The 57,671-nt window shown below is 38.7% G+C and carries 55 protein-coding genes and 4 tRNA genes (1 of these 59 only partly in view); 43 read left to right on the top strand and 16 right to left on the bottom strand.

Annotated elements, in window-relative coordinates:
• The first annotated feature begins 40 nt into the window (after positions 1-40).
• The 3 genes from GJV03_RS01470 to GJV03_RS01460 all read left to right on the top strand — a co-directional run bounded on the left by GJV03_RS01470 (position 41) and on the right by GJV03_RS01460 (position 2,230).
• The gene (locus tag GJV03_RS01470) at positions 41-364 is read left to right on the top strand and encodes a pyrimidine/purine nucleoside phosphorylase (protein ID WP_004718357.1); all 324 of its coding nucleotides are present in this window, start codon (positions 41-43) and stop codon (positions 362-364) included.
• Positions 365-524: 160 nt separating this feature from the next.
• A complete protein-coding gene (gene rlmB, locus GJV03_RS01465; protein WP_004818598.1) occupies positions 525-1,280 on the top strand; it encodes a 23S rRNA (guanosine(2251)-2'-O)-methyltransferase RlmB in 756 nt (251 codons plus the stop codon).
• 38 nt (positions 1,281-1,318) lie between these two features.
• On the top strand, positions 1,319-2,230 hold the full coding sequence (locus GJV03_RS01460) for a DMT family transporter (RefSeq protein ID WP_154129311.1): 912 nt from the start codon (positions 1,319-1,321) through the stop codon (positions 2,228-2,230).
• A 68-nt stretch (positions 2,231-2,298) separates the two neighbouring features.
• On the opposite strand, the gene coaE is transcribed toward GJV03_RS01460, so the two are convergent.
• From coaE to pilB, 4 genes are read right to left on the bottom strand one after another with little or no spacing between them, the layout of a single operon-like run.
• Positions 2,299-2,898, bottom strand: a complete 600-nt coding sequence (gene coaE, locus GJV03_RS01455; protein ID WP_154129310.1) for a dephospho-CoA kinase — start codon at positions 2,896-2,898, stop codon at positions 2,299-2,301.
• A gap of 26 nt (positions 2,899-2,924) precedes the next feature.
• Positions 2,925-3,806 carry an A24 family peptidase gene (locus tag GJV03_RS01450; protein WP_171501823.1) on the bottom strand — a complete coding sequence of 294 codons (882 nt, stop codon included), beginning with the start codon at positions 3,804-3,806 and terminating at the stop codon, positions 2,925-2,927.
• A 2-nt stretch (positions 3,807-3,808) separates the two neighbouring features.
• On the bottom strand, positions 3,809-5,041 hold the full coding sequence (locus tag GJV03_RS01445) for a type II secretion system F family protein (protein ID WP_154129309.1): 1,233 nt from the start codon (positions 5,039-5,041) through the stop codon (positions 3,809-3,811).
• Between the two features lie 27 nt (positions 5,042-5,068).
• A complete protein-coding gene (gene pilB / locus GJV03_RS01440) occupies positions 5,069-6,781 on the bottom strand; it encodes a type IV-A pilus assembly ATPase PilB (protein ID WP_154129308.1) in 1,713 nt (570 codons plus the stop codon).
• Between the two features lie 276 nt (positions 6,782-7,057).
• Between pilB and tpiA the strand changes: the two genes are divergently transcribed.
• The 18 genes from tpiA (at position 7,058) to GJV03_RS01350 (ending at position 22,037) form a co-directional block, all read left to right on the top strand.
• Complete coding sequence (gene tpiA, locus GJV03_RS01435; protein WP_154129307.1) at positions 7,058-7,852, top strand: triose-phosphate isomerase; 795 nt, start codon at positions 7,058-7,060, stop codon at positions 7,850-7,852.
• A gap of 9 nt (positions 7,853-7,861) precedes the next feature.
• Complete coding sequence (gene secG / locus GJV03_RS01430; protein ID WP_004718341.1) at positions 7,862-8,203, top strand: preprotein translocase subunit SecG; 342 nt, start codon at positions 7,862-7,864, stop codon at positions 8,201-8,203.
• A gap of 53 nt (positions 8,204-8,256) precedes the next feature.
• A tRNA-Leu gene (locus GJV03_RS01425) sits at positions 8,257-8,341 on the top strand.
• Between the two features lie 43 nt (positions 8,342-8,384).
• A tRNA-Met gene (locus GJV03_RS01420) sits at positions 8,385-8,461 on the top strand.
• Positions 8,462-8,537: 76 nt separating this feature from the next.
• A tRNA-Met gene (locus GJV03_RS01415) sits at positions 8,538-8,614 on the top strand.
• 100 nt (positions 8,615-8,714) lie between these two features.
• Positions 8,715-8,791 (top strand) — tRNA-Met (locus tag GJV03_RS01410).
• Between the two features lie 202 nt (positions 8,792-8,993).
• Complete coding sequence (gene rimP, locus GJV03_RS01405) at positions 8,994-9,518, top strand: ribosome maturation factor RimP (protein WP_004718339.1); 525 nt, start codon at positions 8,994-8,996, stop codon at positions 9,516-9,518.
• Between the two features lie 34 nt (positions 9,519-9,552).
• Positions 9,553-11,037 (top strand): transcription termination factor NusA, encoded by a 1,485-nt coding sequence (gene nusA / locus GJV03_RS01400; RefSeq protein WP_004718337.1) that lies wholly within the window; start codon positions 9,553-9,555, stop codon positions 11,035-11,037.
• Positions 11,038-11,047: 10 nt separating this feature from the next.
• Positions 11,048-13,756 carry a translation initiation factor IF-2 gene (gene infB / locus GJV03_RS01395; RefSeq protein WP_004718332.1) on the top strand — a complete coding sequence of 903 codons (2,709 nt, stop codon included), beginning with the start codon at positions 11,048-11,050 and terminating at the stop codon, positions 13,754-13,756.
• Positions 13,756-14,151, top strand: a complete 396-nt coding sequence (locus GJV03_RS01390) for a ribosome-binding factor A (protein ID WP_004718330.1) — start codon at positions 13,756-13,758, stop codon at positions 14,149-14,151. The genes infB and GJV03_RS01390 overlap by 1 nt, the downstream gene beginning before the upstream one ends.
• Positions 14,152-14,269: 118 nt before the next feature.
• A complete protein-coding gene (locus GJV03_RS01385; protein WP_154129306.1) occupies positions 14,270-15,094 on the top strand; it encodes a tetratricopeptide repeat protein in 825 nt (274 codons plus the stop codon).
• Between the two features lie 100 nt (positions 15,095-15,194).
• Positions 15,195-15,785, top strand: a complete 591-nt coding sequence (locus GJV03_RS01380; RefSeq protein WP_004718326.1) for a LemA family protein — start codon at positions 15,195-15,197, stop codon at positions 15,783-15,785.
• Between the two features lie 81 nt (positions 15,786-15,866).
• Positions 15,867-16,985 carry a TPM domain-containing protein gene (locus GJV03_RS01375; protein WP_154129305.1) on the top strand — a complete coding sequence of 373 codons (1,119 nt, stop codon included), beginning with the start codon at positions 15,867-15,869 and terminating at the stop codon, positions 16,983-16,985.
• Positions 16,979-17,545, top strand: a complete 567-nt coding sequence (locus tag GJV03_RS01370) for a TPM domain-containing protein (RefSeq protein WP_154129304.1) — start codon at positions 16,979-16,981, stop codon at positions 17,543-17,545. Before GJV03_RS01375 ends, GJV03_RS01370 begins: the two co-directional genes overlap by 7 nt.
• Positions 17,546-17,746: 201 nt before the next feature.
• Positions 17,747-18,097, top strand: a complete 351-nt coding sequence (locus tag GJV03_RS21875) for a prepilin-type N-terminal cleavage/methylation domain-containing protein (RefSeq protein WP_154129303.1) — start codon at positions 17,747-17,749, stop codon at positions 18,095-18,097.
• Positions 18,098-18,174: 77 nt separating this feature from the next.
• The gene (locus tag GJV03_RS01360; protein WP_154129302.1) at positions 18,175-19,863 is read left to right on the top strand and encodes an O-antigen ligase family protein; all 1,689 of its coding nucleotides are present in this window, start codon (positions 18,175-18,177) and stop codon (positions 19,861-19,863) included.
• A 113-nt stretch (positions 19,864-19,976) separates the two neighbouring features.
• Positions 19,977-20,333: a prepilin-type N-terminal cleavage/methylation domain-containing protein gene (locus GJV03_RS21870; RefSeq protein WP_154129301.1), complete on the top strand. Its 357-nt coding sequence runs from the start codon at positions 19,977-19,979 to the stop codon at positions 20,331-20,333.
• A gap of 54 nt (positions 20,334-20,387) precedes the next feature.
• Positions 20,388-22,037 (top strand): O-antigen ligase family protein, encoded by a 1,650-nt coding sequence (locus GJV03_RS01350; RefSeq protein WP_154129300.1) that lies wholly within the window; start codon positions 20,388-20,390, stop codon positions 22,035-22,037.
• A 402-nt stretch (positions 22,038-22,439) separates the two neighbouring features.
• Here GJV03_RS01350 and bfr read toward each other — a convergent pair whose 3' ends face one another.
• The 6 genes from bfr to gmk form a co-directional block, all read right to left on the bottom strand.
• Complete coding sequence (gene bfr, locus GJV03_RS01345) at positions 22,440-22,904, bottom strand: bacterioferritin (RefSeq protein ID WP_004818630.1); 465 nt, start codon at positions 22,902-22,904, stop codon at positions 22,440-22,442.
• A gap of 317 nt (positions 22,905-23,221) precedes the next feature.
• A complete protein-coding gene (locus GJV03_RS01340; RefSeq protein ID WP_004718308.1) occupies positions 23,222-23,416 on the bottom strand; it encodes a bacterioferritin-associated ferredoxin in 195 nt (64 codons plus the stop codon).
• A gap of 187 nt (positions 23,417-23,603) precedes the next feature.
• On the bottom strand, positions 23,604-23,987 hold the full coding sequence (locus tag GJV03_RS01335; RefSeq protein ID WP_004718306.1) for a RidA family protein: 384 nt from the start codon (positions 23,985-23,987) through the stop codon (positions 23,604-23,606).
• 93 nt (positions 23,988-24,080) lie between these two features.
• On the bottom strand, positions 24,081-26,192 hold the full coding sequence (locus tag GJV03_RS01330; protein WP_004718304.1) for an HD domain-containing protein: 2,112 nt from the start codon (positions 26,190-26,192) through the stop codon (positions 24,081-24,083).
• Between the two features lie 480 nt (positions 26,193-26,672).
• Positions 26,673-26,954, bottom strand: a complete 282-nt coding sequence (gene rpoZ / locus GJV03_RS01325; protein WP_004718302.1) for a DNA-directed RNA polymerase subunit omega — start codon at positions 26,952-26,954, stop codon at positions 26,673-26,675.
• A 106-nt stretch (positions 26,955-27,060) separates the two neighbouring features.
• A complete protein-coding gene (gene gmk / locus GJV03_RS01320) occupies positions 27,061-27,681 on the bottom strand; it encodes a guanylate kinase (RefSeq protein WP_154129299.1) in 621 nt (206 codons plus the stop codon).
• 134 nt (positions 27,682-27,815) lie between these two features.
• On the opposite strand from gmk, the gene ispH reads away from it, so the two are divergent.
• The 12 genes from ispH to rplS all read left to right on the top strand — a co-directional run bounded on the left by ispH (position 27,816) and on the right by rplS (position 38,766).
• Positions 27,816-28,766, top strand: coding sequence for a 4-hydroxy-3-methylbut-2-enyl diphosphate reductase (gene ispH / locus GJV03_RS01315; RefSeq protein ID WP_154129298.1), 951 nt, complete (start codon positions 27,816-27,818; stop codon positions 28,764-28,766).
• A 143-nt stretch (positions 28,767-28,909) separates the two neighbouring features.
• Positions 28,910-29,419 carry a prepilin-type N-terminal cleavage/methylation domain-containing protein gene (locus tag GJV03_RS01310; RefSeq protein ID WP_171501821.1) on the top strand — a complete coding sequence of 170 codons (510 nt, stop codon included), beginning with the start codon at positions 28,910-28,912 and terminating at the stop codon, positions 29,417-29,419.
• A complete protein-coding gene (gene pilV, locus GJV03_RS01305; RefSeq protein ID WP_154129296.1) occupies positions 29,416-29,937 on the top strand; it encodes a type IV pilus modification protein PilV in 522 nt (173 codons plus the stop codon). The genes GJV03_RS01310 and pilV overlap by 4 nt, the downstream gene beginning before the upstream one ends.
• Entirely contained in the window at positions 29,937-30,857 is a 921-nt protein-coding gene (locus GJV03_RS01300) for a PilW family protein (RefSeq protein WP_252720666.1), read from the top strand. Before pilV ends, GJV03_RS01300 begins: the two co-directional genes overlap by 1 nt.
• Positions 30,841-31,620, top strand: a complete 780-nt coding sequence (locus GJV03_RS01295) for a hypothetical protein (protein ID WP_154129294.1) — start codon at positions 30,841-30,843, stop codon at positions 31,618-31,620. The genes GJV03_RS01300 and GJV03_RS01295 overlap by 17 nt, the downstream gene beginning before the upstream one ends.
• Positions 31,621-31,636: 16 nt before the next feature.
• A complete protein-coding gene (locus tag GJV03_RS01290) occupies positions 31,637-35,416 on the top strand; it encodes a PilC/PilY family type IV pilus protein (RefSeq protein WP_154129293.1) in 3,780 nt (1,259 codons plus the stop codon).
• Positions 35,394-35,927, top strand: coding sequence for a prepilin-type N-terminal cleavage/methylation domain-containing protein (locus GJV03_RS21865; RefSeq protein ID WP_154129292.1), 534 nt, complete (start codon positions 35,394-35,396; stop codon positions 35,925-35,927). Before GJV03_RS01290 ends, GJV03_RS21865 begins: the two co-directional genes overlap by 23 nt.
• 4 nt (positions 35,928-35,931) lie before the next feature.
• The gene (locus GJV03_RS01280; protein ID WP_154129291.1) at positions 35,932-36,360 is read left to right on the top strand and encodes a type IV pilin protein; all 429 of its coding nucleotides are present in this window, start codon (positions 35,932-35,934) and stop codon (positions 36,358-36,360) included.
• A 145-nt stretch (positions 36,361-36,505) separates the two neighbouring features.
• Positions 36,506-36,763, top strand: coding sequence for a 30S ribosomal protein S16 (gene rpsP / locus GJV03_RS01275; RefSeq protein WP_004718284.1), 258 nt, complete (start codon positions 36,506-36,508; stop codon positions 36,761-36,763).
• A 27-nt stretch (positions 36,764-36,790) separates the two neighbouring features.
• Complete coding sequence (gene rimM / locus GJV03_RS01270) at positions 36,791-37,339, top strand: ribosome maturation factor RimM (protein WP_004718282.1); 549 nt, start codon at positions 36,791-36,793, stop codon at positions 37,337-37,339.
• Between the two features lie 42 nt (positions 37,340-37,381).
• Positions 37,382-38,122, top strand: a complete 741-nt coding sequence (gene trmD, locus GJV03_RS01265) for a tRNA (guanosine(37)-N1)-methyltransferase TrmD (RefSeq protein WP_151957547.1) — start codon at positions 37,382-37,384, stop codon at positions 38,120-38,122.
• A 272-nt stretch (positions 38,123-38,394) separates the two neighbouring features.
• On the top strand, positions 38,395-38,766 hold the full coding sequence (gene rplS / locus GJV03_RS01260) for a 50S ribosomal protein L19 (protein WP_004718278.1): 372 nt from the start codon (positions 38,395-38,397) through the stop codon (positions 38,764-38,766).
• A gap of 63 nt (positions 38,767-38,829) precedes the next feature.
• Here the strand turns inward: rplS and GJV03_RS01255 are convergent, their stop codons facing one another.
• The 3 genes from GJV03_RS01255 to GJV03_RS01245 all read right to left on the bottom strand — a co-directional run bounded on the left by GJV03_RS01255 (position 38,830) and on the right by GJV03_RS01245 (position 42,461).
• The gene (locus tag GJV03_RS01255; RefSeq protein WP_004718275.1) at positions 38,830-39,798 is read right to left on the bottom strand and encodes a triacylglycerol lipase; all 969 of its coding nucleotides are present in this window, start codon (positions 39,796-39,798) and stop codon (positions 38,830-38,832) included.
• A 264-nt stretch (positions 39,799-40,062) separates the two neighbouring features.
• Positions 40,063-41,037 (bottom strand): triacylglycerol lipase, encoded by a 975-nt coding sequence (locus GJV03_RS01250; RefSeq protein WP_004718274.1) that lies wholly within the window; start codon positions 41,035-41,037, stop codon positions 40,063-40,065.
• A 389-nt stretch (positions 41,038-41,426) separates the two neighbouring features.
• On the bottom strand, positions 41,427-42,461 hold the full coding sequence (locus GJV03_RS01245) for a lipase secretion chaperone (protein ID WP_154129290.1): 1,035 nt from the start codon (positions 42,459-42,461) through the stop codon (positions 41,427-41,429).
• A 138-nt stretch (positions 42,462-42,599) separates the two neighbouring features.
• Between GJV03_RS01245 and truB the strand changes: the two genes are divergently transcribed.
• The 3 genes from truB (at position 42,600) to GJV03_RS01230 (ending at position 45,030) form a co-directional block, all read left to right on the top strand.
• Entirely contained in the window at positions 42,600-43,505 is a 906-nt protein-coding gene (gene truB, locus GJV03_RS01240) for a tRNA pseudouridine(55) synthase TruB (protein ID WP_105714031.1), read from the top strand.
• 131 nt (positions 43,506-43,636) lie between these two features.
• A complete protein-coding gene (locus tag GJV03_RS01235) occupies positions 43,637-44,404 on the top strand; it encodes a TSUP family transporter (RefSeq protein WP_004718268.1) in 768 nt (255 codons plus the stop codon).
• Positions 44,405-44,568: 164 nt separating this feature from the next.
• Positions 44,569-45,030: a hemerythrin domain-containing protein gene (locus GJV03_RS01230; protein WP_105714030.1), complete on the top strand. Its 462-nt coding sequence runs from the start codon at positions 44,569-44,571 to the stop codon at positions 45,028-45,030.
• Between the two features lie 232 nt (positions 45,031-45,262).
• Here GJV03_RS01230 and GJV03_RS01225 read toward each other — a convergent pair whose 3' ends face one another.
• Entirely contained in the window at positions 45,263-46,132 is an 870-nt protein-coding gene (locus GJV03_RS01225) for an EamA family transporter (protein WP_056516700.1), read from the bottom strand.
• A gap of 169 nt (positions 46,133-46,301) precedes the next feature.
• Here GJV03_RS01225 and GJV03_RS01220 point away from each other — a divergent pair, with 169 nt between their 5' ends.
• The 3 genes from GJV03_RS01220 (at position 46,302) to GJV03_RS01210 (ending at position 50,902) form a co-directional block, all read left to right on the top strand.
• Positions 46,302-47,732, top strand: a complete 1,431-nt coding sequence (locus tag GJV03_RS01220; RefSeq protein WP_151956636.1) for an SEL1-like repeat protein — start codon at positions 46,302-46,304, stop codon at positions 47,730-47,732.
• Positions 47,733-47,746: 14 nt separating this feature from the next.
• Positions 47,747-48,466: a metallophosphoesterase gene (locus GJV03_RS01215; protein WP_004718259.1), complete on the top strand. Its 720-nt coding sequence runs from the start codon at positions 47,747-47,749 to the stop codon at positions 48,464-48,466.
• 399 nt (positions 48,467-48,865) lie between these two features.
• A complete protein-coding gene (locus GJV03_RS01210) occupies positions 48,866-50,902 on the top strand; it encodes a PKD domain-containing protein (RefSeq protein WP_154129289.1) in 2,037 nt (678 codons plus the stop codon).
• A 40-nt stretch (positions 50,903-50,942) separates the two neighbouring features.
• On the opposite strand, the gene GJV03_RS01205 is transcribed toward GJV03_RS01210, so the two are convergent.
• A complete protein-coding gene (locus GJV03_RS01205) occupies positions 50,943-51,815 on the bottom strand; it encodes an EamA family transporter (protein WP_004718253.1) in 873 nt (290 codons plus the stop codon).
• Positions 51,816-52,089: 274 nt separating this feature from the next.
• Positions 52,090-53,322 (bottom strand): phosphoglycerate dehydrogenase, encoded by a 1,233-nt coding sequence (gene serA / locus GJV03_RS01200; RefSeq protein WP_154129288.1) that lies wholly within the window; start codon positions 53,320-53,322, stop codon positions 52,090-52,092.
• A 372-nt stretch (positions 53,323-53,694) separates the two neighbouring features.
• Here serA and GJV03_RS01195 point away from each other — a divergent pair, with 372 nt between their 5' ends.
• From GJV03_RS01195 to GJV03_RS01180, 4 genes are all read left to right on the top strand, one after another.
• Positions 53,695-55,104, top strand: a complete 1,410-nt coding sequence (locus GJV03_RS01195; protein WP_004718247.1) for an FAD-binding oxidoreductase — start codon at positions 53,695-53,697, stop codon at positions 55,102-55,104.
• 152 nt (positions 55,105-55,256) lie between these two features.
• A complete protein-coding gene (locus GJV03_RS01190) occupies positions 55,257-56,072 on the top strand; it encodes a DUF4375 domain-containing protein (protein ID WP_004718246.1) in 816 nt (271 codons plus the stop codon).
• 77 nt (positions 56,073-56,149) lie between these two features.
• Positions 56,150-56,521 (top strand): hypothetical protein, encoded by a 372-nt coding sequence (locus GJV03_RS01185; RefSeq protein ID WP_004718243.1) that lies wholly within the window; start codon positions 56,150-56,152, stop codon positions 56,519-56,521.
• Positions 56,522-57,146: 625 nt separating this feature from the next.
• On the top strand, positions 57,147-57,671 hold the 5' portion of the coding sequence (locus GJV03_RS01180; RefSeq protein WP_154129287.1) for a nucleotidyltransferase domain-containing protein. The gene runs 240 nt beyond the window's last position; only the first 525 of its 765 coding nucleotides appear in the window; it begins with the start codon at positions 57,147-57,149; its stop codon lies off the right edge, out of view.

The following is a 57,671-nucleotide window of genomic DNA, read 5'->3' as shown; positions in this document are numbered from 1 at the left end:
AACATAATTTTTATAAATGCGCATTATCTGGAGAATACGCATGTCAGCTCAGTATGATCATGTATCAGTAGTTAAAAAATCTAATGTATATTTTGGCGGTTTATGTATTAGCCACACTGTGCAGTTTGAAGACGGAACCAAAAAGACTTTAGGGGTCATTCTTCCAACAGAAGAAGCTTTAACATTTGAAACACATGTGCCTGAACGCATGGAAATTATTTCTGGTGAATGTCGCGTTAAAATCGCAGACAGTGAAGAAAGTGAATTGTTCCGCGCAGGTCAGTCATTCTATGTGCCTGGTAATAGTCGTTTTAAAATTGAAACGGATGACGTTTTAGACTACGTTTGCCATTTAGAAGGCTAATTAAAAAAGCTTTGCTTAAAGTAGACCTATGCTGTTGTTTTTAAATTAGGCAAAGAATTTTTAAGCGAAATCGGTTAAACTAAAGCATCAAATAGAATCCTGTAAAGTTGGCTTTGCAGGATTTTTCATTTCTATCATCAGGTTGTTAATGAGGTTGTTCATGGCGAAGTCCGAATATTATTATGGCGTTCATTCAGTGGAGTCATTATTGGAGTTAGAACCTGAACGTGTTTTAACCTTATTTACCTTAAAAGGTCGTGATGATCAGCGTTTACAGCGCATTCTCCAGCTTGCAGAGCCTTTTGGAATCAGTGTCCAAAAAGCAAGTCGTGACAGCTTGGAAAAGTTGGCAGGTCAACCTTTTCACCAAGGCGTGGTCGCAGCTGTTCGCCCACATCCTGTATTAAATGAAAAAGATTTAGATCAGCTTCTAGAGTCAACCCAACAACCTTTATTGCTGGCTTTAGACCATATCACGGATCCGCATAATCTAGGCGCATGTATCCGTACAGCGGCAGCTATGGGTGTAGAAGCGGTGATTGTTCCGCGTGACCGTGCGGCAACATTGACCCCGACTGCTCGTAAAGTTGCAGCAGGTGGGGCTGAAAAAGTGAAGTTTATTCAAGTCACCAATTTGGCGCGTACGCTTGGACAAATCAAAGAAAATTATAATGTCCGTGTGGTCGGCACTATGCTCGATGAAAAAGCATTACCTATTCAGAAGTTTGATTTTACAGGAACACCAGTATGTGTGGTGATGGGTGCGGAGGATACTGGATTACGTCCAATCACCCAATCGCAATGTGACCAAACTGTATTTATTCCGATGGCTGGAAACTTACAAAGTTTAAATGTAAGTGTGGCTACTGGTATGGCGTTGTATGAAGCATGCCGCCAACGTCAACAAAGTGAATGATTTAATTTAAGTTATATCGGTAAGATTAGAGAAGCAACATGATGACCTCCCGTACTCAAGGCTACATGTATGTCGCCATTACAATGTGTATTTGGGGAGGTTTTACGATTACCTCAAGGCTGAATGCAATTTGGCATATCAGTCCATGGGATATCACCGCATTACGCTTTTCTTTGGCATTTTGTATTCTGATGCCGATTTTAATCTATAAGAAAGACACGGCTTTTCTATTTAACAAACAACCCTTTATTTTGGCGATGATTGGCGGTGTTGCCTATTGTTTGACATCATATACTGCATTTCACTTTGTCCCTGCGGCACATGCTGCCATTTTTTTAAATGGTTGTATTCCATTGTGTACAGCTTTAGCTGGTTTTTTACTGTATCGCCAACCATTTGATAAACATATATGGATCAGTTTAATCATCATGCTCTCTGCGATTTCTGTGATGAGTTTTTTGATGTATAGCGAAACGGGCGTTGCTTTTGGTATTGGTGATTTACTGTTTTTTATCAGTGCAATTTGGTGGGGGACTTTTACTGTATTATTGCGTCAATGGCAACTTTCCGCATGGCACGCCATGGCAGGTGTTGCGATTTGGTCGGCGATCGTTTATGTCCCAATTTATTTGTTGTTTTTGCCTAAACATTTAGATCAAGTGTCCACACCACATTTGGTCATGCAAACGTTGTTTCATGGTATTTTTGTGGTGATCATTGCGACTTTGGCCTATGTCGAAGCAATTAAACGATTAGGTGCTTTTAAAACAGGCAGTATCGTCACACTTGCGCCTTTTATTGCCGCAATTATCGCCGTACCCTTGTTAAATGAACCGATAAGCCTTGCAATGCTGTGCGGCTTGATTGGTATGGGCATTGGTGCTTTACAACCGTGGCGTTGGTTTACACATAAAGACAGTTTGCAAAAGCAGTTGGACGAGAAGAAATAGATCAAACAGGTTAAATTGATACAAAACTGATTGATAGAAACCTATTTTAAGGTGATGAGGCACACAATTTACTGCTGTGCCAGTTTTAGATACTGTTGATGTAAAGACTCTAATTTTGCGTATAGATGATCAATATGCCCATCATTTAGCACAATATCATCTGCTAATTTTTGCTTTTTGTTACGCGGCATCTGTGCCGCAATAATTTTCTGAATCTGTTCGATGGATTGGCCATCTCGTTGCGAAGCGCGTAAGATTTGCATGTCTTCACTGGCATCAATCAGTAGAGCGCGCTGGGTGAGTTCATGTTGGTTGGTCTCAAAAAGCAGGGGAGAAACCAAAATTACATAAGGACTGGTTGCTGCTTGTAATTGTTGAATAATCTCAGCGCGAATCGCAGGATGGGTAATTGATTCAAGTTGTTGTCGTGCTAATGGGTCTTTAAAAATATGTTCTCTCAATGCACGACGATCAAGTTCACCATTGCTTAATAGTACCCAATCCCCAAAAAACTCTTTAATTTTTTGAAGCGCGGGTTGTCCTTTTTCAACAATTTCTCTTGCAACAATATCTGCATCAACAACTGTAATCCCTTGGGTTTCAAACCATTGACTTGCTGCGGATTTACCGCTACCAATTCCACCTGTTAAACCCAAGATAAACGTCATTGCGTATTCCTAATACTGTGTTGAAATTATTGACCCAAATATACTTTCATAATTTGCTCACCCCATAAAAACGCAATCCATCCTGCAATTGCAATATAAGGACCAAAAGCAAAAGGCACATTTTCTTTACGAATCTTAAGTAAAATAATACCAATGATCGCACCCACCACAGAAGATAATAGGATAATTAACGGTAACATCAATGGCCCCATCCAAGCGCCAAGTGCAGCAAGCAGCTTAAAGTCACCATAGCCCATGCCTTCTTTGCCTGTCACTATTTTAAATAGATAGTAGACAATCCAAAGACACAGGAAACCAATAATATAGCCCCAAATTGCAGCACTTGCTGTTGTATATAAATGGAATGAGTTAATGCCTAAACCCATTGCCGCCAAGGTTAAGGTAAAGCGATCTGGAAGTAGCTGAGTGTCAAAATCAATAAAGGTAAGTGTAATCAGTACCCAAGTCAGTAGTACACCAAAAACCATTTCTAAAGTAGGGCCATAAACAGCAACCACTGTTAATGAACACACCGCAGTTAAAAGCTCAACAAATGGATAACGAATGCTAATCGGGTTTTGACACGAAGCGCATTTGCCTCTTAAAACCAACCAACTGATAATGGGGATATTTTGATACCAACGAATTGGAATTTTACATTTGGGACAGGTAGAGGCTGGTTGACTGAGACTGAGCTTTTCTTCATCAATCACAATTTGTTGTGAGCCTGCCAGTAGTTGGCATTCTGTATGCCATTCCTGTCGCCATTCTTTTTCCATCATCTTGGGGGTGCGGTAAATGACTACATTTAAAAAACTACCAACACATAACCCTAAAACACCAACAGTCAGATAGAGTGCTATTGGTGATTGAATCAGAAAATTTAACAAATCATGGAGCATATTCATCATTATCCGCCAACAATTGAGCCTACTTGGAAAATTGGAAGATACATCGCAATGACTAAACCACCAACGATTACACCTAAAACAGCCATAATTAATGGTTCCATCATTGAAGTTAAACCATCTACAGCATTGTCGACCTCATTTTCAAAATGTGATGCAACTTTGTCTAACATCGCATCCAATGCACCCGATTCTTCACCAATCGCGACCATTTGCACTGCCATAGAGGGGAACTTATTGGTTGCACGCATGGCAAAATTTAGTTGTTGCCCTGTGGCGACATCCTCGCGAATTTTCATTACCGCTTGTTCATAAACCACATTATTGGTTGCACCTGCGGTGGATTCTAACGCTTCAATGAGCGGTACCCCTGCCGCAAATGTCGTGGCAAGTGTACGGCTATAACGGGCAATAATGGCTTTATAAACCAGATCACCAAAAATAGGCAGTTTCAGTGCTGTACGATCTAAAAAATTTTGGAATTTTTTACTACGCTTTTTTGCTTCTAAAAAAGCAGTAATTACGACACCAATAAAAAGGATTAGAATAAACCAATATTTTTGCATCCAGTTCGACATATTGACGACAAGTTGGGTAAAAGCAGGTAGATCTGCACCAAAGGAGTTAAATAATTCCTGAAACACAGGCACAACTTTTACCATTAAAATAATGGTAACAATGATCGCAACAACGATGACCGAGATTGGATATTTCATGGCCTTTTTAATTTTTTGTTTAAGAAGTTCACTCTTTTCCTTGTAAATTGCCACCCGATCAAGCATGGTTTCTAATGCGCCAGATTGTTCGCCAGATTCAACCAATGAACAAAATAAGTTGTCAAAATGTCGTGGATATTTTCTTAATGCACCAGCAAAGGTATTTCCCCCTTCTACTTCCCCTTTGATTCCCAGTACCACTTCACGCATAGAGGGGTTTTCTAGTCCTTCTGCAACGATTTCAAAGCTTTGTACTAAAGGCACACCCGCTTTCATCATTGTGGCGAGTTGACGAGTAAAAATGGTAATGTCTAAAGTGGAAATCCCTTTTTTCATTAAACCTTCAAGAATATTTTTCTTTTTTTCTCGAATGGTTTTTATGGTGATGCCTTGTTTTCGTAAGGTAACTTTGGCAAGTGCCATATTACGTGAAGGTAATTCCCCTTTAACCTTGATCCCTTTGCGATCAATCCCGTCATAAGCAAATGTAGGCATCATTTGAGCTTTTTTAGCTGCCATCATAATTTCCTTGAATATTGATTATATTTATTCGCTGGTCACACGGTTAATTTCTTGTAAAGAAGTTAAGCCATTGATGACCTTAATTAAACCTGAACGTCTTAGATTATCAAACCCCAATTTTTCAGATGCCGCTGCAATTTGAAGTGCATTGCCATCTTCCATGATAATTTTTGAAATCTCAGGTGTTACTTTCATCACTTCGTAGATCCCGACACGACCTTTATAGCCTTCACGGCATTCACTACAGCCCACAGGTTGAAAAATTTGTAAGTCAGGATTGCTTAAGTCTTGTTCGGTAAAGCCCATTTCTAACAGACTCTGTCTAGGGATTTCAACGGGTGCTTTACAATGATTACATAAACGTCTTGCCAATCGTTGTGCAATCACAAGATTGACTGAGGTGGCAATATTAAATGAAGGTACACCCATATTACGTAAACGGGTTAATGTTTCAGGTGCGCTGTTGGTATGTAGGGTAGACATCACCATATGCCCCGTTTGAGCAGCCTTGATCGCAATTTCAGCAGTTTCGAGGTCTCGAATCTCACCGACCATGATAATGTCAGGATCTTGACGTAGGAATGATTTCAAAGCGACCGAAAAACTAAGACCTGCTTTAAGATTTACGTTAACTTGGTTAATCCCTTCCAAGTTAATTTCCACTGGATCTTCAGCCGTGGAAATATTTGAACTTTCTGTATTGAGGATATTTAAACCCGTATAGAGGGAAACTGTTTTACCTGAACCTGTGGGTCCCGTAATCAGTAACATGCCTTGAGGTTTTTCTAAAGCCTCCATAAATAATGCTTTTTGCTTTTCCTCATAACCCAGCGCATCAATACCCAACATTGCGCTGGAAGGATCGAGAATACGCAACACCAATTTTTCGCCAAACAATGTCGGTAGTGAATTCACACGAAAATCAATAGCTTTGGTCTTTGAGAGTTTTAACTTAATACGACCATCCTGTGGAACACGTTTTTCTGAAATATCCATTCTGGACATCACTTTTAAACGTGAGGCCAAACGACTTGCCAATTGTAAGGGGGGATTGGTAATGGTTCTCAGTACACCATCTACACGATAACGCACCCGATAACTTTTTTCATAAGGTTCAAAGTGTAAATCTGATGCACCCATACGAATTGCATCAACCAAGAGTTTATTAATATATTTAACAATAGGTGCTTCTTCTTCAGATGCTTCGTCATCATCTTCTGATGGCGGTGTGTCATCAGTGGCAATAATATCAACATCAAAATCTTCATCACCAAAATTAAAGCTTTCTTCTACTGTAAAGTGCTTTTCTAAATATTTTTCTAATTTATGATGTTCAACAATAATTGGTTCAATATTTAAACCGCAGTTAAAACGAATAGCATCTAGCGCCTCTATATTGGTTGGATCACTGGTGGCAACGTATAAAATATTGCCGCGTTGAACCAAAGGAATTACTTTATGTTTGCTAACTAAATTTGGGTCAATAAGCTCCTTGGGCAGCATTTCAGGATTAAAGCTGTCCAAATCAAAAATGGGCTCTCCAAATTCTTCGGAGATCATTTCAGCAATGATCAATGGTGGTATATTGAGTTTTTCACTGAGATAGGCAACGATACTCACTTTATTTTTTTGAGCGTTACTCAGCGCATCTTTCATTTGCTGGGCAGATAAAAAACCTTCGTCGACTAAGCGACGGATATACCCCGAAAACTTAGGTGAACCATTTTGCATAGACATCCCCAAAACACATTAAATTTCATTTTATAATTGGAATACGAAAATTATACGATGATCCTTAGAAATATCTAGAATTAAACGTATTTTTATAGAAACATATTTGAAAATAACTTGAGCCAATCAGGCTTTTTAGCATTATCTTTGAAATGATTTATGTTTCTTTGCTTTCTATTAAAGTATAACTTTAAATGAGATGACTGAATTGATAAAGAAAAAATACTTTAAAAATATAAATTCCGTGTAGAATGTGCACATTTTCGATAAAAGGTTAGATGTATGTCGGGTTCGACTATTACTCCTTGGGTTGTCGGCAATTGGAAAATGAACCCAATGCAAGCGAATTCGCAACAGCTCATTCAAGATTTAAATCAGTATTTACAACAATCACCGATTACAGAACAACAATGTCATATTGGTGTTGCGCCTATTTCTATTGCATTACTGTCTGTGCAAAAATTACTTAAAGATGTAGATTCACCAGTCAAAGTTGTCGCACAAGATCTTTCTCAAATGGCAGGCACAGGCGCTTATACCGGCGAAGTCAGTGCTGAACTACTCAAAGACAGCCAGATTGATTATGTGTTGATTGGGCACTCAGAACGTCGGGAAATTTTTGGCGATGATGTTGCAAAAATTAAAGCGAAATTATCAAATGCTTTAAATGCTGGGCTTCAAGTGATTTATTGTGTGGGTGAAAGCCTAGAACAACGTGAAGCAGGGCAGGCAGAGCAAGTAGTTTTACAACAAATTTGCGATCTCGCGGCGGTTGTAAAAGTAGAACAATGGCACAATATTGTGATTGCCTATGAACCCATTTGGGCGATTGGAACAGGTAAAACAGCCTCTCCACAAGATGCTCAGACAATGCATGCAAAAATTCGCGAAGGTTTAACTCAAATTACAGCCCAAGCTCAACATACAGCGATTTTATATGGCGGTAGTGTCAAACCTGAAAATGCAGTAGAGTTAGCTGCTTGTCCAGATATCAACGGTGCGCTGGTTGGTGGTGCATCACTTAATGCTGAGTCATTTTATAAAATTGCTCAAGCATTTGCTAAAACAGAAGAATAGGAGTTCAGCATGCATACATTTGTGCTGGTTGTACATATCATCTTGGCCGTTTTGATGATCGGGCTTATCCTCGTTCAACATGGTAAGGGTGCAGATGCAGGTGCATCATTTGGTGGCGGTGGTGCTGCAACAGTATTTGGTGCTTCAGGTTCTGCAAGCTTTTTAACTCGTTTAACTGCGATTCTCACGGCTTTGTTTTTTATCACCAGTTTAAGTTTGGCGGTGTTTGCTAAAAAACAAACTTCGGATGCGTATGGCTTGAAATCTGTACAGACCAGCTCTCAAACGACACCAGCTGCACCAGCCAATACGGGTGAAACTTCACCAACTGCACCAAAAACTGGCGAATAATGCCATTTAGTTCTTTCTTTTTCTGAATGATGCGACTAGAATGCGTCACAGCTGCGGTGGTGGTGGAATTGGTAGACACGCTACCTTGAGGTGGTAGTGCTTTCGGGCGTGGGGGTTCAAGTCCCCCCTTCCGCACCAACAATGAACCAGATTGTTGGTGTTAGCAGCTGAAAAACATTGATGCGGGATGGAGCAGTCTGGTAGCTCGTCGGGCTCATAACCCGAAGGTCGTTGGTTCAAATCCAGCTCCCGCTACCAATTTAATTAAGATGCAACTTAATTAAAGATCATCTAAGTTGAAAAATTGAGATGATGTGTGAATTTGCAGTGTTGTTGCGGGATGGAGCAGTCTGGTAGCTCGTCGGGCTCATAACCCGAAGGTCGTTGGTTCAAATCCAGCTCCCGCTACCATTTTGATTAAGGTGCAACTTAATCAAGCAAGAAATACAATGTATCGGTTAATGATAGATTGAAAAAAATAAATTTCTTGTGTATAATTTTGCAACGCTGATGCGGGATGGAGCAGTCTGGTAGCTCGTCGGGCTCATAACCCGAAGGTCGTTGGTTCAAATCCAGCTCCCGCTACCAAGTTTCTAAAAGGGCTCACAGATAGGTGGGTCTTTTTTGCATAGTGAACTTCGGTTTACTGTGCGATAATAGGGGCGATTACGCCCTTTTTTATTGGCTATCGTGTAGTGTGGACATCAATTGGTCAAAAAGACATGCTTCACTATAGTAAGTTTGAATTAGTCCGATGAGCGATTGAATCGCACAAATATGACGAGAGTAAATGAAGCTATCAAATAAAACTCAAGCACTTCAAGATCTAATCACTCCTGCAGTGCAAGCTTGTGATGTAGAACTTTGGGGAATCGAATTTATTCCTCAAGGTAAGCGTTCTTTATTGCGTATTTATATCGACAAAGACGTTGTGGAAAATGCTGAACCAACAATCAATGAAGATGGTGAAGCAGAATTGGGTCGTGGTATTGGCGTACAAGATTGTGTACGTGTGACTCAGCAAGTCGGTGCAATATTAGATGTACATGATCCAATTTCAGGTGAGTATGCTTTAGAAGTATCATCACCAGGTTGGGATCGACCATTCTTCCAGTTGGCGCAGTTAGAAAAATACATCGGACAACAAGTTGCATTGCGTTTGATTGCTGCAGTTGAAAATCGCCGTAAATTCCAAGCAAAATTAATTGCTGTAGATTTAGAAAATGAATTCATTCAAGTCGAAGTTGAAAAACAGCAAGTACTTGAGATCGATAGCAACAATATAGACAAAGCGAATTTGATCTTTCAGGATTAATCCAGAAATAGAAATCTGAATAAATAGGTGACTTATGGCTCGTGAAATTCTCACCGTCGTTGAAACGGTTAGTAATGAGAAAGGTGTAAGTCGTGAAGCAATTTTTGAAGCGCTTGAACAGGCTTTAGTTGCAGCGACGAAAAAGAAATTCTACGAAGGAACGAATTCGGAAGAAGCTCAGTTACGTGTAGAGATTGACCGTAAAACAGGTGATTACAGCACTTTCCGTCAATGGGAAGTTGTTGCTGATGAAGATCATGAAATGCCAGCATGTCAAGATGCGATTTCTGATGTTGATCCTGCTCAATGGTCAATTGGTGATATCCGTGAGTTAGAAGTACCATCAATTGATTTTGGTCGTATTGCAGCGCAGATTGCCAAACAAGTCATTGTGCAAAAAATTCGCGAAGCTGAACGTGCTTTAGTGGCGGATGCTTATGAAGCTAAAGTCGGTGAATTGATCTATGGTGAAGTGAAAAAACAAACCAAAGATGGCTTCATCATTGACTTAGGTGATAATGCAGAAGCGTATTTAGCGCGTGAAGAAATGATTCCCAAAGAAATTCTGCGCCCTAAACAGCGTATGAACGCAATTCTTTATAATGTGAACCGTGAAGGTCGTGGTGCACAACTCTTGTTGTCGCGTGCTAAACCTGAAATGCTGATTGCATTAATGAAAAAAGAAATTCCTGAAATTTCTGAAGAAATCATTGAAATTAAAGCAGCAGCGCGTCAACCAGGTGTACGTGCAAAAATTGCGGTTAAAACCAACGATCATCGTATTGATCCAGTCGGTGCATGTATTGGTATGCGTGGTACACGTATCCAAGCGGTACAATCTGAGTTAAATGGTGAACGTATTGATGTTGTGGTGTGGTCTGATGATCCTGCTCAATATATCGCCAGCGCTTTAGAGCCTGCGGATGTATCTGGGATTGTGATTGATGAAGATGCGCGTACAGCAGACATTATTTTTGCAACCAGCGATCAACTTGCGCGAGCAATTGGTTCACAAGGTCAAAACGTCCGTTTAGCATCAGAGCTTACGGGCTATAAATTAGATATGATGCTTGAAGATGAGTACCGTGCTCGTCAACAAAATGAAGCTCAACAGTATTTAGACATGTTTGTAACACGTCTTGATATTGAAGAAGATCTTGCAATGGCTTTAGTAGAAATGGGCTTTACCTCACTTGAGGAAATCGCTTATGTACCTGCGGAAACTTTCGATGAAATCGAATTAGATGCGGATACAGTTGAATTGCTACAAAGTCGTGCAAAAGAAGCAGCTTTAGCTGATGCGTTAAAGCAACAAGAAGATATTCAGGACCCAAGTCCAGAACTTGTTGCGATGGAAGGAATGACTTCTGAAATTGCGCATGCTTTAGCAGCACGTGGTGTGGTAACAATCGATGACTTAGCTGACCAAGCAACGGATGATATCTCTGATATCGATGGTTTAGGCGCTGAGAAAGCAGGTCAATTGATTATGAAAGCACGTGAATCATGGTTTAACTAGGAGGTAATACATGACGGATAAGTCAATTCAAGAGTTAGCGGTCAGCGTAGGACTTCCTGTTGCAAAGCTCCTTGATCAGGTGCGTGAAGCTGGATTGCCACAAAAACAGGCTGAAGATAAAATTTCTACTGAACAGCAAGATGTTCTCGTGAACCATTTGAAAAAAGCGCATGGTCAAGATACGGGACAAGCAGGACAAATCACGTTGAAACGTAAAACGACAAGTACAGCTAAAGTTGCGAGTACTTCAGGTAAAGCGAAGACAATTAACGTAGAAGTTCGTAAGAAACATACGTTTACTAAGCCAGACCCTGAACAAATCAAAGCGGAAGCTTTGGCGAAAGCTCAAGCAAATGCTCAAGTGACGTCAACTCAAAAAGTACAGCAAAATACTGTAGTGAGTGGAGTTGAAAAAACTGAAAGTTCAGCGAAAGCGAATTTAGAAAAAATGCGTGCTGCTGCAAAACAGCAAACTGCTGCGAAAGAAACACCAAAAGCAGCTGTTGTTGTAAAGCGTAAATCGACCAATAAGCCGATTACCAAAGCAACAGTAAAAACCATTGAAACCCCTGAGCAGAAACGTGCACGTGAAGCTCAAGCAGCACAACTGAAAGCGACAGAAGAAGCAGCTCGTCGTAAGTCAGCAGAAGAAGCTCAACAACGTACCCTTGAGCAAATGCGTCAAATGGCGTCTAAGTATTCTTCTGATGAAACAACGACAACGATTCGTGTAGTTGATGATTCACCGTTGGCTGCTGGTTTGGTTGGTCAAGCATATGAAGATTCATTTGCAAAAGAAGACCGTGAAATCAAACGTGGTACCAATACTGCAAATACACGTTCTCCTAAAAAAGGTGGTCGTCGTGGTCAGGAAGAGCAATCTTTCAGCCATAACCCGCATAAACGTGGTTTAAAAACCAGCCAGGCCAATAAACATGGTTTTGAAAAACCAGTTAAAAAGCAAGTTTATGACGTTGAAATTGGTGAAACTATTGTTGTTGCAGATCTTGCAGCAAAAATGGCAGTTAAAGTTCGTGAAGTGATTAAATCACTCATGAAAATGGGTGAGCTTGTTACTCAGAACCAAGCCATTGAGCAAGAAATTGCAGCATTGATTGTTGAAGAAATGGGTCACAACCCAGTACGTGTATCTGATACACAAGCTGAAGATAACCTACTTGAAGCAGCAGAAGAAGCGCGTGGTGCACAAACAACACGTGCGCCAGTTGTAACGATCATGGGTCACGTTGACCATGGTAAGACATCGTTACTTGATCGTATTCGTCGTGCCAAAGTTGCACAAGGCGAAGCGGGCGGGATTACACAGCATATTGGTGCTTATCACGTTAAAACGGATAAAGGAATTATTACTTTCCTTGATACGCCTGGACATGCTGCATTTACTGCAATGCGTTCACGTGGTGCTAAAGCGACTGATATCGTGGTACTTGTTGTTGCAGCGGATGATGGTGTAATGCCACAAACTGCGGAAGCAATTGACCATGCGCGTGCTGCGGGTACTCCAATTATTGTTGCAATCAATAAAATGGATAAAGAATCAGCTGATCCAGATCGCGTATTGAATGAATTGACAACCAAAGAAATCGTGCCTGAACAATGGGGTGGTGATGTACCAGTTGCAATGGTTTCAGCACATTCTGGTCAAGGTATCGACGAACTTCTAGATTTGATTTCAATTCAAGCTGAAATGTTAGAGTTGAAAGCGTCTGAAGAAGGTGCTGCTCAAGGTGTTGTAATTGAAGCACGTGTAGACAATAGCCGTGGTGCGGTAACGTCTATTCTGGTTCAAAACGGTACCTTGAAAGTAGGTGACTTGGTTCTTGCAGGTGCATCTTACGGCCGTGTTCGTGCGATGACCGATGAGAATGGTCAACGTATTCAATCTGCAGGTCCTTCAATTCCAGTTGAAATTTTAGGTCTTCCAGAAGCGCCAATGGCAGGTGATGAAGTTCTTGTTGTTAATGACGAGAAAAAAGCACGTGAAGTTGCCGATGCGCGTATGGATCGTGAGCGTCAAAAACGTCTTGAACGTCAAAGCGCAATGCGTCTTGAGAATATCATGGCATCAATGGGCAAGAAAGATGTGCCGATTGTAAATGTTGTTCTTAAAACTGATGTACGTGGTACCTTGGAAGCGTTACATGTTGCACTTGCTGATCTTGCAACTGACGAAGTTAAAGTACGTGTCATTGGTTCGGGCGTGGGTGCAATCACTGAGTCAGATGTGACTCTTGCTGAATCTTCAGAAGCGGTACTTCTTGGCTTTAACGTACGTGCAGACAATACCGCACGTCAAAAAGCGGATGCAGATGGTATCGACATTCGTTACTACTCAATCATCTATCAGCTTATTGATGATGTGAAAGCAGCAATGAGCGGAAAACTTGCTCCTGAACACCGTGAGACAATTCTGGGTGTTGCAGAAGTTCGTGAAGTATTCCATTCAAGTAAGTTTGGTGCTGCTGCGGGTTGTATGGTACTCGAAGGTGTATTACATCGTAATAAACCAATCCGTGTACTACGTGATGATGTTGTGGTATTCCAAGGTGAGCTTGAATCTCTTCGTCGCTATAAAGAAGTGGTTGAAGAAGTTCGTGCCGGTATGGAATGTGGTCTTGCAGTGAAAGGTTATAAAGACATCAAAGCACTTGATAAAATCGAAGTGTATGATGTTCAGTTGATTAAACGGAGTCTTTAATGGCGGGTAGTCAACGTCTTAAGCGTATGGCAGATACAGTACAACGTGAGTTGTCAGAACTGATTCGCCAAGAGCTGAAAGATCCACGCTTAGGTGGTCTGGTGACCATCTCTGCAGTGAAAGTGAGTCCAGATCTAGGTTATGCAGAAGTTTACGTTACCGTGATGGGGCGTGAACTTGGCGATGAGCAAAGTGAAGCGGCAAATAAAGAAACTTTAGATGTTTTAAATAAAGCATCTGGTTTTTTACGCCACGAATTAGGTCGTCGTATTAAAACGCGTGTAACTCCGCGTTTGCGCTTTCATTATGATAAAACCAATGCCTATGGTAACTATATGTTTGGTTTAATCGCGGAAGCAGTGAAAGATTTACCTGAGCAAAAAGACGAAGAATAAAAGTAATTGAAATAAGAAGCCACCTTAGGGTGGCTTTTTTTATGTATTTTTTATATTTTCAAAGTATGCTTAAATTTTAAGTTAACTTCTGCTAAATAATTTAGATGAGAATAACAAGATGAAGCTAAAATTTTATATCCCTGTGATTGGGTTGTCCGTAATATCTGTTACAGCCCATGCTTGTATCAATACTTATGCTTTTGAATTGGGTTATGGCGGATTAGATCAAAAAACTGCTCAAAAGCAACTGGCGCAAGGTCATTTACCTAAGACCAAATCTGTTGAGGATTTAAATGATTACGGTGTTTTGCTGATTTATGCACATCAATTTGATCAAGCGATTCAAATATTTAAACAAGTTGAAAAATCACATCCAAATCTGGCTAAAACCGCTGCGAATCTAGGGACAGCATATGAGCTGGCTGGACAGTCTGAAAAAGCCAAGTACTGGATTGAACAGGGCATGCAACGTGATCCAAATCTTCATCAGGGCAGTGAATGGATTCATGTTAAAATTTTAGATGCGAAAATCCAACAACAAAAAGATTCTACATGGATTCAAAGCCACGATGTTTTGGGATTGGATTTTGGTCAAGCAGTGGAACCAAAGGCAAAGGTTAAAACTGTACAATTCCAGAACAAACATTATGATTTAAACAGAATTTTATTAGATAGCCAAACTCAAATGGATCAACGGTTAAGGTTTGTAGATCGTGATCCAATCACTGCGCAAATTATTTTTAATATGGCCAATATTGAAATGCTGAATTATAACTTAGTGGATGATACGGTAGATCTACTGTATCGGCGCGCTCAAGATATTGGCTATCACAATCCGAAATTAATTGAGACACGTTTAGATTATTTTCAACATTCAAAATGGTTTCGCTTTAAGGCATTTTTTGTCAATATCTATCAAACATTCAAAAATCTAATTGTTTGATCATTGGCTAGGTAGCAGAAATTAAACAAAACTTTGCCTTAAACTGTATAGAATGCAGAGATATCAACAAATACAAATAAATATCTCTGAGGAATTGGCAATGAATTCAATGAAAAAAGGTTTAGTTGCACTTACACTGGCAAGTACCTTGGCTTTTTCAGGTTGTGGCTATAATACTTTGCAAGCCAAAGATGAGTCAGTAAATGCAGCATGGTCTGAAGTTGAAAACCAATATCAACGTCGAGCAGATTTAGTGCCTAACCTGGTCAATGTCGTCAAAGGTTATGCAACGCATGAAGAAAAGGTTTTAACTGAAGTGACTGAAGCACGTGCCAATGTTGCAGGTTTAAAAGTAGATAAAGAAGTATTGAACGATCCTGAATTGTTTAAAAAATACCAAGAAGCACAATCACAAATGACGGGTGCATTATCTCGTCTTTTAGCAGTGACAGAAAATTATCCAGATTTAAAAGCCAATGAACAATTCCGTGATCTACAGGTTCAACTAGAAGGTACGGAAAACCGTATCAGTACTGCACGTACACGTTATGTAGAATCTGTCCAAGATTACAACACTTATGTACGTCAATTCCCTCAAGCAATGACTGCTAAAGTGATTGGTATGAAAGCCAAACCAAACTTTAGTGCAGAAGCGGGTGCATCTAAAGCGCCAACAGTTAATTTTAATTAATGATGTGATTTCATTTCACTGTCTTAAAGCATGCTGAAAAAGATAGGCTAAGAATATTCATTATTAAATAAAAGGTGACCTATGATTGAATGGCGAGAAAAATCAGTGATGAAAAACATGAGTACAATATTATTTGTATTTCTAGGACTGATGCTTTCTGTTCAATCAAGTGTCTGGGCTGAAACTGCGACAGCCACAGATGAGCAAGAGGCACAAGATGCGATTGTTTTGGGCAAAGTGGTACCCAATACCAATTTACCCAATGTGATTGGTTCAAAACCATTAGATACTCAAAAACAAACGCCAACTACACAACAAGCCCCTCAAAGTCCCGTACAAAACGTACCCCCAGTCGCCAATGATATGGCAGAGGGTGAAACTACTCGAAATATTCCCACACTGAATCAGCCTGTCGTTGATCAAGCTAAAGTTTTATCTGCAGCTGAAAAGCAAAATTTAGAACAACAAATTCGTGATATATATCGTCAAGGCAAAGCGCAAATCGGCATTATTATTGTCCCAACCACGGGGCAAGAAGGTATTTTTGATTTCGCAATGCGTGTTGCTGAGCAATGGAAGTTAGGTTCAGCAAAACAAGACAATGGTTTATTGATTGCAGTCGCAGTTAATGATCAAAAAATCCATATTGCAACAGGCTATGGTTTAGAAGGTGTACTTCCTGACATTATGGTCAGTCGAATTATACGCAATCAAATTACACCCGATTTTAAACAAGGGCAATATGCTCAGGGCTTACAGGCAGGTGTCAATGAGATTGAGCGTATTTTAAATCTTGACCCTGAAATTGCCAAACAAGCCGCAGATGAGCTAAAAGCGCGGCAAACCCAAGCACTGCAAGAACAAGAGGCCAAGGATCGAACCTTAACCACTGCAATGGTGATTTTGGTGATAGGTATCTTTGCATCATTTATTGTCGGTAATCGTTTAAGTGCAGCAGTTGCGGGTGTGACAGCGACCGCTGCAGGTCTTATTTATGGCTCAGGGATTGTGATGAGTCTGGTTTTGGGTTTTGGTATATTCTTCTTGTTGATTACATCATTGGCACAACTCATTTTCCAAATGTTTTTATCTGGTGGTGGGCGTGGTGGAAGTGGTGGAGGGGGCAGTTCCGGCGGTGGTGGGGGCTATAGTGGCGGCGGCGGTGGTTTCGGCGGTGGAGGAGCATCAGGCTCATGGTAACAAAAACAGATACAACAGCAATTGTGACTGAACCGAAGTTACAGGAACAGGTACAACCTAGCTTTAAGCGTTGGTTAAAACACGTTTTATATATGCCTGCGTCGAAACGTTATTTTTCAAAGCAAGATCAACAAGTCATTGCACAAACTGTGACGCAAGCCGAAGAAGGTCATGTCGGCGAAATACAAGTGGTGATTGAAGGACATATTCCAAGTCATCAGGCATATCATCAAAATACTCGTCTTAGAGCACAGCAGTTATTTGCCGAATTGGGTGTTTGGGATACCGAATATAATAGCGGTGTTCTGCTGTATTTAAACTTGTGTGAAAAAACCGTAGAAATTGTGATAGATCGTGGTATTTATCAAGCAACAACGCAACAAATATGGCAGCAGATTTGCGATGTGATGATTTCTGAGTTAAAAAACAAAAATTATCGAACTGCGGTCACCAATGGTGTTTTAGAAATTGGTCAAATTTTAAATTTATTTTATGGTAGCCAATATGGTCAGGTTGCCAATGTTAATGAGTTAACAAATAATCCAATCATTGTGAATTGATTTGGTTTTTGGTGACAATAAATGTCACTTTTTTACGCTTAATTACGTAAAAATATAAGAAGTAAAAAAAAACTTGTAAAGCGTTACATTCTCTCTAAAATCAAAGAGTCTCGATTGGTTGCTGATTTTTTCCACAAAAAAGAACAGCCATATAAATTGCTCTAAAAGCTATAAAAATTTTTAAAACATTGGAGAAATGTTATGAATGCTCAAAAAGGTTTTACCCTGATTGAATTAATGATCGTTGTTGCAATTATCGGTATTCTTGCTGCGATAGCGATTCCTGCGTATCAAAACTATACACAAAAATCGTCTACAAATGCATGCTTGGCTGAAGCAAAAGCATATTCTAATGTAGCTTTAGCTGCATTATCTGATCCAAATGGTTCTGCATCTGTGCCAGACTATACTCCTGGGGCGTGCTCTGGTTTTAATGCTAAACCTACAGCAATAACAGATACAGTGAAATTTAATATTAAGAATGGTGGCACCAATAAATTTATCACTTGTGATTTAGCAACTGGTGCTAAATGTACAGCTGGTGCGACCTAATTAAATAGAAATAAAAAAGGAGTCTTTTTAGACTCCTTTTTTTCTATATGTTGAATAAATCTTAGTTACTTAATTTTATGAAGAAATCAGTTCTTATAACTATAATTTGTATTAGTTTTGCCCTTTCTTGGCTACTTGCAGATCATTTTGCCCCGTGGTTTACCTTTGGTAGTGAAATAGCTGCTTTTTTTTCAATATTTTTTTTAATATGTCTGCAGTTTAATCGAAATCTGAAAGTCCCTTATCGACTTATTCCATTATTTATTATCAGTCTAATTCCGCTGATTCAATATGGCTTTGGGCAGATCTTCTTTTTTAGTACAGCTATATTAAGTTTTCTATATTTGACTGCATTTATTATTACAGTAATTCATTCTTTTAACTTATGCATAACTGATTTTAATAGACAGAAAGTCATGTTATTTGCATCTAGTTCATTTGTTGCCGCTGGAATAATTACTGCTTTGATGGCAATCATACAATGGCTGAATTTTGAATCATCTTTTCCCTATGTTTTGGAGTTAACAGCTGGTCGTCCTTTTGCTAATTTTGCACAACCAAATAATATGGCAACTGCCTTATTTTTAGCGCTATTGGGGTGTTTATATATATTTGAAAAACAAAAACTACCCTCATTTATTATTTTGATGATTGCTTTGACTATTCTTTTTGCAATGGTGTTGAGTCAATCTCGGACAGTTTGGTTAGGAGTCATCTTTTGTGTGGTTTACTGGTTAATTCGTAATCATAAAACATCATTCAGGTTTAATCGTTTTTATGCGATAGGTTTCACGGTTATATTTGTTGTATTTGTATTAAGTTTACCATTACTCAGTCAAGTTGTTGGGACATCAGCATCAACAGTAATGGAAAGAGCAACAACAGGATATTTAAGACTACCTATGTGGACACACACTCTTATTTCTATTCAAGACCATCCTTGGCTGGGGTATGGTTGGAATCAGAGTAGTTTTTCATATTTAGATGCATTGCCGAAACATGATACTCCTGAAAGATACCTAAGTTCACATAATATTATTTTAGATATATTGGTCTGGAATGGTGTTATTTTAGGAAGCTTAATTATTGGATATGCTCTTTACTGGTATACTCATTTTTATCGGCTAGCGAATTCAATAGAATCCATAATTGCATTAATGATGATTAGTGTTGTGTTGATTCATGCAATGTTAGAGTTTCCTCTTTACTATGCTTTTTTCTTACTGCCAGTAGCAGTGTTATGTGGTGTTATTCAGTCTGAAGATGGAAATGGTAAATATTTTGAATTATCAAAAGTGATTGGTAATTCAATTGTATTGATTTGGCTGTCTTTAATTTTGCTTGTTTGGAGAGATTATAATGCAAGCATAACTGAAAGTTTTGAGGCAAAACTTTATGAAATGATGAGATTGTTTAAAGAGAAGCCACAATTTGATAAAGTGACGCCATATCAGGCTCAAAACAAAATTTTTATCCTAGATCAATTAAAATATGATGCGGAATGGATTGCTGTAAATCCTTTTACTAAGTTAAAAGAGGATCAAATCGAGATATATCGAAATCTTACTCTTCTAACACCATCAAAATATTACTTATATAAATATGCACAGTTGGCCGCTTATAATGGCAAGCAAGAGGATGCAAAATATTGTCTTTTTTTAATAGAAAAAATATATAAAAGTGATATCAATCCTGATGATTTGCTAAAGTATAATTTTTATAAGGATCATCATGTCTCGACTGATTTAAAAGAGCATGACTTGTAATAATGTGACAATTATTGATATTTTTTAATCATTATTGTGTCTCTAGAAATTAGCATTTGAAATAGTGAAAATAATCTATAAATTGTATTGAAACAGCTATTGAATAATTCAAAATGGAAGAACAAAGAGGCTTTAATTTGATAGAGTTAATGATTGTGATTGCGATTGTTGCAATTCTTGTCTCAATCGCAGTGCCAGCATATCAAAGCTACTCTAAAAGTGCGGGGGTAAAAGCGTGTTTATCTGAAACAAAAAATTATAGCAACTATATTTTCTATGCATTAAATGATCAAAATGATGCAACTAATCCTACAGTTCCTGTTATCTCATCCTGTAGTTTTATCACTAATGCTTCTTCATGGAATGAATCGACAACAAATTTGGTTATCGAGGCAAAAAGTAAGCATTCATCTACAGTAGATATTCGTTGTGATTTAAGTAAAGGTGCAGGCTGTACAATCATCCCTTAAACAAAAAGTGCTAGAAACGTTATAATAGGCTCAGTTTTTCTTTTCACTTTTCTTATGCAAGCTATTCCTTATCTTCTTTCAGCCGTATTGCTTTTACTTGCGTGGCTTTTACCTATTCATAAAATGCCATGGACAACCTTTGGTAGTGAAGCACTTACTTTTCTATCGGCTTTAGTGCTACTCAGTGCTTTTTACCATCAAGATTTAAAAATTCCAAAACCGCAACTGCTTATACTGCCTGTATTGGCAATCCCATTGATTCAATGGGGCTTTGGCGAGATTTTGTATTTAAGTAATGCATTGCTTTGTACAGCCTATATTGCGATGTTTTGGTTGATGCTGGTTGTTGGCTATAACTTGGCAGTAGGTGAAAAAGGTCAAAGAGAACAAGTCTTTAAAGTATTTAGCCTTGTGGTTTTTACGGGAGCAATGCTTTCAAGTTTTATTGCAATGAGTCAGTGGTTGGGTGTAAACGAATATTTTAGACCATTGGTTAATTTGCTCAATGGCAATCGTCCCTATGCAAACTTTGCTCAGCCAAATAATCTGGCGACGTTTATTTGTATGGGGGTATTTGCATGTTTATATTTTTATGAAAAGAGGATACTGCCAAATTACATACTCGGGCCTTCAACTTTTATTTTGCTGTTTACGATTGCGTTGACTCAATCTCGTACTGCTTGGGTAGTATGTTTGTTCACACTGATTTATTTGACGGCCAAGCAATTTGGTCAAACTAAACGTTTTGGCTTTGTCAAATTGCTCGCATGGTGTGTGGTGTTTATTGCGTTGATTACATGCTTGCCGATGCTTAATCAGTGGATTGCATCTGTATCAACTCAAGATGTAGCACAAGCAGATTCAGTGGTCGAGCGAGCAACCTCAGGCTATCTTCGTTTAGATATGTGGAATCAAGCCTTAGTCGCAATTTCAGAAAAGCCGTGGTTTGGTTATGGCTGGAACCAAACAGGGATGGCACAGATTGCTGCTTTTGATTTATATCCATCACATGAATGGTATAAAACGGCACATAACGTGATTTTGGATTTACTGATTTGGAATGGTATCCCGATTGGTGGACTGATTATTGTTTATGTCGCATGTTGGTTGTATTGGCTAAATAAAGGTATTAAAGATGCAGTTTCAATTGCAGCGGGATTAATGGTCTGTGCCATTTTGATTCATGCTCTATTGGAATACCCAATTCATTATGCATATTTCTTGCTCCCTTTAGGTTTCTTATTGGGGATCATCCAAGCTCAGTATCCTCGTTTGCCTACAGTGAACTTAAAGTCTTCGGTTACAGTAAGTATTATTGTGATTGGTTTGGTCTTGGTGGGAGTGATTTATCGAGACTATATTTTATACCGTCAACAAAGTGTATTTGTAAATAAGAAAACACCATTAAGTGCTTCACAGCAAGCAGTGATGAATCAAGATATTTTGTTACTGACGCAATTTAAAGAACGTGTCTGGTGGATTGGCTTAAATCCATATAGCAAAATGTCGGATCAGCAGTTGCAATATATGGGGCGTATGGTGGCGAACTTAGCGTCAGCCTATGATATTCAGAAATATGCGCAGGTTTTGGCTTTTAATGGTAAAAAAGTTGAAGCTGAACATCAATTATGGATTCTGAAGACGCTGCATGGGAAAGAGAAGTCATATCAGGATCTATTGCCTGTATCTGCTGTAGGAAAATAAAATTCTTTTTTACTTTTTGCATTGTTGAATCATTGATGGTTATCCTATCGCGGGGCGACAGGGATGTCGCCGTTGGGCGGGGGATAGGCGTATTCCTCGCCCAACATGAGCAAAAATAAAGCACAGCTTTGTTTGCAGCGCAAGGTTTGGCATCTCCGCTACGAAAAGTGAGGAATCGCCTACGCAAAGATATTTAAACTTTGAATGTAAGGTGTGGCAGTGAAAGCTTTATATGTTCAACCATGCTTAATGATCAATAGAAGTGACTTGATTCAGATCATTGATCCAAAATGAAGCTTATATTTTGGTGTATGCGTTTTTGATAGGTTGACTATCGTATTTTGTATTTGAAATAAAAAATCCCCCAATCAATTGGGGGATTTTTTTAATGGTATTTAAAAATTATAGCTGGCTTTGAATATAATTTTCGATACCGACACTTTCACTTAGATCCAATTGGGTGGTTGTCCAATCCCAAAACTCTTCTTCTTTTTCAAGAATTTCTTGAACAAGATCACGAGTCACATAATCTAAGTTGCTTTCAGCGAGTGCAACTGCTGTTTTTAATGCATCAATGTTTTCTTTTACTTTACGTACATCACAGTTTAAAACTTCAACTGTATGCTGGCCAATATATAGCTTGCCTAAATGTTGAAGGTTTGGTAAACCCTCCAAGAAAAGAATACGTTCAATGATCTTATCCGCATGCTTCATTTGGCGAATAGATTCTTTATATTCAGCCGAACCAAGTTTCTCGATTCCCCAATCATTAAACATACGCGAGTGTAAAAAGTATTGGTTAATCGCAGTCAAATGATGATAAAGCACTTGATTGAGCTGATTAATTACGTCTCGATTGCCTTGCATATGGTTAAAACTCCATTCTAATTTTTTACCTTAACGTGAATTTAAACTGAGTCATTGAAATTTAATGATTAAGGTAATTTGATATGGCTCTATATTAATCAACTTTTTGCAGGGTTACGAGTAGTTTATGGAACGGCAAATGAAAATCGCAATCAAAAACAATAGGGATGTCGTTTTGGCTAAAAGAGACTGATTGAAAAAACGAACCCGCTTTGAGTCGAAGCGGGGGAGGAGAATGATCTGGGGATCATTAAAAAACTTATTTATTGTCGTTATAAATCTGAACTTATTTTTATGTTTTAATTTTTAAATCAAAACTACGCGGCAACAGAAATACGTGCTGCAATCAGCGATAGCTCTTCATTGATAATGCTTTTTGCTTCAGGAGCACAGCGACCACAGCACGTGCCTAAGTCTAATAATTCACGTACTTCACGGTAGCTCTCTGCACCATTTGCCATTGCATCTTTGATATCTTGATCTGTAATACCACGACATAAACAAACGTACATGAAACTCAACCCTAAGGTTAAATGCGATATCTAATATTATTGATAATTGTTATCATTTGTCAATGAAATTCATTTGAAATCTCATTTATCTTTATTGGCTTTTTGAATAAAAAAATACCACCTGATCGGTAGTATTTAGTTTCATTTTTTAAATTATTTAAAATCAAACAATTAGTTTTGGCTGATATTATTGAGGAATAATGACAATACCATCCATTTCAACCAATGCATTTTTAGGTAAAGAAGCAACACCTAATGCTGCACGTGCAGGATAAGGTTGAGCAAAGTATTCGCCCATAATCTGGTTGACCAATTGAAAGTTGGATAAATCAGTAAGAAAAATATTGAGCTTTGCAATATCTGCTAAAGAACCGCCTGCAGCTTCACAGACTGCTTTTAAGTTATCAAAAACACGTCGAATTTGTGCTTCAATGCCTTCAACCAATTCCATGCTATATGGGTCTAAGCCAATTTGCCCTGAAAGATATAATGTGTTGTCTACTAAAATGGCTTGTGAATAAGTACCAATTGCAGCAGGGGCATTTTCAGTATGGATCACTTGGCGGGACATTGATTTCTCCTTGATTTCAAATCATTTCATCATAAAGCATGAATGGCATGCAAAGTGCATCGAAGATTATCGATAAACATTACAGGTCTTAATTTAGCACGCTTTTGCTTTTAGCGTCTCATTAATTGAAACTGGCATAGACATTCGACTAATACGAGGAAAACCAAATTGCATACGGAGTTCACGAATGATTTGCGCAATTTGTTTGCGATTATTCACCACGATATTCACATAGGTTTTATCTTCATGAGAGCGTACTGATTCAACCCCAGTTTTTGCTTTACGGCATAAGTAAATCAATTCTGAAATTTGTTCATCGGTTAAAATAAGATCAATACTCAAATAAGCATTAAAGTTCACATCGTCTTCTTCTTCCGATGTCCACTGTAAAGACATGATATTTTCAGGGTGCAAATGTTGCTCGTGCAATAAGTTATGACAGCGTGCACGATGCACAATTAAGCCACGACGGGATAAATGTCCTTGAATAGGATCTCCCAATACTGGGTTACAACAGTGTGCATATTTTACATCGACACCATCTGTACCTTGGATGAGGCGATTTGAAGCATGTTCTTCAGTGGCTTTAGATTGGGCAAATAAATGGTTGGCGACCAGTTGTGGTAATAGGTCCCCCACTGCAATTTGCTCAAATAAGGTGTCTTTATCGGGCACATGGCGCCACTCTAATAGATCTTTCCAATCCGCTTCGGATAAGTCTTTGGTCGAGCGATTAAACAGTTTTAAAGCACGGTTGAGTGCTTGTTGTCCTACTAGTCGCTGTTCATCTGGATCTTGATCTCGCAAGATGTTTTGAATCGCACGACGTGCTTTTTGGGTATTAATAAAACTTAACCAGTCTGGGTTTGGTGTTGCCAATACATCGGTAATGACTTCAACCACCTGACCACTCACCAAAGGAGTTGAAAGTGGTTTAATTTCACCATTAATTTTCGCACCCACCGCATGGTTGCCTAAAAATAAACTCGCTGAATACGCAAAATCAACGGCTGTAGCACCTTGCGGTAATTCATGCAGCTGTCCATGTGGGGTGTAGACCCAGATCTTTTCTTGATGTAAATAATCAAGTAGGTCGCTAAATGTGGTTTTTGCGCACTCACCACCAACAAGAAGATCTAAATTCTTCATGGAGGCTTGAATCGCAGAGCGACAAGCTTGTGGCGCATTTTCACCAAGAACCACACCAAAGCGTGCAGCTTTACGCATCAACTCGGTTTGAATGGTTAATGACAACGTGGTACGTTCACCTTTGAGTTTGATCATTAAAGACTGATTTCCGCCTGGTAATGGGCGACGGATATGGTCTTCATAATCGATGACTTGGAAATTTTCACGTAAGGCATCGACCAAGCGATCACAATCCGCGATGCTTTGTAAAACAATTTCAAAAGCATGGCTATGGGTGAGCTCTTGTAAGTCGATTTCATTTTTTACAAAGTGGCGTAAGAGTTCAATATTGTTGTTTTTCTTTTTGATGCGCCCTTGAATATTATAATTATTGAGCAACTCAGCTAAGTTTTGTTCCCAAACCGATTGATATTTACAGCGCTCAGGTTTGGTTTTGAGTAAATTTTCTTGTACATCATTGTACATATCGAGATCTAGGTTTTGATAGCACAGATGTTCTAAGTTATCCGCCATCTCGTTCATCCCCACAAGCCGTGCCATGGGAACAAAAATATCAAAAGTTTCTTGTGCGATACGTGCACGTTTATCTGGCCGTAAAGCACCTAGAGTCGTCATATTATGATAACGATCGGCGAGTTTGATAATAATGACACGCGGGTCTTGTAAAGTGGCTTGAAGAATTTTACGGAAAGACGCAGCTTTATTATATTCTTTATCGCTGGAATGACTGAGTTTGGTGACCCCATCGACCAATTCAGCCACGGTTTTACCAAATTTTTCAGTGATATCTTCTTTGGTGAAATCTGTATCTTCAATCACATCGTGTAATAAAGCTGCCATGAGCGTTTCGGCATCCATACGCATATGTGCCAAGATACAACTCACCGCAATCGGGTGTAAAATATAGGGTTCACCACTTTTACGTGTAATACCATCATGCGCAATATCAGCATAATCACAAGCCACAAGTACTCGCTCGACATCACTTGGTTTTAAGTACGCGTCGATAATTACATTCAACTGTTGCTTGGATTGGCTGACCTGTTGGCCTGGCATAGAACACCTATCTTAAATTACAAATTTGAAATATTTTTCCTAATGCTTTAATGAAAAGCATATTGAGCCGCTTGTCAATTTCTAGACATCAAATATATCTATTTTTTTTAACAAATATTTTGAATTTTGTCGATTGATTGGCAAAACTTTTTGCAAAATAATTGAAATAAAAAAGCCTAGTTGAAAAACTAGGCTTTTTTCAAAGGCACTGGGGCTGTTGATATTTCATAAATGGCTTGCGTTGTAGGCTAAAATTGAGCAGGCAAGGCATGAAATGAAGAGAATAGCGAGACTATTTTCGAGTTTCATAACGCAGACTGAGATAATTTTAGCCACAACCTTTCAGGACTAGTGTGTTTTTTGCCGCTACGTCGTTACGAGCTACTTATTTAGAATGACTAAATCTCATATCTCGTGCCTTGTATCGCCTAAAAAACACGCGTAGTCGCAAACATAGACGAACTGTCAACAGACCCTGGCTTATTGGAAAGAAAAACCTTCAAGATTAAGATTGTTTGCTGATAAAGCAAGGTCAAGACTAGACGTTTGGTAATCTTGATCACGTTGCTTCAAGATATCTTTAGTCACATGACCAATCGCAATTTCACGTAATGCAACAACAGTCGGCTTGTCATTGTCCCACTCAACAGTTGGTTCAATGCCTTGACGTGCCAATTGACGCGCGCGTTTGCTTGCCACTAGTACAAGCTCAAAGCGGTTGTCTACATGGTCTAAACAATCTTCAACGGTTACGCGTGCCATAAGAATTCTCGTTTGAATACAAATTTTTTAAATAGACTGTGCAGTATAAAATGCTTTCATCATAGACTCAAGTTTTAATCGAAGCTTATTTAGAAAGCATTCAGATCTAAGCTTGTGGTGTAATCAGTTTGGTAATTAAAGCCTGATGACGATTAGCTTGTTGATCTATTTTTAAGCGATTGGCATTAATAACAGATTCTAAATCATGTAAAGCTTTATTGAAATCATCATTGATGATGATGTATTCAAAGTTGACATATTGTTGCATGTCTTCCACTGCACAACTTAAACGGTGTTCAATGACTTCTACAGAGTCCGTGCCACGATTTGAAAGACGTTGACGTAAATCAAACTGCGTTGGAGGAAGAATGAAAATTTGTTTAGATTCAGGAAAAAGTTTACGAACTTGCTCAGCACCTTGCCAATCGATCTCAAGTAGCACATCATGGCCTTTCGCCAATTGGTCTTTTACAGTTGCTTGCGCAGTACCATAATAATTACCAAAAACTTCTGCGTACTCAATAAAACCGCCTTGATTGACTTGATCAAGAAAGTTTTCTTTAGAGGTAAAGTGATAATGAACACCGTCGAGTTCGCCAGGTCGCTGACCACGAGTCGTATGTGAGACAGAAACGTGTAAATTGCTCACACGCTCAAGTAGCGCTTTAACGAGAGATGTTTTGCCTGTTCCTGATGCCGCAGAAACGACAAACAATAGACCCGACATGATATTTTTCCTGATATGATAAAATATCTTCTCTATTTTAGAGTAGAGCGAAGACAAACAAAACTGTTTTTACACATTGTTTGTGTTTAATCGATAAAATATATCCAACCATTGAAGTGAGCATTGAGGGTTTTATGGAAATTGTATTGGCTAATCCGCGTGGATTTTGTGCAGGTGTAGATCGTGCAATTGCCATCGTCAATCGTGCGCTTGAATGTTTTAATCCACCTATTTATGTCCGTCATGAAGTGGTTCATAACAAATTTGTGGTTGATGATTTACGTCAGCGTGGTGCGATTTTTGTGGATGAATTAGATGAAGTACCTGACGATAATATTGTTATTTTTAGTGCACATGGCGTATCAAAGGCCGTTCAACAAGAAGCAGAACGTCGCGGTTTAAAAGTATTTGATGCAACTTGCCCATTGGTCACCAAAGTACATATTGAAGTGACGAAATATGCACGTGAAGGAACCGAAGCAATTTTGATTGGTCATGAAGGCCACCCTGAAGTTGAAGGGACTATGGGGCAGTATGACAAAAAGAATGGTGGTGAAATTTATCTGGTTGAAGATGAAGAAGATGTGGCTTCATTAACAGTACATCATCCTGAACAAATAGCATTTGTGACCCAAACAACCTTATCTATAGATGATACGGCCAAAGTGATTGATGCTCTGCGAAATAAATTCCCTCAAATTCAAGGGCCTCGTAAAGATGATATTTGCTATGCCACACAAAACCGTCAAGATGCTGTGCGAGATTTAGCCACACAATGTGATGTGGTGTTGGTGGTTGGCTCTCCAAACTCGTCGAATTCAAATCGTTTACGTGAGTTGGCTGAGCGGATGGGAAAACATGCGTATCTGATCGATAACGCAGATGAGTTAAAGCAGGAGTGGTTTAACGTCAATCATAAGATCGGTGTTACAGCTGGAGCATCTGCACCTGAGATTTTAATTAAACAAGTGATTCAACGGTTACAGGACTGGGGTGCAACAGCACCGCAAGAATTAAATGGTCGTGAGGAAAACATCACATTTAGTCTGCCAAAAGAGCTACGGATTCATGTAACGCAAGCTTAAATTTAAACTTTATTTTTTAAGCAGATAGCTGAGATTTCAGTTATCTGCTTTTTTATGCCTTTTATCCAACTTGTATTGGTTTTGTAAGTATTTAAGATATGATTTTTAATAGGGTAAAGTTTTGTTGCGATGGGGGAGTAGCAATGCATAATAATCGAGGATTCACCTTAATTGAATTGATGGTGACAATTGCTGTTTTGGCGATTGTTGCGTCGATTGCAGCGCCTTCTTTTTCAAAGCTCTTAGCAACCTATCAAGCGAATAAAAGCAAAGAAGAGTTAATGACAGCACTAAAAGAAGGGAAGAGCCGTGCATCATCAATGAAAATGTCTGTGATCGTTTGCCCGAATAAAGATGGCTCGAATCAGGAAATAACAAAGACACTCTGTTTAACCAAAGCAGGAGTTAGTACAGCCAATGTTTCAAATTTCATTGATGCAAAACGTGTCATTTTAGCCAATATTGATAAGGCTGTTAGTGTTGGTGGTGACTTATATGTTGTGTTTAGTGCTATTGGGTCATCACTTGATAATGTGCCAAGTACAAACCTAAAGGCAAGAAAAATAACAATATGCGGTAATAAGGAACTCACCGAAATAACAGTGTCCGTTATCGGAATTGTATCCTCTGAAAAGAATGGAGCATGCTCATGAAGAATAAGAAGAATCAATTGGGTGTGGGGCTCGTTGAAGTTTTAGTTGCCCTGGTTTTGCTTGCGATCGGGGTTTTGGGATTTACTGCTTTACAGTTAAGGGCTGTAGATGCGACTAGTGAAGCGCTTACAAGATCTCAAGCAACACTAATTTTGAGAGGCTTAACAGAAAGTATTCGTGCTAATCCTAATGGTCAATCTAGTTATCCTGCTGCTGTAAAAGGGTATATTGGTGTGGGAGAAAAGTCTCCGAAAAAAAAATGTTTTAATGCCACATGTACACCAGCAGAAATGGCTGATTATGATTCATATTTGGCTGCCGATGCAGCATCAAGAATCGGGATTAGTATTACAATGACAGATTGCCCAGGGGTAGGCAGTACAATTAAAAGGCAATGCTTATTCGCTGCTTGGGATGAAACTGCATCGAAGTTAAAAGCAGGTGATTATAGTGCCTGTATGAGTAGCACAGGAACGTATGTGTTTACTGCAAAATGCCTAATGATGGAGGCATATTAATGAGATTCATGATAAAGCACGAAATAATGGGGCCTCAGAAGGGTTTCACACTAATTGAATTGATCGTTGCTCTTGCTATTGGTCTTATTATTAGCGCCGCAGCTTTGCAATTGTTCACTGGTGGTTTAATTACGGCAAAAATGCAAGAAGCGAGTGCAGAGTTGCAAGATAGTGGGGTGTTCGGTGTCGATTATATTGCTAGAGATATCCGTCTCGCGAATTTTGGAAATGTAAATAATCCAGTGTTAGATACAACAACACCCAATGGTGGAATTATTTTTACCAGTGGAGACCCAGCTTTAGGTAAGGCAAATTTACAATTAAAAGATGTAAGTGCAGGATTGTTAACAAAATCAGGAGGTCCGACTGGGACGAGCTCTAGTAGTGATCAACTCACGATTATGTTTCAAGCACCCAATAAAATGATGAACTGTGAAGGTAGAGAAGTACAGGCCAGTGAGTATGTTATTCAGCGTTATTTCTTAAGGACAGATAATGGTAACTTGGCATTGGCTTGTGATGCAAATACCCCAGGAAGTAGTGTCCCTTCTATTGCTGGATTAAATGATTCAAATAATGGTGAAGTGATTATGCCAAGGGTGGATCTTGTTAGATTTTACATCGGAGCAAAAGCTGGAAACAATTTTAGCTATTACACTATTGAGCAATTTAAGACAGCAGTAAAGGCGGCGTCCTCTCCAAATATCCCTAGAGTTGTCTCCATTAGAATGATGGTTTTGGTGCGCTCTAAAGATCCAATAACAAATAAAAATATAGACCCATCTAAAGAAAGTTTTAATTTCCCTGATGGTGACGTGACTTTGACGGATAAAAGTACCAAATATTTACGACGTTTATATACAACAAATATTGCATTAAGAAATGGCTTAGGAGAGAAGATTTATGAAACATCGAACTAACCTAAGCAAGCAGAAAGGGTCAACGATTATCGTTGTTATGATGATGTTGTTATTTTTAACAATTGTTGGAGTAATGGCTATTCGGACCTCTATGACAACATTGAATATTGCGACAAATGCGCAAATTGGTCAGCTTTCAAGTCAAACAGCGGATACACCAATCAACCAAGTGTTTTTAGAGGATTTAAATAAACAAGTGAATCTTTCAAGTGTTATTGGTAAAGCTTTGAAAGATGCAGATACAGAACCTGGTAAAGAATATGTATTTTGCTATAAACCTAGAGTGAGTACTCGATTTGGTTCAGTTACATCGATGGCTGTACTTAGAAATACAAGTTCTGATGTTGAGTTAGTTGAGGGAAGTACAGATAATTTTTGTAATTTAACCACTGACTTTGGTAGTGCAAGACGAGGGGTAGTTACACAGATTTCTATTAAAATTCCAACAGATACCGCTGATTTACCTCCTTTGGCATTACTCGCAAGAAATATTAATGTAAGTGGCGGACAAACAATTCCACAAGGGGTAACTGAGCAAAAACGTATTCGGATGACGACAGTAGCAGTGATGCCCATTTATGCTAAAAACTTGTCTGCGGCTCAAGCATGTTTAAGAGAAAATGTGAATGATAATTTAGATGCGGAATCTAGTGCTAAACAAACAACAGCACAATGTCTCGTAAATCTTGGTGTTCCAGTCAACAGTCAAGTCCAAGAGTTTAATTTGCAAACATTTATAAAGATGGTTAAAGCACCAGTATAATGATGAGGAATGTAAAATGAAATCTAAAAAGCTTACGGCCTCATTGAGTTATGCAGGCAAGCAAAAAAAATTAAATTTAGGCATGGTCGGATTTACAACGTTTGTCGGTACATTCCTGATAATGTCTTCTGTCACCCAAGCGAATGATTTACAAATTTATGCTGCACCTACTGCAGGAAAAAAGACGCTGGTGATGATGTTGGATACATCTGGATCAATGGCTTACTTTGATGATAGTAGGTGTTATAGGAATGGAACGGAGAGTAAGACATCAACAGTGCCTTATGAACGTAGATATTGTACTGATCGATATGGTACTAAGGTAGGCTATGATCGATTAACACGTTTAAAAGATGGAATGTTTGCATTTTTAAATAGTGATGAATCTTCGCTAAGACAAGTTCGGGTTGGTTTAGGAAATTATTCTGCTGGTGGAGATGGTCGGAGCGGTCAAATTTTAGTTCCAGCCAAAGAACTGGGAGAGGTAAATTCTACTCAAAGAACAGCTTTAAGAAATGCAATAAAAGATTTAACAGCTTACAATGGTACACCAACAGCACATGCTTATGCAGAAGCAGCAGCATATTTAATGGGTACTAAAACATTACAATCAATAAATTTAAATAATGCCCCAATGTTTTTTTCATATTCAACTGGCGGTTGGTGGTCAACAACTTATAATTATCAGTGTAATCAGTGGAATGCTTCTGGAACAAACTGCAATTCTTGGTATACAGTGAGTTCGATCAATACGAATGGTTTAACAGCACAACCATGCTCTATAAATGGTAATAATGGTACTTGTTATAATAAAACAGGGACTGTTTTATTCTCCAATAATGATAGTGGATTTACAAAATCTGCTGATGATACAAAAGTCGCTGATAATACAACATACAAGTCGCCACTCCCCGCTGTTGAAGATCGGCAAAGCTGTGATGGTCAAGGGGTTTATATTCTTTCAGATGGTGCCGCCAATTCTACAACTGAAACTAGAGCAAGTAACTTAATGACAGCCGCTCTAGATGCATATGGGAATAATTTTAGTTGTGCTGGTGGACTCGCTGAAGCCTACGAAGGAAGTAATCCCGGAGGTTGGCGCTGTATCGGGGAGTTTGCTAAAAAATTATTTGATAAAACTAAGAATCCAACAGGTGTGTCTATTCAAACTGCTTTTGTTGGTTTTGGTAATGAAATGAATGACTTGGGTTATGGGTATGTGGAAAATGCTTGTAGACTGAGTTCCCGTACACAAGACGACCGAAAATCAGATGATCAATGTTCCCCAACAGCTACAGGAAATTATAAGCAGAGCAAACCAGGTTATGGAAATGGCGGTTTTTTCATTGCAAAAGAATCTAGTGAGATTACCAATAGCGTAATTAAATTTATCGATAACTTAGGTAAAAATCTAATTAGTCCATTATCAACTGGGGCGATTTCTGTTCCTGTGGATGCTTTAAGTCCACAATCATTCCAACCTTATGGATATTTGAGAGCGTTGGAACCAAAACCAGGGACTCAGAATATTACTTGGACTGGGAACTTGAAAAAATACAGTATTCAAGGTGGCGCTTTAAAATCAGGAAGCAACTTTGTTTTTCAAAGCAATGGATTACTCAATCCAAGTTCTCAAGATATTTGGAACGGCACCTCTCTAACTGATGGTGATGGTGTTACAGCGGGTGGCGTCTATTCAAAAATTAAATTGCCGACACTCGCTAGCCCTAACGGTTATAGACCACTTTATTCAGATATAAAAAGTGTGGCATCAAGTGGAGCAATTACTTCCACAGATAAAAATTCTGATTTATTTTTAGTCACCCAATCTGCGACAACTCCAACAAATCTACTAGATAAGTTTAAGACTGATAATCGATTGAAAAACTTAACATTAGATGTCCAGTTAAAATTATTAAATTATCTAGGTTATGATATCAATCTTAGTTCGACACAGCTTCCGAATAGTTTAGATTCGCCTAATGATGCTTTTACATCGATGGGTGCGAGTATTCACTCTTTCCCTGTACAAATGACCTATAAAGGAACTTTAGATGCAGATGGTAATTTAAAGTCTACACGTGATCAATCGTTACTTTATGGAAGTATGGAAGGTGCTTTACGTATCGTCAATTCATCGACCGGTGAAGAGCAGATGGTTTTTGTTCCTGCGGAAATTTTGCAGGATAGTACGGCATCGAAAGCGCTGAGGAAAGATGAGTCAAATATAAATGGCGTTACACAAGGCATTAATGGGGCTTGGGTTGCTGATTCAGATTATAAAGTAACTGGTGGAAGTGATACAGGTACATCAGTCGTAGCAAATAAGATGAATGTATACGGTGGTATGCGTATGGGAGGAAAAAGCTATTATGGCTTAGATGTCCTTAATCCAAGCGCACCTAAATTACTTTTCCGTATTCTTGGTGGGGCAGGTGACTACACTCGTATGGGGCAAACTTGGTCTAAACCTGTACTAGCCAATATTCGTTATAACAACCAAATTACCCGAGTGATGATTGTGGGTGGTGGTTATGATATGTGCTATGAAAATCCAAGATTTAAATTGAACTCATCAAATTCCAATACAGATTATCCATCTACATCATGTAACAATAAAGCACAGGCAGATGGTAATGCAGTTTATATTATCAATGCAAAAACGGGTGAGAGAATTTGGTGGGCAAGTAATTCAGGTGCTAACACGAATAATGCAAATATGACCCATAGTATTGTTAGTAGAATCAGTACTTTGGATCGTGATGGGGATGGCTTAGTTGATAATCTTTATTTTGGTGATTTAGGTGGGCAAGTATTTCGTATTGATTTAAATAATGCCAAAAATACTCCAGTCGCATCCTTTGGGAAAAGAGTTGTTCGTTTAGCAAATCTTGCAACAAAAGCCGATGGAACAAGTATTACAAATGGAGATCAATCTCGTTTTTATCAACCACCAACGCTAACTGTACACGATGAGGCAGGCTCAACATTTGTTATGGTTGGTATTGCGTCTGGTGATCGTAGTACACCATTGGATGTTTCACCGAATAAAGGTCGTGAACTCATGTTGCCTTTAAATGAGTTAACTGGACGCCCAACCAATAAAGTTTATGGATTGATTGATCGTGATATTGCAGATAGTGGATTGATTACGGGTACAAAAGATGCTCAAACAGGTGCTTATAAAGACATTGATCTAAAATCAGTTGACATCACCTTGAAATCTTTAAAGGAAAATCCGCAAAATATAACAGGTATCATTTCTTCGACTTTTTTCCCATATGCTAAAACAGGTATGCAGGGATGGTATCGCTCACTCTCTAGTGATCAGAATGGAAATCCAGTATCTGGACGAACTGCGGGAGGTGTGAAAGCATTTGAAGAAGAACCTGTAGCGATGACGGGAAGATTAATTGTTCCAATTTATGACCCTGAAGGTACGGGTATTGTTGATAAACAAAATCCTTGTCAACCTCGAATTATTGGTGAAAGTAATACTCAACAGTTCTGCTTGCCATATGGAGCCTGTTTGGATTCAAAAGGTGTTGTTGATTGGAGTCTTGAAAAGAGTACTGGTTTTCAGATTGTAGATGGTAAGAATCAAAATGTCTTGGGACCAGGTATACAAGGTATTACTTTTGGTCCAGATGATACTAATGGTGGAAATAATACAGGTAGTAATTGTGGAGCCTTAACTTTGCTGGGTTTACAACAAGGAAAAGGAAGATGGGAGTGTAATAAGATTTTAAACCCAATCCGATGGTATGAAAAATATGTTGAAGCTAAGAAGAATTAGTCGATATGGAACTGTGACAAGCCAAACTTGTCACAGGAACACTTATGGTTTTACATTAATAGAACTAATGGTTGTCATTGTTATCATTACAATTTTAGCTGCTATTATTTATCCAAACTATCAGGATCATGTGCGGAGAGCCGCCGCTGCCCAAGCTCAACAGGAAATACAGAAAATTGCAAATCAGTTGGAGATATTTAAATCTAAGAATCTCACCTATCAAAATTTTGATTTAAAAGATTTATATAGCTCTAACTCGTCAGACGAGATTTTAACACCTGTTGGATCAACTGGAGATATGGTTAAGTACAAAATTACCCTCAAAGATCTATCCGATCCTAGTTTATCTCTTACAGATTCTAGTGCATCAGGATTTGGTTGGGCAATAAAGGCAGAAAGTACAGATGTTAAAAACTATAATCTACTTATGACGAGCGAAGGGCTTCGTTGTAAAACCAAAGACAGTGTTACTTTTACAGCTTGTACAGGTAATGATATTACATCATGGTGAAAGTATGAAGCAGAAAGGATTTACATTAGTTGAGATATTAATTGTTGTGGCAATTATAGGAATTTTAGCTGCAATAGCTTATCCGTCATATCAAGAATATATTGTTCGAACAAACCGAGTTGATGCACAAAGTGAAATGCTTCAAATTGCCCGAAATTTATCCAATTATAAAATGGCGAAAGGGACATTTAAAGATGCCAAATTGGAAAATGGAGCATTTGAAGAAGATTATCCAAGTGTTGGAGAAGCAAAATATAAAGTTAAATTAGAAGTTTCTAAAGATAATTTAACTTGGTCTTTAAATGCTGCTCCAATAGCGGGTTCTCAGCAAGCCGGAAATGGTGATGTCGGATTAGATAGCCAAGGCCAAAAATGTTGGAGCAAAGGCACCACTTGCACTCCATCAGCAACCACAAACTGGGACGGCAAATAAAAATTAAATTCAAAATTGTGGATAAATAAAATTTGATCTTTCTTTCATGACAAAGATAACGTAAAATATTGCCCTCTATGAAAGGGGTTTGAAATGTATCGATGGTCGGTACAAGGATAATCCGTAAAAACTATAAGGTTCTATCATGGTTGTAATTCGTCTAGCACGCGGTGGTGCTAAAAAACGTCCGTTCTATCAAGTAATCGTAACTGATAGCCGCAATGCGCGTGACGGTCGTTTCATCGAACGTATTGGTTTCTTTAACCCTACAGCTCAAGGTAAAGCAGAAAAACTTCGTTTAGATGCTGACCGTTTTGCTCACTGGGTTGCTCAAGGCGCTCAACCGTCTGAACGTGTTGCTTCTTTAGCTGCTCAAGCTAAGAAAGCTGCAGCTACTGCATAATTAAATCTTTAATTAGGCAGTAAGCCCATGACACCAGCACAGAATGTGCCCGAAGATCGTATTCAGATTGGACAGCTACGTTCAGCATATGGATTAAATGGGTGGCTCTGGGTCTATTCCAATACAGAACCTATGAGCAACATATTTGACTACCTTCCTTGGTATATTGAGACCAAAGCAGGTTGGCAAATTGTAGACGTAAAACGTTGGAAACCACATGGTAAAGGCTTGGTTGTTTCGTTGAAAAGTGTGAGTGATCGCACTGCAGCAGACAGTCTAGTTGGCGCGAATGTTTGGATTTCAAAATCGCAACTGCCTCAAGCAGGCGTGGACGAGTATTACTGGTCTGATTTAAAAGGTCTAATCGTATTAGGTCTGAATGAAGAAGAACAGGAAGTAAATCTTGGTCAAATCCACGAATTGTTTGAAACAGGCGCCAATGATGTCATGGTTGTTCGTGCAACAGCAGATAGCATCGATGGCGAAGAGCGAATGATTCCATGGCATAAAGATGTGGTACAACGCGTTGATCTCGAAGCTGGTCGTATCTATGTCAATTGGGGCGTAGATTTCTAATCCGATAAGGATTGGCGCAGCAGGAAAATAGAGGAGTCTGCGATGTTTTTTGCAGTCATTACGCTTTTTCCTGAAATGTTTGAAGCGATTACAGCGTACGGAATTAGCGGGCGAGCGGCAAAGCGTGACATTGTACAAGTTCATTGTATCAATCCGCGAGAATTTGCTGAGGGTAACTACAAACGAGTGGATGAACGTCCATTTGGTGGTGGTCCTGGTATGGTGATGATGGCTGAGCCTTTGGCAAAAGCAATCCACTATGCAAAAGAGCTTGCAAAGCAAGCAGGTGCAGTTCATGTTCCTGTGGTGTATATGTCACCGCAAGGACAGACCTTAAATGAACCCGCAGTACAACAATTTGTTGAATATGACGGATTAATTGTGCTGTGTGGACGTTATGAGGGAGTTGATGAGCGTTTGATCCAAAAATATGTTGATCAGGAATGGTCGATTGGAGATTACGTATTATCAGGCGGTGAACTCCCTGCGATGGTTTTATTGGACAGTATTATTCGACGTTTGCCGAATACCATGTCAGATGAACAATCCGCAGTGCAAGACTCGTTTGTGGATGGTCTTTTAGATTGCCCACAATATACCAAGCCAGATCATTTTGAAGGTTTGGAAGTTCCTGAAGTACTTAAGTCAGGGCACCATGCCAATATTGAAAAATGGCGGTTTTTGCAACGCTATCAACGCACTTTAGAACGCCGACCTGAGTTGGTGGAACACGTTGAGTTGACCAAGCAGCAAAAAAAATGGCTAAAAGATGAGCGAGGGTAGGCAAGCATTGATTATGTTTGTTTCAACGCACGTCAGAAGCTGTGCTTCTTATTCAGGGATACAACATTCATCATTGTTGTCCTGCGGAATGTAAGTTCCATAAGAAGTCGGCTTCAAGAAAATACTTATGATTAAGTACTTATATTAGGCTCTTTATTGATCTGAATAACATCAGCAATAAAGGGAAAGATAAACGGGTTGATACGCGATTTAGCCTCTATCCCCAGCGGTTGTGCAGACCTCTTCTGTCCCGCAAAACGGAGATTCCCACAATGAGTGGTAAACATCCTTTAGTTCAAGCAATTGAAAACCAACAGTTAAAAACTGACCTCCCAACTTTTGCTCCTGGTGACACAGTTATCGTTCAAGTAAAAGTAAAAGAAGGTGATCGTGAGCGTCTTCAGGCTTTTGAAGGCGTAGTTATTGCGAAGAAAAACCGTGGCTTGAACTCTGCGTTCACAGTACGTAAAATTTCTAGCGGTGTTGGTGTTGAGCGTGTATTCCAAACTCACTCTCCAATCGTTGCTAAAATCGAAGTGAAACGTCGTGGTGACGTTCGTCGTGCTAAGCTTTATTACCTACGTGAATTGTCTGGTAAAGCTGCGCGTATTCGTGAAAAATTACCAGCGCGTAAACAAGGTTAATTTTAACTTCGCTTTACAGCTAAAAAATGCGCCATTTGGCGCATTTTTTGTTTCTTGCTACAGTTAAAGCCCTTGTAGTTTCAGGCGATTGGTATGTTCACGATAGACTTGTACTGGATCTGGTGAAAAAATTGCACGCAATCCTAAAATTTGATTGACCTCATCTAAGTGATTCCAACGATAATCATCACGAATCGTTTTGCCAAATTTGGCACTACACCGTGGAACTAAACCATCATTATCACGACCAGCATTAATTAATAAACTTGTGCCAAGTAGGGCCGAATCCAAGTCGAGAAGATTTGTGACGGCTGTATTGCCCGTAAATGAATAGAATTGAATCCCTTTTTCTTGATAAGCCCCTTCACCACAAGCTGTGGTGCCAACGCCCATCGGGAATTTACTGTTAAATAGCGCAGAACCTTCAATGGTGAGGCTTTTCCCACCTGCTAACGCATCATGGGGAAGTTCTTTCGGGTCAAGACCTTGCGCCCAGACAATTGCTTTTGAAAATAAATTGACCACACTCACCAATGGGCCTTGAAGCGGCGTGCTTTCTATACTTAAGATAACGTTTGCAACAGGGCTGCCTTTTTGTGGTGAACCAACAGCGGTTACAGATGCAACCTGGGTAGGCATAATGCCTGCGACATAGCGGCTGGTAGGACCACCATGCGAATGGCCGATCAGATTGACTTTTTGACTGCCGGTAATTGCCAGAATCTCTTCGACTTGCTGAGCCAATTGCTCACCACGGACTTCAGTAGAATTAAAGGGTGATACTCGCGTAGCCCATGTATTGGCGCCGTTGCGAGCCAAATCTGGTAAAATTTGATACCAGTAGTCTAATCCTAAAACATCGCCAGCACGAATAAACCCAGCCATACCGTGCACAAATACCACAGGATATTTGGTTTTTGCATAGTCCGAGTTTACTTTACTGACAGTCACTTTTTGCGCATTATTAGATGCATATGCGGTTGATAATGTACTCGCCAGCAGTAGACTCGCGATAATACGTCCATATTTCATGTTAAAACTCCATCTATTTTATTATTGGGCGATTTACATACCTCAATTTTAAATGTATTGAGTGTAAAGCCTCGATTCTGATCATGTTTGCAGGAACACAAACTTTTAACTTCTTTGTTTTTTTAAATCTTATATCAAATCAGATTCTGGAATTCGAAATTCAATACAATGTTTAGTACAAAATTTGAATCCAGAATCATTTACTATTCAACTATAAAATATACTGAATGAACAGTACATTTTATCGCCTCTCATCGGCAATATTTACAAGCCTTGTAATTTCAGACGATTGGCATGCTGACGATATTGAGCAAGTGGGTTTGGTGCAAAAAATATTCCACGTAGCCCTAAAACATGATTGATTTCATCCAAGTGCGTTTGACGATAATTGTCTCGAATCACTTGCCCATAATGGGTATTGCAACGATTCATCAAGCCATCATTATCTAAATTTTTATAAGATAAAGGTGCGAGTGTGGAAATGACGCCATCCATAACATCAAAAATGTTGGTGAATTGGGCTGTACCCGTCCAAGAATAATGATAAACACCATTGGCTGTTACTTTTTGACCATTGCCACAGTCTTTGGGAATCGCAGCACTTGGATATTTTGCATTAAATTCAGCAGCCCCTTTTTCACTCACACTTTGTAAAGAGTTATTTAGGCTGAGGGGGAGGGATGGATTACCTTCGAGAAGCGTAATCACTGGTGCTAAGATATGTTGACTAAAGATAGTCAGCAGCGTATTTGCACCTCGATTACTTAAAATATCATCCGCGATCTTAGAACCTTTAATTGCCCCTGCAACAGCAGTTAAAGAAGCAACTTTTGTGGGTGCAACGATTTCAATATAGCGAATCGTTGGGCCACCATGACTATGCCCAATCAGATTGACTTTGGGTGAGCCAGTCAGTGCGATGACTTCATCGACTTGCTGTAAGAGTTGTTCACCTCGAACCTGTGTCGACTCCAATGGGGAGACTTGTGTCGCATAAACTTTTGCGCCATTGCGAGCTAAATCAGGGAGGATCTGGTAGAAATAATCTATGCCAAAGGAGGAAGTCCCCAGACGTGTGAAACCGAACATCCCATGATTAAATACAATTGGATATTTGGTTTTTGCATAGTTTGAACTGACATAACGTGGATTTACAGTTTGTAAGCCAGATGCAGATGCAGCCATCGAACTTAATCCAATGATTAAACTCAGGGCGAAAATATTGATTTTAAATTTCATATTAAAATACTCTTGTTGTTTTTAAGTGAATTGTTGATTGACATGACGTCTGTGTTGCAAGCTAAAAGTTGCTTACAACCCTTATGATCTCAAGCGATTGGCATACCATCATTATCGTTATTGCTCTAAACCAAAGGTGCAAGTTGCATTAAAATCGTGTCAATCCCGAGCAAGTTTTTAGTTTGTGTGCGTCCTCCTTATAGGGTGTTGTAAATATTATTTTCCACTTTGTATCCGCAGACTTGTAGGTATCCCTGAGTTATAAATGTACAGAGATCCTTGAGTCTGGCTTGCAAACTCAAGCCATAAAACGTGCTATAAATGCATAATCTAAATATTTTTGTTTTCGCTTTTTTCATCATTTTAGCGATGGGCTATGTATTTCATGGCTAATTTGCAAAGGGTAATTTTCCTCCTTGATCATGCACAGTTTCAAAAGTTTGTAATCTGAGTTGCTCTTGTTGATTTGCAAATTGTTGTGATTTCAATTGTTCTACAGCACGCTGTTTGGCTGAATCACTCAGATTACTTTTGAGGATAGTGTCACGTTCAGCAAGGTATTGATTAACTTTGCCTTTCCAATCATTTCTTTGTACATCAAGCGTTTCTAAGCGTTGTGTCGCTTCTGGTCCCACTAAATTGGTGCGCATTTGACGGATCTCTTGTGCAGAACCACCACGCGCCTTGATCTCTGCTGTCAGCTTTCTTAAGTCTTCAAGTTGATTGAGTTGTTGTAAATTCTCTTTCCAGTCTTCGGGGAGTTGCTCGAAAAGCTCTTTGAGTTTTTGTGCTTTTTCAGCAGCAGATAATTTTTGATTATCCATAATTTCTAGGCGGTCTACCGTATATCGGTCATAGGTATCTTGTGTGCCAAATAAGCCTTGAATTTCATAATCCGAGAAGAATTTTTTTCTTAAGTTTTGAGTATTGACTAAAATTTGCTGATAATACTTTGCGCTTTCTTTATCTGCGGTGGGTGCTTGTAAATCGCCTAATTTACTTCTGTAATCAATATAACGTGCCCAGAGATCATTTAACTGTGATAGCACAGGCTCTTTATAGCTGATTTTGGTATAGCTGAGAAAATCTGCTTTGATTTGCTCAATGCTTTTTTCACCATATTGGGTGATGAAATATTCAAAGCAATCTTTGGTCTGTTCATTGACAATCAATCGATTGGAGGCATCCGCACGGATTTGGCAATTAATTTGCGTGTCTTGTTGGCTTTTGCTGGCAAAGCTCAGTGCTTCGGAGGCTGGAAGCTGAGTTGAGGCCAATTGCCCCATCTGTTGTTCGAGTGCTTTTTCAGAAGCTGGTGGTGTTTCAGTCGATTCTGTATTAGGTTTTAGCCAAAAAATCACGGCTATAAGAATGATCAAGAGACTACCAATGATGATCCCAATCATTTTTTTAGATAGATCCATCTAATATTCCTACTATTTTTAGATTTTTTATTGAAAAAATAATTTGCCACAGAATTCGAAATTTCAAACAGAAAATTTGTAAAAATAGACGAATGGTTTTTGCTAAAATAGCGCATTATTCTCCGTATCCAGACCAATATGTCTTCAAAAGCTCAGAAAATACCGCGTCGCCATATCAGTGGTGTTTTTTTATTGAATAAGCCTTTAGGCATAAGTTCAAATGCGGCGCTACAAAAAGTGCGGTGGTTGTATCGCGCTCAAAAGGCAGGGCATACAGGGGCACTTGATCCTTTGGCATCTGGACTTTTACCAATCTGTTTAGGTGAAGCGACTAAATTTTCACACTATCTGTTAGATTCGACCAAGCGTTACCAAACGACTGTTCAACTCGGGCATAGCACGACCACGGGTGATGTTGAAGGCGAGGTTTTACTTGAAAAGGCCGTACCTGAATTAAGTGAAGACAGTATTCAACAGGTTTTGGCGCAATTTACCGGAGATATTCAACAAGTTCCGCCAATGTATTCAGCCTTAAAAAAACAAGGCCGTCCTTTATATGAGTTGGCGCGTCAGGGAATTGAGATTGAACGTGATGCACGGCCAATTCATATTTTTGCCATTGAGCTAATTGCGTTTAATCAGCACAGCCTGACCTTGGATATTACTTGTTCTAAAGGAACGTATATTCGTGTTTTGGGTGAAGACATTGCCAAAGCATTGGGAACTTACGGGCATTTAACGTATTTAAATCGAACTCAAACGGGTCATTTTGATTTGATTCCGGAATATACCATTGAGCATTTGGAAAGCTTGACTGAACAAGCGCGTGAAGCCTTGTTGCTGCCTGTCTATGCACCAATTGATCATTTTCCTAAAGTTCAGGTACCTGAAGGACGTGCGGAATATTTTAGCCGTGGTATGGAAAGTAATATTGAGCATGTTGCCGAAGCTGAAGTCTTGGTTTTTGATGGTGATAAATGTTTAGGCTTGGCTGAAATTACCGATAAAAAGCGTTTAGTGCCTAAACGCGTGCTAAACCTTTAATTTCGTTTCATTGTTAGAAAATGACTCAGTTTAAATCTAAGCCTGATTAAGCTCAAGCAGGATTAAGCCAAAGCAAGGTTAAGTCTCTCAGCGCCTTTTTAATAGACGCATTTAAAAGATAAGTGAATGTTATGGAATTTGATATCATCCTCAGTTTAGTATTCTTTGCCTTTTGTGCAGGGGCAATTGATGCCGCTGTTGGAGGTGGAGGGTTGATTCAAATTCCTGCATTGATGGGTGCTTTACCGCATTATCCTACCGCCACAGTTTTTGGAACCAATAAACTGGCTTCGATTTGTGGAACAGCTTCGGCTGCTTTTTCATATTTAAAACAAGTCAAAATTCAGTGGAAGCTGTTGGCAGTGATTGGAATCACTGCATTTATTAGCTCATTTGGTGGTGCTGCTTGTGTCTCACTGATCCCCCAAGAAATTTTGCGGCCATTTGTATTATTTATGCTGATTGTGATCGCAATCTATACATTTTTTAAGAAGCAATTTGGACAAGTCCATTTTCAACAAGAAATCACGCGTAAAATGTTATTGATCGCGGGTGTAGGTGGTTTATTGATCGGCTTTTATGATGGGATATTTGGGCCAGGTACAGGTAGTTTTTTCATCTTCTATTTTATTCGTTATCTGAAAGTTGACTTTTTGCACGCATCGGCGCTTTCCAAAATTGGCAATTTCATGACCAACTTTGCCGCACTGAGTTTCTTTATTCCCACTGGACATGTGTTATTTCAATTGGGCCTGCTGATGGCTGTTGCCAATGTGTGTGGTTCATTGGTTGGTGTGAAAATGGCACTGAAATATGGCAGTGGTTTTATTCGTATTCTATTTTTGATTTTGGTTAGCATTTTGATTTGTCGCTTGGCCTATCAAATGTTTGTCGCGTAATTTGCTAGATTCTCTGGTTAATTTTTTTTGATACAAAAAAGCTTAAATTTTGTAAGGCTTTTTTTTGATTTGTCTTCTAAGATTGTTGGTTTCTTGATCGAAAAATCACAAACCGAAGCAATGGAAGGTAAATATCAAATAGGATTATAAAAAGAGGGATTTAGATGAATATATTTGAGGCTTTGAGAGAAAGTCATATCATTCAGAAGGATTTGTCAGAACAATTAACACATACCTCAGGCGATAGTCCTGAACGAAGGAAAATTTTTAATTTATTGAAAAATGAATTATTTGCCCATGCTGTTGCAGAAGATCGCTATTTTTATATTCCGTTAATGATGACGGATTCAGGTTTAAATATTACCCGTTTGGCACTGGCTGAACATCATGAGATGGATGAAATATTACAATCGCTAGAACAAACAGATTTTAGCCACTCTCGCTGGCTGGTTTTAGCGAAACGATTATCTGAAATCATCGCGCATCATATTCATCAAGAAGAGCATTCTTTTTTTCAAAAAGCGCTAAAGATTTTAGATGAAAATCAAAAATTAATCTTAGCAAAGAAATATTTATCGGAATATAAAAAGTATAAAGCAAAAGACATTATCCGCTTGGTTGGCTAAGTCTGTTGGCTGGTATTTCGTTGACTTGTCTACAAAGGCAACTAAATAAAATTGAAGCTATAAAGTACCCAGAGAATGATGAGCAGATTGCTGAACGATATTTACAATTTTTTTTAAATTAATGAGATGCTTCTCATCCATCATATATTTACACTGATCTTCTCTTCCTTAAGATCGCGTAAATATGGTCGGGATTCTATATGACTGGCAGTGGGTCAGTATTGAGAATGTTTTAGTGAGCATTTGAGCTTTTCGCCGCTCTAAATGTTACCCCTACCGAGGCAATCATAATGCAGATTAAAGCAACGGTTTGCCAAGCAGTAATATGTTCATTCAGTAAAACCATACCTGAAATTGCGGCAAGTGCAGGGGATAGACTCGATAAAGTACCATAGCTCATTTTGCTTAATTGTTTTAAAGCAAGCAGATCTAAGGCATACGGAATCGCGGTTGCTAAAAGTGCAATCAGCAAAGCTTTGCCCCAGTACTGTGTTTGTAGCAAGGCATCTGGGTTATGTACAGCACTAATTGGCAGCATAACCAAGGCAGACAAGACGATTGCAATACTTAGTGCATGCATACCAATATTTTGTCGTACAACTTTTTGCCCAAAATAAATATAACTTGCCCAACAGACACCCGCACCTAAAGCAAAGGCAGCACCAAGATAGGAAAAGTTATGTGCGGTCGCATCTTGCCAAGGCACCATCAAAGCAATGCCAATGATGGCAAGAAATACCCAAATATAGTCAGTTTTTTGTTTAATCGAGAGCAGTGCCAAAGTCAGAGGCCCTAAAAATTCTAATCCAACAGCAATACCTTGAGGCAATTTGCCTAAAGAGGCATAGAACAGCACATTCATCAAACAGACTGAACCACTATAATAAAGTAGCTCATTCCATCTTAGGTAAGGTAAACGCTTGATAATTTTCCATGAACGGAACATTAAAATAATTAAAATAGACGCAAAACATAATCTTAAGGTCACGACGGTAATCGGATCTAAAACCTCAAATAATTGTTTCGCAAATGAGGCACTGATCTGATAAGCCACCATAGATAAAACCATGAAGAGCACAGCAGTGAGTTGAGAATTTGGCATATCTAAGGTGAGGAAAAATATTGCACAGATTTTAACACTTTCTCGGATTTATTTGAGTATTTCGCGAATAGATGAATATTGATTCAACATTTCCCTTTGAGATTCAGCCGAGTCCTCTGTAAGATGGGAATGATTATACTTGCAATGGCACATGTGTTAGGAATAAAAGATGTCAGGAAATACCAATAAAACTGAAAATTTAGGCTTAAATGCAACAGAGCAAGCAGAAGCTTGGTATATCGATGTACTTAAATTAGAACAACAAGGTCTTGCTCAAAATGAGCAAGACGCTCAAGCGCGTGTTGATTTGTTGGTTAATGCCTCTAATCAGAATTTTGCACCTGCAAGTACTTTGTTAGGACAGTGGCATGTTTTAGGCCGTTATGTAAATCAAAGTGTGCAGTCAGCTATTCTTTTTTTTCAACATGCAGCAAAGCTTAATCATGCACTGGCTCATTTAGAACTTGCTTATCTTGGCTTGAACAATGCAACCAATCAATTGACAAAAGCTCAAGCTTTAATGCATTTGCAACAAGCAGTTCAATTGAATCATCCAGAAGCAATTTTTGTTTATGCACAACAACAATTATCACAGGATCCACAGTCAGCATACTTATTACTTTTAAACAATTATTTAAAAAATCAGCATCAAAACAGCCTGAAGTTTTTTGTAGAGTTTTCAGGGTTTGATTCGATCAAAGTACAAAATGAATTGTTAAAAATCGCTGAAAAAGACCATTTTTCCTGTGCTTTATTGGCGTTTAGTTATTTAAAACAGAACAATCTTGATGCTGCTTTAAAATATGCCGATATCGCGCAAGAACATAATGATCCATTTGGCTGCTATGTTCGCGCACTTATTGAACAACAAAGTGCTAAAGCGGATGCGGCAGTTGTGCAAGAGTTTTTACTTAAAGCTGCAAAAAATGGACATATCGAATCTGCTTATTTAGCTGCAGTGACACTGTTGAAAAATTCGGAAAATGCCAAAACTGAGCAAAAGCAAAAAGAATATGCAGCACTCGCTTTTGATTTATTATCGCATGCTGCTGTTTCAGGTAATGTTCCAGCTCAATATTCTTTAGCACAGTGTTTACGCTATGGTATGGGAACTGAGAAGAATCTTGATCAGGGTATTTCTTGGTTAGAACGTGCTGCAATGCAAAACCATCCAGATGCCCAGTTTGAATTGTCGATGTTATTGCCTTTAGAACATGAACATCACCTTCCATTACTAAATTCAGCTGCAGAGAAAGGCCATGTTCAGGCCATGCTGTGTATGTCAATTTTTGAGCAACGTCAAAACAATGCGGATGGGGCATTATTCTGGTTAAACAAAGCCAAAGAGTTGAAAGTTCCACGTGCCTTCTTCTTATTGGCACAAATGTATCAGGAAGGTAAGTGTGTAGAGGCTGATTTAACCCAAAGTGCAGATTTGTTTAAACAAGCTGCCGATCATGGTGATATCGACTCTTATTTTGAATTATTTAAAATTTATAAAGATGGGATCGGGGTGCGTAAAAATAAAAAAACTGCCAGCAAATATTTGGATTTAGCCAAAGAAAACCAGCATATTGAAGCAGCTTCAATTGAGTTTTAATCAAAGATCAGTCTATGTCTGAATTATCGCAACACAAGCTCGCGCATGTAGCGACCTATACCCATGAGACAGGTCGCTTGTTTGTGGTAGGTGATATACATGGTTGTTATGATCTGTTGATGCAACAGCTTGAACGTGTTCAATTTAACTTTGAAAAGGATCTATTGATTGCTGTAGGGGATCTTGTTGATCGTGGTCCTGACAGTTTGAAATGTTTGCATCTGCTTGCAGAGCCTTGGTTTAAAGCTGTTTTAGGCAATCATGAAGAAATGTGTTTATTGTCGCAGATCGATCCGATGATGAAAGATATGCATGCGCATCATGGTGGAAAATGGTTTTATGCATTAAGTCCAGATCAGCAGCAACAAGTCATCGATCAATTAAACACTTTACCCATACTGTTAGAAGTCATTTATCAAAATAAGAAGTATGGCTTTGTGCATGCCGATATAGATCTAAATGATTGGGATGCGTTTAAAGTTGCGACACGATCTAAAAGTCGCGAATTGGCGTTATGGGGCAGAGGAAGAATTAAAAATAAACGCTTTATGCGTTATTCAACAGTTGTCGGTGTGGAGCAGGTTTTTCTAGGTCATACCGTGGTTGATTTTGTCACCAAGAAGCATAATTGCTATTTTCTAGATACGGGCGCTTGTTTTGGAAGTGAGTTAAGCCTTGTTGAAATAGATCATCACCGCCCGATAGAAAAACAAGTGTTTGTCCTGAAGTCATAATTTTGCTTATTATTGTTTAAATATTTTTAAGAGTTCAGGCTATTCATTGCAGTGAATTTTATATGGCTATTACTTAAATTTTATCTGTGTAGTGGAAAAAATAAGTCTTTAATTAAAAAATACATACATATAAAAGCATTAATTATTAAATGCATAAGTATAAGATTTTGAATTGTAAAGAAAAATATTTATTTCTAATCAAGGTCATTCTTTCATTTATCGATATTCAATCAAATTTTTTGCCATTACTTGATTCGATACAGTAAGCATCAACTCGGTTAGATTGAGCAAAATATTAAAATATTTTTAAAATAAAACAGCTATTATTAATAATTAATTCACAGTAATATAAGTTATCGTGATGGATATCGCGAATTAAATAACAATAAGGTGATCAGAATGATGAGATCGAAAAATTATATAAAATGGTTTCTTTTTGCATGGGTAAGCTTACTTTTGTTGGCTTGTAACTCTTCAACAAAATTTGAACAGGGTCTTACAGCCAAATTTGAATATAGTCCAACAGCGCCAAGTATCGGTGAAGTTGTAAAATTTGATGCAACCAAAAGTACGGTTGATCAAGCAAAAGAAGCCAGTGCAATTGCTAGCTATGCTTGGAACTTTGGAGATGGTTCAAGCGGAACAGGTGCTACAGTTGAACATACTTATACCAAAGTTGGTCAATATACCGTGAGCCTGACGATAACAGACCTAGCAGGTCGGACTGACTCAACTACACAGAAAATAGAAGTAAAGCAGGGAGCAACAACGATAAACCGCGAGGTTTTAGTTTCAGCTCAAACGGTTGATGGCGCTTCGATTCCAAATACAAATATTACAATACAAGGGCAAAGTGTTAAAACAGATCAAAATGGTCATGCGACGTTGAAGCTGATGCTTCCTCAAAACACACAAAAAGTGGTGGCTAAATTTGAAAAACAAGGCTTTATCACGCAGTCAATTGTTTATGATGTTGCCAATTTAAAAGCAATCTCAGCAAATTTATTGGCCATTAAACAAATTGTTCCTGTGTCAGAGATCTCTGACGCTCAAGTGATTCAATCCTTAAATTTGGGTGCACGCATTAGCATCCCCGCCAATGCTTTTGTAAAAGCAGATGGCAGCCTAGCCACAGGCGCAGTGACTGTTGAATTTACTCCATGGGATATTACCAATCGTGATTTAAATGCAATGCCTGCCAATGGTGTAGCACGCGATGCGCAAGGCAACATCGTGGATCTGATCAGTGCTGGAATGATTACAGCCACATTTAAAGATGTAGGTGGTCAGAAATTACAACTTGCAGCTGGTAAAACAGCAGACCTTCAAATGAATCTGCCGATAAAGAGTATCAATAATCAACAGATGAAAATAGGTACACAAATTCCAATGTGGTATTTTGACCAAGTGAGTGGCTTGTGGATTGAAGAAGGTATTGGGCAGGTAATGCTGTCAAACCAATCGTCTACAGGCCTTGTTGTACATGCAACAGTGAAGCATTTTTCAACATGGAACTGGGATTTGAAATTTGAAAATGCAGGTTCAGTCTTTGTGCAGTGCCAATCCAATGGTGAGGGGATTCCATGCAATGTGACTGCAAAAATCAGCTTAAATGATGGTTCATCCTTAACCAAATCCAACAGTATTCCTAAAGAAGGATTGACGGTGGTGAATATGCCTTCGAGTGGTTCAATTCATTGGACTGCAAAAGATCTAACAGGCACGATGCTGGGTGAAAAAACTTCGACAACCTCAGGTAATGTGATTATTGATCTTGGAAAATCAGCCACAGATCATTTTGTAAAATGTGCACTACCCAATGGGACGTTTGTGGCATGTTTTGGCAAAATAAATGACCAGTTGGATTTTTCAATATCGCAAGATGGCGGTCGTTTCCTCACAGGTATAAAAGACCCAGACGGGCAGTTGGATTGGTCTGCACAAACGGCTTTAATTTTTGAGAGTAATCAATGGGTGCGTTATAAAGGCCAGCAAACTTCAGGTTTAACAGGTAATGTTAATATTATCTTGGCAGATCGTGAAGTTGTTTATGTCAGCAATCAAGGCTTGAGTTTCCCGATTGTCTGTACCAGTTTGATTGAGGATCCTTTAAATGGGACCACTGAGCCCAATGGGAATTGGGAAGTTGTTCCTGAATTAATTGGAAAGTCATGCAATATAGAAATCACGGTATATAACATAGATGGTAGCAATGAGATCTTAACTTATAATGCAATCTATGGAAAACCGACGCAGATTCAATTACCAAGTAAATATTCAGGTTTTGATTCAGCTGGAAAAGGCCCTATTACTTATTTAAGTATTTATGCAAATATAGAAGACAGTAATGGTGACTTGGTTGAACGAATTGGTCTTGAACTAGAGCCAGATCCGAATAGCATGATAAAACTAATTATGGATGCACCTGATTGGTAGGTTTTAGATGAGTGAATTGAAACCACCTTTCGAGGTGGTTTTATCCTTTATGCCGTGCTTTTTGTGTGGTTACGGTGCAGCCAATTGATGCACTAATGATAGTGGCCAACGCTAACCATTGTGTCCATAACAATTGTTCACTTAAGAAAATAAACCCTGAGAATGCAGCAATTGCAGGCTCAAGACTCATTAGTGTGCCAAAACTTAAAGCAGATAAATTTCTTAAAGCAATCATTTCCAATGAAAACGGCAAGGCACTTGCTAAGATCGCCAACGCAATAAAATAAATTAAATTTGAAGGTTCAAAAACCTGTAGCGGCATCCCAGAAAATAAGGCAATTGGCATTAAGCACAACATGCCCACAAACATCCCCAAGCATACGGTATGGTTTCCAGAAACCCCTGAAGGTCGTTGACCTGCAATAATATACAGCGCCCAGCAAGCGCCAGCAGCTAAGGCAAAGGCAATACCAATAGGATCAAGGCTTTGCTTTGCCTGATCAAATGGAAACAGTAAAACCAGTCCAAGTACTGCAAGCCCAACCCAGATAAAATCGAATTTTTGCCGTGCATGAAACAGGGCCACACTGAGCGGTCCAATAAATTCAAACGCTACGGCAATGCCGAGTGGAATACGATGAATTGATAAGTAAAATAAAGCATTCATTCCTGCAAGGGCAATACCATAACTGATGATGGATGACCATTTCACCTGTTTAAAATTGACCTGCCAAATTTTAAAAATCACGGCCAAAATCAATGAGCCGAGCAATAAACGCATAGCGGAAATGGTAAGGACTGGAAATTGATCAAATAATGTTTTTGCTAATGCGCCACTGCTTTGCATACTGATCATGGCAATGAACAATAGAACTAAAGCTTGCAGGTGTGGTGCATTTTTTAAATTTGGCATTGTTTCTGAAATTTAGAGTAAGGGCTTGGAGGAAAATCTCCGCAACAGGCTTTTTATATAAAACAATTTAGATGAAATGCTCATGTAATTTGCAAAGCTTATTGCGCTTTAGATAGTACACTGTCTTTGTAGAGTAGGGTGAGAGAAGATGCTAAATAGTTTATTAATCAAATAATTTAACTTAAAAAAATGCTATCGGAAAGAAGTGACAGATTTATAAATCCCATAAAAAAAACCACAGGCAAATACCTGTGGTTTTTTAGCTTAAATCGTCTTAGAACAATACGCGAACGCGGATTGTGCCTTCAACTTCATGAAGTGTATCAAGCGCTTCTTGAGATGCAGTTGCGTCTACATCCATCACCAAGTAACCAACATCACCTTTAGTCATTAATGACTGACCAGAAATGTTGATGCCATGCTCAGCGAACAGGTTGTTAATTTTAGATAACACGCCTGGCACGTTTTTATGGATGTGTAGTAAACGGTGTTTACCTTCAGTCAATGGAAGTGCGATTTCAGGGAAGTTTACTGCAGATAAAGTCATACCTTTATCCGAATAAGCAACAAATTTTTCAGCAACTTCTAGACCGATGTTGGCTTGCGCTTCCATGGTTGAACCACCAACGTGAGGTGTTAAAATCACATTGTCTAGGCCACGAAGTGGAGAAACAAATTCTTCACCATTGGCTTTAGGTTCTTTCGGGAATACGTCAACAGCTGCACCAGCAATATGACCAGATTTAATCGCATCTGCCAAATCTTCAATAACAACACATGTACCACGTGCAGCATTGATGAAGATTGAACCTTCTTTCATTTTTGCAAATTGAGCTTTTGCAAAGAAGTTACGAGTTGAAGGAACATCGGGTACATGCAGTGTAACAACATCTGCATTTGCAAGTAGTTCATCTAAAGAACCTACTTGACGTGCATTACCCATAGGAAGCTTAGTCACAGCATCATAATAAATGACGTGCATACCCATGCTTTCAGCTAAAACTGAAAGTTGAGAACCAATAGAGCCATAACCCACGATACCTAAAGTTTTACCACGCGTTTCAAATGAACCTATCGCAGACTTGTTCCAACCACCGCGGTGAGTTGAAGCAGATTTAGCAGGCACACCACGAAGTAAAAGAATTGATTCTGCAAGAACCAATTCAGCAACTGAACGAGTATTTGAGTATGGTGCGTTAAATACAGGAATACCACGAATCATGGCTGCATTTAAATTCACTTGGTTTGTTCCGATACAGAAACAACCCACTGCGATCAATTTATTCGCAGCTGCAAAGACTTCTTCAGTTAATTGTGTACGGGAACGAATACCAATGAAGTGTGCATCTTTAACCGCTTCTTTCAACGCTTCACCCTCAAGCGCAGTTTTACGGTAATCGATATTGGTATATCCGGCAGCATTTAACGTGTCGATTGCGTTTTGATGAACGCCCTCTAACAACAAGAAACGAATTTTATCTTTAGGTAGTGAAAGATGTTGGCTCATTACGGCTCCGCTACAAAGGCCAAATTTAGTCGCAATATGATACCATAGACCTTGTTCTATAGATATTTCGATTGTGACAGTACAGTGGATATTTTATCTACGATTTCTGATAAGCATTATTCAAAAATTAAATGAAATGCTAATGCATTGATTTTTATAATGCTTGAAGCATACTTTATACACAAAGTGTGGATAATGTGAATCAAATCTGTGCTTTATCCTCAGCAGTCATCTAGGTAAAATACTGCTAAAATCAGTAAAGCTGCCGATTTCAGCTATAAAAAATGCTGAAAAATTTTCACAGACTGATTTAAAATCTCGAATGTTGTATAGCACAACCTCTTATTTACTTCTTGCTAGGTCCGCAAAACGATGAATGCTCCAGTAACGATAGCACCTGAATTATTGACCCAATTGACGCAAATCGTCGGTGAAAACCGAATTAAAACCGATGCTGACAGCTTAGAAAATTGGGGCAAAGACCATACTAAGCATTTTGATCCGCAGCCATCGGTCATCGTTTTCCCATCGAGCACAGAACAAGTGCAAGCAATTGTTCAATTGGCCAATCAGTTTAATGTTGCGATTACCCCATCGGGTGGCCGTACAGGTTTATCAGCAGGTGCTGTTGCTGCCAATGGTGAAATTGTCGTGAGCTTCGACAAAATGAACCAAATTTTAGAATTTTATCCAGCTGACCGTATGGTGCGTATTCAGGCGGGTGTGGTGACTGAACAGTTGCAGAACTATGCAGAAGAACAAGGGATGTATTATCCGGTTGATTTTGCTTCTGCGGGTTCATCACAATTGGGGGGCAACATTGGAACCAATGCAGGCGGAATTAAAGTGATCAAATACGGGATGACTCGTAATTGGGTACTTGGTCTGACAGTGGTGACGGGTAAAGGTGATGTATTGCGTTTAAACAAAGGCATGATTAAAAATGCTACAGGTTATGCAATGCAACATTTATTCATCGGTGGTGAAGGGACTTTAGGCTTAGTGACTGAAGCCGAAATTAAACTTGAACGCCAACCGCATGACCTACAAGTGATGGTATTGGGTGTTCCTGATTTTGATGCAATCATGCCTGTATTACATGCATTCCAAAGCAAAATTGATTTAACTGCCTTTGAGTTCTTTGGTGAACTGGCGATGCAAAAAGTTTTGGATCGTGGTCATGTACAACGTCCATTTGAAACAGAATGCCCATTCTACGTTTTACTTGAGTTTGAAGCGCCGTACGAACCAATTATGGATGCTGCGATGGAAATCTTCGAGCATTGCATGGAACAAGGCTGGGTGCTTGATGGAGTGATGAGCCAAAATCTTGAACAAGTTCAAAGCTTATGGCGTTTACGTGAAGACATTTCTGAAACGATTGCCCCATTTACTCCGTATAAAAATGATATTTCAGTATTGATTACACATGTTCCTGCTTTTATTAAGGAAATTGATACAATTGTTGCTGAAAATTATCCTGATTTCGAAATCTGCTGGTTCGGCCATATTGGTGATGGAAACCTACACTTAAATATTTTAAAACCTGTGAATTTATCTAAAGATGAATTCTTTGCTAAATGTCAGGTGGTAAATAAGTATGTGTTTGAAACTGTGAAGAAATATGACGGTTCAATTTCTGCAGAGCATGGCGTAGGCATGACCAAAAAGCCTTATCTGGATTACACACGGACTGCTGAAGAAATTGAATATATGAAAGCCTTGAAGAAAGTGTTCGATCCAAATGGCATCATGAACCCAGGTAAGTTATTTGATCTGTAATGATTTAAATAGCTCATTTGTACAAGCGCTTCGAGAGAAGCGCTTTTTTATTGCCGAACAAAAGATAAAATAAAGTTACATGCTGGTCGCCATTTATTGCTGAAAATTTGTTATGTTGGTTACGCTTAAATATTGATAAGAAACTGAAAACTATGCTCATTGATAACATTTTAATTTCTAAACAAAGTTTAGACAGTGATGATCACTATGATGTGATTATGTCCAATATTGATAGCTTAAATGGCTTATTTGAACATTATGTCGAATATGATGAAGTATCCGCAGAGGCTTTATACAGTTATTTTGTCGATTACTATCTTGCTCAAGTCAATAATGGTGGTTTTTCACAATTCGTTTATAACACGGGTTGGGATGCGTTCATGGTGAAACATGTTCGTGAAGGATTAAAAGCCATGAATGCAACTGAGCATTCTGCTCTCTTTGAGCAAAGTGCGGATTTAATTGATCAGTTTTCGGATGAGCAATTAGAACAGTTCTTAGAGGGTGAATACTTTGGTGAAAATGAGCAACGAGATATTCTCAATGCTTTTGATGACCAGTTTTATGCATTGAATGATAGTGAAGATTTGATTGAAATAAATAGTCGATGGTTAAAGCAACATCAAAAGCTACAGGTTGTTGATGAAGATCAGATCTTAGCGATTGTAGAGCAAGTTGCAGCCAAAATTCCAAATTTAGAACAACGTAAACAGCAAGCAGCTGAAAACAGCCCACGTTATTTTAAAATTATTCAAGCTTTATGCCTGCAAGCAGGTCAGGAACTAGATCGTATTACCATTGGTGATCCATCACATGAGTATAATGGGCAAGAGATCGTTGCTTGGCATTTTCTAACTGATGCAGGGCATTTTTATATGCTGGATCTAGGTGATCAAGCCTTGATGTTTGATGAAAATGATCAACAAATCATAGCGCTCGATGTTAGCCATATCGCAGATGAGTCATAAAGACACAGTTTTTAAATAGTGTACGTTTAAAAAGCATAGCATCATTAGGCTATGCTTTTAGTTTTAGGGTGATCAGAATGAATCGTTTGAGTTTAATTTCAGTATTTTGTTTAGTGGCTTTGTCTGGCTGTGCAACAACACAAAATTTAATGAATAAAGTAGGTGGTTCAGAGACACCATTAAGTCAGGTTTTAAAGGAACGTCCTGATTTGCGTAAGGATCTCGCGACTGTTGAGTTGCGTCAGTATTTTAATAGTGTGGAATCACCTACTGTTGCAGAAGTGAAGTTGACTGAAACAGGTTTTATGGATGATTCGGTGCGCTCAATTCGTAGTGTGTATAGCTTTAAAAATATTGATGGTCAGTGGAAACGTATAGATATGCAGAAGGAATATCAGTGTTACCGTGGTAAAAATACCAAGACATTCCAAAAGGCAAAATGTCCTTGATGATTTTTTGATTTATGCTTGAAAAATAGATAGAAATACTGGATAAAAACGTATCAGACTTGGTACGTTTTTTTATTTGGGAAATCACAATAAATGAATGTTTTAATTGTAGGTAATGGTTTTGATCTTTCGCATTTTTTGTCTGCTACAAGAAGTTGAATATATAAAAATATATAGTCAAACCACCTCATTATTCATACAAGTGATTTCCATCAAGTCATTAATCATCAATGAAGCTTATGTTTTTGTATGAACTTTTAGAAACTGTTGGTTATCAATTCATCTTTTTATCTCTGAAAAGTGAGGCATCGCCTGCGCAAAGGTATTTAAACTTTGAATGTAAGGTGTGGCATTGCAAGCTTTTTATAATCAAACAATTTATTTTTTACATGTAATTGATTAATTAAAAGTATTAATTAATCGAAATTCTATTCTTATGTCTGAGCTTTTGACAGGTTGGCTATAAAGCAAATTATGCTGGTAAATATCAGGATGAACTAAAGCGAATATTGATGAAGTTCTTGAATTAAAAATAAAGGGAAGTCGACTTTGGATTCAAAGAAAATTTAAAAAGCACTGAAATTAATGATATAAAACTTATAGATTTACCCAAAATGTGAACACAATGAACATCCAACAAGAAATTCAACACTTATTCCAAAACCGAGATGAACATCCACTGTTTTATATTGAAAGTGGTAGTCGTTTATGGGGCATGGCAAGTCCAGACAGTGATTACGATGTACGTGGTTTCCATCTACCTTCCAAAGCACAATATTATGATTATCGCCAACACCGTGATTTAATCGAGATCATGGATGGCGACTTTGACTTCGTTTCATTCGACTTAAATAAAATGTTTGGGCTTTTGGCAAAAAGTAATCCGACTGTTTTAGAGTGGGTACGTGCACATATTGTCTATTTTAATCAATTTCCTGAATGGGAGAAATTTAGAGATGGCTTACTTGAACGAATAGACTATAAAGCGCTGTATTATCATTACTTGTCGCTGGCTAAAGGCGGTATGCATGTCATGCAAACCGCAGATAACTTTACCTATAAAAAAGTGTTTTATTCTATTCGTGGTCTGATGTCAGCAGAACTAGCAACACAGCAAATTATGCCTGAACTCCTGATTACGCAATTGTTT

This window comes from Acinetobacter sp. RIT698 (assembly GCF_009668065.1).
GTDB classification, from domain to species: domain Bacteria; phylum Pseudomonadota; class Gammaproteobacteria; order Pseudomonadales; family Moraxellaceae; genus Acinetobacter; species Acinetobacter guillouiae.
The sequence above is the reverse complement of the archived record's forward strand: the minus strand, read 5'-3'. Positions and strand labels throughout refer to the sequence as shown.

Coding starts and splice junctions, on each gene's coding strand:
- GJV03_RS01470 (WP_004718357.1), top strand. CDS start 41: ATGTCAGCTCAGTATGATCATGTATCAGTAGTTAAAAAATCTAATGTA.
- rlmB (WP_004818598.1), top strand. CDS start 525: ATGGCGAAGTCCGAATATTATTATGGCGTTCATTCAGTGGAGTCATTA.
- GJV03_RS01460 (WP_154129311.1), top strand. CDS start 1,319: ATGATGACCTCCCGTACTCAAGGCTACATGTATGTCGCCATTACAATG.
- coaE (WP_154129310.1), bottom strand. CDS start 2,898: ATGACGTTTATCTTGGGTTTAACAGGTGGAATTGGTAGCGGTAAATCC.
- GJV03_RS01450 (WP_171501823.1), bottom strand. CDS start 3,806: ATGAATATGCTCCATGATTTGTTAAATTTTCTGATTCAATCACCAATA.
- GJV03_RS01445 (WP_154129309.1), bottom strand. CDS start 5,041: ATGGCAGCTAAAAAAGCTCAAATGATGCCTACATTTGCTTATGACGGG.
- pilB (WP_154129308.1), bottom strand. CDS start 6,781: ATGTCTATGCAAAATGGTTCACCTAAGTTTTCGGGGTATATCCGTCGC.
- tpiA (WP_154129307.1), top strand. CDS start 7,058: ATGTCGGGTTCGACTATTACTCCTTGGGTTGTCGGCAATTGGAAAATG.
- secG (WP_004718341.1), top strand. CDS start 7,862: ATGCATACATTTGTGCTGGTTGTACATATCATCTTGGCCGTTTTGATG.
- rimP (WP_004718339.1), top strand. CDS start 8,994: ATGAAGCTATCAAATAAAACTCAAGCACTTCAAGATCTAATCACTCCT.
- nusA (WP_004718337.1), top strand. CDS start 9,553: ATGGCTCGTGAAATTCTCACCGTCGTTGAAACGGTTAGTAATGAGAAA.
- infB (WP_004718332.1), top strand. CDS start 11,048: ATGACGGATAAGTCAATTCAAGAGTTAGCGGTCAGCGTAGGACTTCCT.
- GJV03_RS01390 (WP_004718330.1), top strand. CDS start 13,756: ATGGCGGGTAGTCAACGTCTTAAGCGTATGGCAGATACAGTACAACGT.
- GJV03_RS01385 (WP_154129306.1), top strand. CDS start 14,270: ATGAAGCTAAAATTTTATATCCCTGTGATTGGGTTGTCCGTAATATCT.
- GJV03_RS01380 (WP_004718326.1), top strand. CDS start 15,195: ATGAATTCAATGAAAAAAGGTTTAGTTGCACTTACACTGGCAAGTACC.
- GJV03_RS01375 (WP_154129305.1), top strand. CDS start 15,867: ATGATTGAATGGCGAGAAAAATCAGTGATGAAAAACATGAGTACAATA.
- GJV03_RS01370 (WP_154129304.1), top strand. CDS start 16,979: ATGGTAACAAAAACAGATACAACAGCAATTGTGACTGAACCGAAGTTA.
- GJV03_RS21875 (WP_154129303.1), top strand. CDS start 17,747: ATGAATGCTCAAAAAGGTTTTACCCTGATTGAATTAATGATCGTTGTT.
- GJV03_RS01360 (WP_154129302.1), top strand. CDS start 18,175: ATGAAGAAATCAGTTCTTATAACTATAATTTGTATTAGTTTTGCCCTT.
- GJV03_RS21870 (WP_154129301.1), top strand. CDS start 19,977: ATGGAAGAACAAAGAGGCTTTAATTTGATAGAGTTAATGATTGTGATT.
- GJV03_RS01350 (WP_154129300.1), top strand. CDS start 20,388: ATGCAAGCTATTCCTTATCTTCTTTCAGCCGTATTGCTTTTACTTGCG.
- bfr (WP_004818630.1), bottom strand. CDS start 22,904: ATGCAAGGCAATCGAGACGTAATTAATCAGCTCAATCAAGTGCTTTAT.
- GJV03_RS01340 (WP_004718308.1), bottom strand. CDS start 23,416: ATGTACGTTTGTTTATGTCGTGGTATTACAGATCAAGATATCAAAGAT.
- GJV03_RS01335 (WP_004718306.1), bottom strand. CDS start 23,987: ATGTCCCGCCAAGTGATCCATACTGAAAATGCCCCTGCTGCAATTGGT.
- GJV03_RS01330 (WP_004718304.1), bottom strand. CDS start 26,192: ATGCCAGGCCAACAGGTCAGCCAATCCAAGCAACAGTTGAATGTAATT.
- rpoZ (WP_004718302.1), bottom strand. CDS start 26,954: ATGGCACGCGTAACCGTTGAAGATTGTTTAGACCATGTAGACAACCGC.
- gmk (WP_154129299.1), bottom strand. CDS start 27,681: ATGTCGGGTCTATTGTTTGTCGTTTCTGCGGCATCAGGAACAGGCAAA.
- ispH (WP_154129298.1), top strand. CDS start 27,816: ATGGAAATTGTATTGGCTAATCCGCGTGGATTTTGTGCAGGTGTAGAT.
- GJV03_RS01310 (WP_171501821.1), top strand. CDS start 28,910: ATGCATAATAATCGAGGATTCACCTTAATTGAATTGATGGTGACAATT.
- pilV (WP_154129296.1), top strand. CDS start 29,416: ATGAAGAATAAGAAGAATCAATTGGGTGTGGGGCTCGTTGAAGTTTTA.
- GJV03_RS01300 (WP_252720666.1), top strand. CDS start 29,937: ATGAGATTCATGATAAAGCACGAAATAATGGGGCCTCAGAAGGGTTTC.
- GJV03_RS01295 (WP_154129294.1), top strand. CDS start 30,841: ATGAAACATCGAACTAACCTAAGCAAGCAGAAAGGGTCAACGATTATC.
- GJV03_RS01290 (WP_154129293.1), top strand. CDS start 31,637: ATGAAATCTAAAAAGCTTACGGCCTCATTGAGTTATGCAGGCAAGCAA.
- GJV03_RS21865 (WP_154129292.1), top strand. CDS start 35,394: ATGTTGAAGCTAAGAAGAATTAGTCGATATGGAACTGTGACAAGCCAA.
- GJV03_RS01280 (WP_154129291.1), top strand. CDS start 35,932: ATGAAGCAGAAAGGATTTACATTAGTTGAGATATTAATTGTTGTGGCA.
- rpsP (WP_004718284.1), top strand. CDS start 36,506: ATGGTTGTAATTCGTCTAGCACGCGGTGGTGCTAAAAAACGTCCGTTC.
- rimM (WP_004718282.1), top strand. CDS start 36,791: ATGACACCAGCACAGAATGTGCCCGAAGATCGTATTCAGATTGGACAG.
- trmD (WP_151957547.1), top strand. CDS start 37,382: ATGTTTTTTGCAGTCATTACGCTTTTTCCTGAAATGTTTGAAGCGATT.
- rplS (WP_004718278.1), top strand. CDS start 38,395: ATGAGTGGTAAACATCCTTTAGTTCAAGCAATTGAAAACCAACAGTTA.
- GJV03_RS01255 (WP_004718275.1), bottom strand. CDS start 39,798: ATGAAATATGGACGTATTATCGCGAGTCTACTGCTGGCGAGTACATTA.
- GJV03_RS01250 (WP_004718274.1), bottom strand. CDS start 41,037: ATGAAATTTAAAATCAATATTTTCGCCCTGAGTTTAATCATTGGATTA.
- GJV03_RS01245 (WP_154129290.1), bottom strand. CDS start 42,461: ATGGATCTATCTAAAAAAATGATTGGGATCATCATTGGTAGTCTCTTG.
- truB (WP_105714031.1), top strand. CDS start 42,600: ATGTCTTCAAAAGCTCAGAAAATACCGCGTCGCCATATCAGTGGTGTT.
- GJV03_RS01235 (WP_004718268.1), top strand. CDS start 43,637: ATGGAATTTGATATCATCCTCAGTTTAGTATTCTTTGCCTTTTGTGCA.
- GJV03_RS01230 (WP_105714030.1), top strand. CDS start 44,569: ATGAATATATTTGAGGCTTTGAGAGAAAGTCATATCATTCAGAAGGAT.
- GJV03_RS01225 (WP_056516700.1), bottom strand. CDS start 46,132: ATGCCAAATTCTCAACTCACTGCTGTGCTCTTCATGGTTTTATCTATG.
- GJV03_RS01220 (WP_151956636.1), top strand. CDS start 46,302: ATGTCAGGAAATACCAATAAAACTGAAAATTTAGGCTTAAATGCAACA.
- GJV03_RS01215 (WP_004718259.1), top strand. CDS start 47,747: ATGTCTGAATTATCGCAACACAAGCTCGCGCATGTAGCGACCTATACC.
- GJV03_RS01210 (WP_154129289.1), top strand. CDS start 48,866: ATGATGAGATCGAAAAATTATATAAAATGGTTTCTTTTTGCATGGGTA.
- GJV03_RS01205 (WP_004718253.1), bottom strand. CDS start 51,815: ATGCCAAATTTAAAAAATGCACCACACCTGCAAGCTTTAGTTCTATTG.
- serA (WP_154129288.1), bottom strand. CDS start 53,322: ATGAGCCAACATCTTTCACTACCTAAAGATAAAATTCGTTTCTTGTTG.
- GJV03_RS01195 (WP_004718247.1), top strand. CDS start 53,695: ATGAATGCTCCAGTAACGATAGCACCTGAATTATTGACCCAATTGACG.
- GJV03_RS01190 (WP_004718246.1), top strand. CDS start 55,257: ATGCTCATTGATAACATTTTAATTTCTAAACAAAGTTTAGACAGTGAT.
- GJV03_RS01185 (WP_004718243.1), top strand. CDS start 56,150: ATGAATCGTTTGAGTTTAATTTCAGTATTTTGTTTAGTGGCTTTGTCT.